Below are 57,671 nucleotides of genomic sequence, written 5' to 3'. Positions count from 1 at the left end.
AGATACGCTGCAACTCAAACGGAGCCAGACACAAGTCTCTTTGCCTGATGTACTGGAAAATGTTGTGGCAGTTGCTGGTTTTAGCGGTGCAGGTTCGTCATTTGTCTCCTGGAACTTAGCTCGGATTTTGGAGAAGAACACGGTGTTGGTAGAGGGCAGGAAAACAGGCACACTGGCGGCATGGTTTGGTCAAGATGAAGAACATGTAACCAGAGAGCAGCTGCTTGAGACACATTGTGGAACGAGTTACACGGAGCAACTGGAGCTCGCGCTGCGAGCTGAGAAGGAGACCGGGCGTCGAGAACTGAAGGCCATGCGAGAAGTACCTAAAGTACTGGTGGTGGACTGTGGTCAACGCTGGGATATGGAAGTGTATAAACGTGCGGCTGTCCGCATCTTTGTAACGGTTCCGGATCCGCAATATATCGGACAACGGCCCGATATTGAAGCCCATGCTTATGTTCTGAATCAATATCCGGAAGGGGCGTCCATTCCGGTATCGGAGTTTGAGAAGCGCTTTAATATGAAATTCCAGCTAATCATCCCAGCTCAACCACGCCAAGTCATGAATTCCATCTGGGGGAATCGCGCATGGGTCCTCATGGATCAAGAAAATCGCGAGAGCTGGCATGTACTTAAAGGGTTGGTAGAAAGTGAGGTGAGCCTGTGAAGCCAGAAGCAGCTAAGGTGTTTGTAGTTATTGATACGGATTCGGCGCGGTTGATGGAATCCCTGGAAATCCTGCAGGACTACGGAAAGGCGTATGACGCGCAGCGGCCCGCGGACATGACGGGGATCTATGATGTCGAGAGCAAAGTGGATGCAGTGTTTGTCTCATCGAAGATGCCGCATTTGCGTGATAATATCGCCAACATTATGCGGATCGTAAAAAGTGATTCCCACGTGTATGTGGTAGGCGACATGAATCCGGAGCTCTTGGGCGATTTGTTTAGCCTGGGAATCAAAGATTCCATCCGTCATCCGATTAACCCTAAGGATATAAATCTAGATAAGCCACTGACGGCTCCCGTTATTGGGGAAGGGCGTAAAATCGACGTCAATTTCGGTGGAAGTACTGTGACGAGAGAACGCTTTGTGGTTGTGTGCAAGTCGAAGGGCGGCACTGGAGGTAGTGTCTTTTCACTTCAAATTGGCGCGGCAATGGCCAAATTGTCGGGGCAAACCGTCCTGCTAGACGCCGATTACTGCGGGAATGTGACCCGAATAGCGGATCTGCAAAGCATTAACTCTATCGCAGAGTTCAGCGATGAGCAGTCAGTAAAGTACGATCGGGAGCAGTTGAACGAAAAACTGGTGACCCACAAGGCAAGTGGATTGAAAATTCTTTCTTCTCCCTTGAATGACATGGCGACGATTTCGGCAGCCACCCTACAACATGCATTTACGGCATACAAGAGGTTCTACTCGCACATCGTTGTTGATTTGCATGCCGGTTATACGCCGCATCTCGATTACCTGAAAGATCACGCGACTGATGTTGTGGTGATAATTGATAGTGACCGGCGCCAGATGGAACGAAACTCTGAGTTTTTCACAAAGCTGCTAAACCGCGGTGTGGACCCTAAAAAAATACAGGTGGTTGTTAATCGTCCACGTAATCGTGATGAAATTGAACATGTCAGGTTTGCCCTGCGTCGACTGGAGATGGAGCCGATTAATCTGCATGTGCTTCCAGAAACAAAAGAGTTTGGGCAAGACAAGCTGCCGATGTACAACGAAGCGCGAAGATCGGCATACAGCAAGGCAATTCGCGACATATTCCGTGCAATGAAGCTCGCCAGCGGAATTACAGGAGCCCCAAAAGACAAAGAATCATCCAAGAACGCCCTGCCCGCCTCGAACAAATCGAAGAGATTTTCACTGCGCGGCATGTTCTTTAAAAACGGAGGTTAAGCGTGAAAAAAAGAGTACCAATCTGGATCTTATGGATGGTTGCTGTTGTGGTTGTTGCCACAATGTTGCTTGTCATTAACTTGAATGTCTCGAAAACTTGGAGCGACCTGACGTCCGTTTACATTGCGAAGCAAGAAATACCTATTGATCAAAAAATTCAGTCATCCGATTTCGCAAGGGAAAACTATCCGGCTAATAAAGTACCAGCTGACGCAATAACTGAGCAGAAGCTGAAGGAAGTGGATGGGAAACTTGCTCGCATAACGATTCTGCAAGGGCAGGTGCTTGTTGATCGAATGGTGTCGGGATCCGGATCCATTCGTGATGTTGTAAAGAATACCGGTGCGAATTTTATCTCGATGGCCATTCCAATCGACAATGAGGACATGCCGCTGGATGTCATTAAAAATGGCGACATTGTTTCCATGATAGGCGTAACCAAAAAAAACACAGAAGCCGGGGAAGAAATTATCTCAGAGTATGTCGTCGAAAACATTCGAGTCGCACAGGCCGTGGATGACTCTCGATCCGGACGGCCGAAAATCATTGTGCTGGTGCCACGCGATGTCGGGCCTAAAATATCCAAGCACATCTGGGCAGGAAAATACAACATTGTCATCGATCCAAATCCATTTATGGGTGCCAAAGTGACGCAGGGTGAGAAAACGACGCAGTACATTGATGCCCAAGGACAAGAGGTCGAAGTGAAATAGGCGGTTTACGAGGAGTGAGATTCAGGGGTGGCAGAACTGAAGGCATGGGGCGACGAAGCTGACTGGAAGCGGCTAGAGGATTCCGGGCAAGTCGACACCCAAAAGTGGAAAACGTGGCAAGCGCGTTTACTGAACGAAGTCCTAAAGGATCAAGACAAGCGGAAATCGGAAAACCGAGGCGGAACAGTAGATTTTACAGAAGCAGAATACCGGCATTATCTCTATGAAATCATTCAAACGATCGAGGAAATACCCAGCATCCACTACAACGATCTCGTAAAACAGTACTTGGACAACGCCTTCCGTTACGGCCCTGTTCAGCCTTTGTGGGAGAAGCCGCGGGTGTCCGATATTCAAATTTTCATCCCTTATGACGATCGGCACAAGCAAATCATTGCCTATGTCGAGAACAGAGTTAGAAAGACATACACCGATCAGCAGTTCCGTTCATTCGAGCAAGCGACGGATTGGATTAATCACCATCTCAGCCGTATCAATTTGCGCTATGATCCCGCAAAAATCTATTTAGACGGTACGTTCCCGAATTTTGAGCGGATTCATATTATTTCGGGCACGTCGGGTTATTCAACCTTTGATCCCATCCAACGATCCTACACGTTCGTCCGGTGCATGATTATATCAATACGGCGATTTTTACATCCGTTCAGTCGATTAGAGCTTACCGATCCTAATGCAGGGCAACTGACGATCCCGCAAATTGACCCAAACCGGTTGATGACGCGTGTGGATCTGAAAAAGCTTAAGAGGCAGCCCGTGTACACGCCGTTTTCTGGAGGAGGAGCTGTTGCGGACGAGGCGACCATGGAATACTTGCGCATCTGTCAGGAGCTCAGGAAAAACCTGATGTATGCCGGGGGGACGGGTACTGGTAAGACGACGGTGGCTAATGCCAATCAAGCAGCCATACCGAAAGGAACGATGCTGCTGATCCTGGAGGAGTCGCCGGAGATGCAGCCGCAGATTGAGGGGCATGTCATTCGCTTGTACGAGAGACCGGGTGTTTTCAGCTTGGAGGACGGCTTGAAGAGCGCTCTGCGGATGTACCCTGATATTATCTTTATGTCAGAGATTCGTGACCGTATCGGCTATGTCTATTGTCAAACGATACAGTCGGGACACGATGGCTCATCTTCAACCATTCATGCTTCCAGTTGCAAAGCGGTCAAGCACAGGATAGCAGATCTGGCAGCTTCGCATCCATCGAATCCGGATCGGGATCATATTCTAAAGATTCTCCATGAGCGGCTGCATGTCATCATACATCTGAATGCAGAGCTCGATGACCGTTTCATGGATGAGGTGTGCGAGATGATCCCGGAAACAGGGGAGCTGCATACGGTCTCCCGGTTTGTTAAACAAGGTATCGACCGAATCACGAAAAAGCCAGTTGGATATTTTGAATTCCTTGGGCCGACGGATCGCTTTATCGAAGAAATGATGAACAACGGCATTGAAATTCCGAAGAGCTGGATGTGGTCAAGAAAATGACGGGCATTATACTATTCGTCGTTTGGATTGTCTTTATCATTGCAATCATACAGATGGTTCGGCAACGTAAACGGCATCGAATCTCGGAATATGAACGATGGGTGAGTCGAAAAAAGGTTGAGGCTACTAAATTAGAGAAGATCGCGGCTAGCTTTAACGTTCACTCGCTCGTAAAGGAACGGAACCTCGTTCTTCTACTATCGACGCCAATCGGTGTATTGTTCGCTCTTGGCTTTCATTATCTCTTGGGACTCGCCTGGGGGATCGGATTCGTAGTCGGCACGCTGGCGCCCTGGCTTATTGTCATCTTGCTGTACCAGAACTACGAACGGTCTTTTCAAAAGGACGGGCGAATCAGTATTGAGTTTCTTCATTCCATTCTGACGGCAGGAGGCAGCGTGGAAGAGTGGATCCGAGAGGTGGGACAGCAGCTCGATGGACCACTACGCCCTATCTTCGAGAAGGCCGTCAGAAACTGGGGTACGGCTTATACGACACCCCATCTGATTGAAGAGCTCATCAAGAAGAGCCCAGATTCCTATCTCAAATTGGTCTTCACCGGTATTCTCCATGAGTACCGGAATTCAGGAGATATGGTGAAGTACACAGAGGAGGTCATGGCTGACATTATCAATCAGGAACGCTTCGAGCGCTTGATGAAGGTACAGCGGCAGTCAGGGCAAAGCATGCTTCTTTTTGTCGGAGGATTCCCCATTTTTATGTATGTGCTATTCCAGCCGTCGATCCAGCGGACACTAGAGCTGCATCCTGGTATGAACATTGTCATGCTGGTTGGCGCCTTAGGATACGTGGGATTCATCTGGTACGGACTCCACGCTACGAAGAGCAGTGTTTTATAGGGAGGGGTACGACGATGGACGCGATGTTGCTTTATTTCATGTATGTAGTGTTAGTTCTGCTGCTAACCCTCCCGATTATCCGTCGGATCAGTCCGGAGACCTTTCACTTCTTCTACTACTGGGCTGAAGAGTACAAGGCTCTTAAAGGTGAACGGAGGCGTACGCTGAAGTTCGTCTCGCAAAAGGCTGATGTCGTGGTTTCGAAAGGAGTGATCCGGCGGTTTGAGCGGCTAATTCGTTTGGCGGGTTATCCGATGGGTTTAAGTGCAAGGGAGCTTATCTTTATCTACATCGTAGTTGCAATTGCAGGGATCTACGCTTCCACGCAGGTTGTAGACAAGACAAAGGTGCCGGTTCTCATTCTTTCCTTCCTAATCCCAGCATGGCATATTGTTACGCTCCGGAAGAAGAAAAACGAAAGGCAACTGTATGCGACGGAGTCGATCCGATTCCTCAAGCGGCGTTTCATCTATCTGTTGAAGAACCAGGTTGGAATTATCCAAGCGCTAGATAACATCGCGGATTTAGCTCCAGGTGAATTCGGTGAGACCTTCCGGAGATATATGAACCAGGTCACAACGAACGAGAACAAAAGGTCACTTCGAGATGTTATGGCCGATTTTCGCCAGGAATACGAAGTGAGCACTCTAAACTCGTTTTGTATGGCGATCGAGCTCAGTGAGCTGAAATCTCCGGGGATGCTGGCTGACCAGATTTTCCGTCAAACACTGAAGGAGAACGCCTCGCTGGAAGAATTCGTGGAGAAGAAGCTGCATGTGACCAAGGGCAAGATGATTGGACTTGTAGCTGTCGCAGCTGTATGGACATTGATTTTAAGCGTGTGGTTTTCGGTTGTTGCCTTCTTTGATTATTTCAGCGGCGCAGGTGGATTTTTGTTTTTCAAATAAATGTTCATTCATTCAGGGGGTGATGGTTCGGCAATAATGCTGCGTAAAGTGATGAAATTCCAAACCAATTAGAGGAGTGTGTTCCAATTGAATAATCAAAATAAGGCCCTCAAAACAGGGCGGCTAATCTCGGCCATTATCTTCTTGCTCATCGGTGCTTTTTCATTCTCGGCTGTTGCGGTCGAATTTAATATTCCGTTTCTTGTCGTTGGTATCCTGTGCGTTGCATTTGCAGTGTACACCCTGGTTAAGTCGTTCGTTGCTCCCAAGGAAAAGCAAGAGCGACAAGAGGATTTTGAGCTGTAAGCAGCTGCTGTGTTCATTAATTGCGTGATCAAATTAAACAAATTGGAGAGATGAAACCATGAAAAATGTAATGTTGAAACTCGCAGCAAAAGTTTGTATGGCTAGAAAGAATGAAGACAAGCTCAAGTGGGAGCAGCTGATCGGCTTTGGTGTTGTCGCACTCGTCCTATGGATCATTGTAGGTAACTCGACAACGGCTCGTACAGCTGGACAAACGATCATTACGACCGTACAAGCAGCTGTAGTTGGACTCATCGGCGACATCGGTGGACTTGCGTAAGATGAAAGGGGGAGAGGCCAGTATGATTAAGCGTTTCTACAGACAAAAACTACATAAGTTGCTGAATCGAAAAATGGACGGCATGTTGTCGGTCGAACTGGCCATCTCCCCGTTGACGATTTTGTTCGCTGTTATTTTAATGCTCTGCTTCATCATGCTCATCTACTATGCGCTTGTTTATTTGTTCTTTGCCATTACCATCATGGCAGGAGCGCGGGAGGCGGCTATCGACCCCAATTCGGCGGCCGTTGAGGACAAAATCTATCGGGTGGTTCGGGATGTCCTCCCTGAATCCCGTGAAGGACTGAACTTGATCGAGCGTAACGACATTCAAATTCAGGCATTTGATGGAGATTATGTAACTGTGAGGGCGGTCTATGACGTCATGCTTCCAGGTGGGGATCTCTACGAATGGTTAGGAGGCAGAGCGGAGGATTTGATCGTTCCAGCGCCTGTGTTGTTCTCCTACTTTAGGGAGTACTAAAATGATCATCGGACAGGGGGGATTTCTCCTGGTTTTAGCGGTGCTGGGGTATTTGGATTTGCGCGATAAGCAAGTGCCAGTCTGGGCGGTTATGGCACTGGTTGTGAGCTGTATCGGCCTAATCTGGCAACATCCGCTGCAATCTTTGTTGAGCACGCTGCTACTCTCCTTTTTGATGCTGTTCATGAAACGAGTAGTCGGGACTGCAGATAAATGGGTTCTCCCGATGGTAGCAGCGGCATTGCCGGTGGTCGCGTGGCTGCTGGTGATCGTCACGTATATTCTTTCATACGTTCACATCAAACTTTTTCGGACGAATGCGCCGATGCTATTTTACTTATGTGTGGCAATGCTCATCTTTGTGGTAACAGGAGGAAAGTGGCTATGACCGTTTGTATTCATTTTGCGAAACAATTACATATGACCACGGATGCTTTGAAATTTAATACGATTCCTGCGTATGTCGTGCCTGGACAGGACGATGACGCGGCCTACGTTTTGAAAATGACGGACGAGCATAGGCATCCTTATTATTACTCCATTCTTACAGAGCCTGTCCCGGATAAAACCGTTATGACGCCCTCTGATATTGCAGATCCTCTTTTCCATCCAATCTTGGCAGCTGCTCTGCTGCAGGTCCCTGAAATAAGCAGACAACGGCTTACGGTGACTGTTCCCTTATCTGAATATCGTAACGCTGCGTTGATTCGTGAATCACTTCAAGAGATTTCTTATACCGTCGAGGACTTGAAGACGGGAGAGGTTATCCAACTCAAGTTCGGTCAGGTCGAAATAATCCCAACAACGATATGCATGTCGATCGACGCGCTTCTTAGGGACAGAACGTCAGAGGACGATTTTTTTGAAGGGGATGACGAATCCGTTAAGAAGTTCCCTGCACTGGAAAGTCAAAGCCGGATTTTCTTTCTGCTCCGTGTTGCAATGCAACGAACGGAATGGGTGATATTCCGTGAGGAATCGCTAGAGGTAGTGGATGCAGGCGATTTCCCTCAAAGTCTCAACGCGGTGCTATTCCGCATTAAGCGTTTTTATATGGACAGGACAAAATCCACCTTGCGTCCTTACTCTGACGAGAAGGCATTCGAGGACGGCTATGCCATGTTCGGCGGCATGCCTATCGATCTGGTGGAGGTCATCCGCGAGGCTAAAACACATTTGGTAGACCGGCTCAGTCAGCAAATCCAGCAGCTGCTCACCAAGCATCGTGTGACCGATCAATTGCTAGTAGGGGAAGATGTTCAACACATATTGGAAGAGCTGCAGGAGAGGTTTCCACAAGCGAGATCTGTCGCCGATCCGGAGTTCGCGGTTCTTCGAGGTCTGTATAAAGTCAATTATCTTGCTCAGATTTCTGTGGTGGAGAGATGAAGGGAATCATCAATCGATGGATTTCCCGGATAACTCTTTTGGTCGGCTTAAAAGTCGTCCTCATTATGGGAATCGCTCTTTTATTAATCGTGTTGATCAGCTCTGCGTTTTCGATTATATCGGGGAAGGCAGCCATCAGTCAGTTTTTAAACAAGGGTGACCAGGATGAAGACATCCAATACGATCTTATCTCTGAAAGCTGGATGGATAAAGTGAGCTGGACTGATCCGGCCAGTGGACAGCGGCAGACGGGTTTAAATAGCGAAATGCGACAACAACTGAAGGAAGCGGAGATCGGTGATTATAAAGGGCTTCTGTGGGTTTTCGGTCAGGTCGAAGATCCTTGTGAATTGGAATGCGTCGGTAAGCTTGCTGAGGTCCTGGAGCCAAAGGAAGTAAAAATAGAATATTTTGATGTGGTCACAGAAACGACGACAGTAACAACCACCACAAAAATTAAACCACCAGCGCCATCGACGAGCCCTACGAACACGAATGATAAAGAATCGGGATCTGACACCAAACCAACTGTAACGAGCGAAAGCAGCACGACGACAACAAAGAAGGCATTCATCACCAGTCTTGTTACGTACAATGGTCTTCATTCTTTCAAATACATGAACAAGAAAACTACCTCAACTTCAACGAGCAGTTCGCAAACGGAGTCTGAGCAAAAAGAGGTCGTGACCACCACCGTAACCACAACGCCAATGCTCTTATCGGTCGAACGGGAAATAGACTATGCAATGCTGTATGAGGCTATGAAGGAAGTGCGGATGGATGAAGAAGACGAAAATGAGTTTCGATTCGTCTTGAACCAGGCACTCGCATACGATCCCAATTTTTATGACGATGGATTATTCGAAGAAGGGCAGTCCGAGGTAGATCGTAGTGGCCAGATTATTGATGTGCCAGCTGACACGCTCTTGGCGTGGCCAGTCCCATCGTTAAAAAAGATATCGTCCCACTTTGGAATGAGGGTTCATCCGATTACGGGGGAGCGACGTTTGCATTCGGGCATGGACATACCGGCCCCAAAAGGAACGGATGTTATCGCGGCAGATGAAGGTGTTGTCATTCGGGCCAATTACAACTCTATATCGGGTAATAATATCAAAATACAGCATCCGAGCGGCTACATTACCTGGTACATGCACTTATCCAAGACCTATGTAAAAGAAGATGATTCCGTAAAGCGTGGTGAGGTCATTGGCGCCGTTGGATCTACCGGCAGAAGTACAGGACCGCATCTCCATTTTGAAGTTTTTGAGCCAGGAGCAGCAAATTCAACGAATCCCATTCCATTCTTTAAAGGTGGCGAAGAGTAGTCATGTCAAAAACTAAAGTCTATAGCACCCGGTTAAGTTTCGAGGAAGAATTGGACAAGATGGCAATGGATATTCTCGATTCCTTGGATCAGGCATCCAATGGAACGGAAGGCTTTAGAACAACGCATTGGATTCGGGAAGCCGTCCTCCTGCGTGTAGAAATGCAACGGTTTATGCTGAAGGAGACGGGGAACGAGCTTCACCCGAAACAATATGAGGATTTGAAGTCGTGGCTGCTGCATCTAGCCGAACCGGTCCCGGTTGAAACGAAAGAGGTAAAGGATCCGCTCCAGGGATTGGATCCCGCACAGGTCTTGGATGGACAAGTCGGGCAACATTTAGGACAGATGGATGAAGAACACAAACAAACTTGGATGTTGGATGCCGTCAGAATGCGATTTGCCATTGAGCATCATGCGCCGGCCTACTTTATTAATCAGTATCAAAACAATCAGGCCGCAAGCGTAGCAGCTCCGGTGGTATATTCCGACATTGAGGATCCTGGTGTGCTGCAGGAGGCTGTAGCTGAAGAAGATCACATCGAGGCGGATCCAGAACCAGAGCCGAGCCCGCAACCGACATGGTCGCCCTACGTCCTTCATCTGCGTAATGCGATTCCGGCCTTTATCCAGCAAACTTCGTTGGGGGCGATGCAATGAATCCATGGTGGTTTGCCTTAGGCGGGGCTGTCGCTGTCTCTACTTTGGTTGTTGACCGCATTCAGCAAGAAAAAAAGCTCCAGGAAAACCGGTCCCGTTATCGATATGTAAGGATTATTCCACATAAGGACACCGCGGCAAGCCCGGACAAGATCATGCGCTTAATACAAAACCTGCATGAATATAAGCGGACGCGAATGGACCAGGTTCGAAAAGGCAAGGAATGGTTTCGTTATTTAATCCACAAGGATATAAAGGGCGAAATCGCGCTATATATCGGGTTCCCAGAGGATCGTCAAACAGGAATTATGCGCGCATACCGAAACATCTATCCGGAGATCGAATTGCATGACGTTCAGCATAGTGACCTGCCTTTATCCATGACCGAGCTTCCGGTGGATTCAGAGAAGAAAGCGAAGGACACGTCATTGTATGGTGGTCATTTTCTAACAGCAGATAAAGGGCCGCGCGAAGGATTTGCGTTCAAAACTTATAGTGGGGAAGAGGACATAGAGGACATCCTGTATAGCCTGGATGCCAGCGCAAAGGAGACGGAGTGTTGGCTAGATATTCTCATTTCACCTGTATCGAATAACGAGATCCGGCGGCGAGTGCAGCAAGGTATCAAGTCCATTTATCGTAAGCATGGTATTACGGACCCGCAGACGATTGATATGAGCCTCAGGAGCTTCGGAGATGCCCTAAAGGGATCCGCCGCCAAGAAAGCAACAAAGGCCACCGCGAAGCCGTCAAAGACAAGGGTAAGCCTTGCAGACCTGGATCCGGATGACAAGGAACGGATCCGAATGATGCAGAAGCGATTTACGGGACGGGAAACGGCATTCGCGGTAAGTATTAGGTTGCTCGCTCACGGTAAGCATGCTCATTCCATTGCACAAACAGCGGCAACGGCCGTACGGTCTGCCTTTCATTTTGATAACGCTTTACGGTTTGTTCGTGATCGCAACCTGTCGAAATCAATCTTTGACAGTGCTCCGATGCCAAGTAAGATTAACAGCGCTTATATGACCGGTGAAGAGCTCAGCAACATCTTCCGGCTACCACGTGGGGAGCATCGTATTTATCAATACGTTCCACATCTGCAGAAGGGTCAAGAACTACTAAAGGACGATGAATTCATTGATGGCATTAGCTTGGGGAAGATGCTACACCCCCTGATGAAGGGCCGGGAAGTTCGCATGCCCATCACTCAATTCACGAGGCACTGGTTCCTCTCGGGGATGACTGGTGCCGGTAAATCATCGTTTCTCTTAGAGTTGATAGAATCCATGGTGCAAACATGGCTAGCTAATCCAAATGATACCCCAGGATTTTCACTCTCTGATCCGGCCCAAGAGACGGCTATTACGATTCTGAACCGATTATGTCATTATGAAAAAATGGGGATCCCGGTCGATTGGAGCAAGGTGCATTATTTTGATTTGGGAAGTGCGGAATATGTATTGCCGCTGAACATTCTGAAGCGAATGAATAATGAATCGGTTCATGGTCTTAGCGATGAAGCCTTTGACTTGATTAAAACTGCGTACGGCGGGGATACGCCCCAAATGGACCGCATATTAAGGAATGCGCTCACTACGCTCATTTCTGATACAAGCCAGGATCATAACGTATTAGGAATCATTCCCTTGCTGATGGAGAAACGGTTCAGAGACCGCGTTCTGCCACACGTGAAAGACAAAATCATTCTGCAGTTCTGGGAGCGAGAGTTTCCGGATCTGGAGAAGAAAATTGGTCAGGCAGTAGGCCCGCTGCTCAATCGATTATCTCCGTTTCAAACGAATGAAGCGATGCGCCGCATGTTCGGCCAGCCCAAGATGGGACTCGAGCTTCGGAAGTGGATGGATGAAGGACACATTGTTTTATTCAACATGAAGAATGTAAATCAGGCTGCGACGAAGCTATCCGGCGGTTTTATCGCAAATCAATTCCATAAGACAGCACAGACCAGGGCAACAGGTTCAAAAGTACATATCAGCATCTATGATGAGGCGCATCGAACACAGTATCCAATCATGAATAAGATCATTGCAGAGGACCGGAAATTCGGTTTATCTTTGGGGTTAAGTACACAATCGATAGGCCAGATGGATGCGGAAATTATTAACTCCGTTACGGAGATTGTAAATAACATCTTCTCTACTGCTCAGGGTCCTAAATCGGCCGCTGTTGTTCAGCAGATGACTGCCGGAGCTTTTGATAGGGACTTCCTACAAAAGCTGCCAGAGCGGATGCTGGCCGTCTATACGAGGGCAAAAGTCGAGGGCAGAAATCAACCCAAGACCTTTACGGTTGAGTGCGATCCGCCGTACCTTTATCGGCCGGATGGCAGCGGCGAATGGGCGAATCATGAAGATGAAAGAGAGATGCAAGCCGCGCTTGCATGGGGTGAGGCAAAAGGGCTGGAATTGATGGCTCGAGATTGCTTGCGTGCGGATGAGGTAGATGAGATGATAGACGAATACTTGACTACTGGAACCGTACTACAACGGCAAAAAAAGATGATTCAGGAACAAATAGAATTAACAACTGACACCGGGCCATCCGAGAAAAAACAGGCAGAGAATGTTACGGTAAGACCGGCTTCACCGCCTCCGAAGATCCAACGTAAAAGGAACCGGTCAGAAATGTCTCCCACCGCAGAATCGACAGAAAAACCGAGCGCTAAGCAGCCAGAAGAGAAAGCTGCCACGCCAAAAGAAGCGGACGTGATGCGTTGGGAGTTTTAGATAAAGAGAGGGCGGAAAAGTATGATATTCCAATGGGTGGATCACCCTAACTTGCGAAGAGAAGATCAACTGCTATGCCTATTGTTTGATCTGGGTATGGCAACCAAGGAACAGCTCCTGACGATTACAAAATGGGGTTTTAGGAGCCTCGATTACGCATTTGTCATGGCTCGTAAAATGGAAAGAGAATTGGGAGAAGAGACGTTCCTTGTTCGAACGAAGTATCTGCCAAGACAACCTAACAAGATTAAAACGGCGATTTACTCGCTGACATCTGAAGGGATAAGGTATGTTCAGGCGATAATGGAATTGCAGGGCGACAAGGTAAAAGAAGCTCCAGCTGGACAACTGGTCCACTACTCCGGAATTAACAATATTTTGTGTCGGTCCATTGAGAATTTCGGCGTAATGAGCTGGCAATCGTCATATGAAATCGCTGACTTGATGATCATGCGATGGAATGAAAAGATAGGCGGCGAAGGACTGAATAGACGGAATATCATTCGTCCGGACGGTGGCATGCGCGTTGGAACAGAGTCGAGCAACATTGACCTTTACGTGGAATTTGACAACGATACCGAAGGGCCGAGACAGATAGAAACGAAGTTTAAGCGATACGTGGATCTGTATATGTCTTTGGAGCTAAATCGTCCTATTGTGTGGGTAACCATTTCGGAGAAAAGGAAGCAGTATTTAGAGAGAAACTGGAATGCTCTCAAGACAATTTCATACGCAAACCAGGACAAGCTACCGGAGATGGTGTTCTTTGTCGAAGGAGACGAGATTCCTTGGATTAAGGAAAAGCTGGAGAAGAAGTAAAGAAGAACGGGCCCCCGTTCTTTTTTTATAGCTGGTTTAGCAGGGCTGGACTATCGAAAGAGGGGATGATTTTGCGAGGACATCAGAAACGCGCTTTAAAGGCGCTGCGTGAAAAGAGGACCGAGCTGCACATTACGAAAAATAAGCTATTAGAGCACAAAGAGGAAGACTTTCTTACTTGGGTCTACGAGCTGAAGGAGATTCGAGTAGAGCTTATATATGCGTACAAGACGGGGATTGTAACGGTATGTCAGATGCCGATCCTAATAAGATAATCGAGGGATTTGAGGGAGCTTATGAAAATAAGCACCCTCTTTTTTTTGTTGCTATCGCGAAAGCGAACGGGAAGCTGTGACGCGCGGCTGCCGCGGCCGCCATGGCCGACGTGCCGGCAATCAAGGTACTGCAGCTGCGCCGGCTGCCACGGACGTTCCTGGTGGGTGGCCAGCGTTCCGGCAAACGAGGAGCTGCAGCGGTGCCGGCCGGATCCGGATCTGCAGGTCACGGCCGCCGCGGCCGTTCCTGGTGGATGGCCAGCGCGCCGGCGATCGAGGAGCTGCAGCGGTGCCGGCCGGATCCGGCTCTGCGGTCGCGGCCGCCGCGGATGTTCCTGGTGTGTGACTGGGCGCTGCCGGCGATCGAGGAGCTGCTGCTGCGCCGTCCGGATCCGGATCTGCAGGTCGTGGCCGTCGCGGCCGTTCCTGGTGCGTGGCCGGGCGCTGCCGGCGATCGGTGAGCTGCAGCTGCGCCGGTCGGATCCAGAACTGCAGCTCGAGGTTGCCGCGGCCGTTCCTGGTGCGTGGCCAGCGCGCCGGCGATCGGTGAGCTTCAACTGCGCCGCCGGTAATCGGATCTGCAGCTCGAGGCTGCCGAAGGCTGTTCCTGGTTCATGGCCATGTACCGTCGATGATCAAGGAGCAGCTGCTGCACCGGCCGGATCCGGATCTGCAGCTCGAGGCAGCCGCGGACGAACCTGGTGCGTGGCCAGCGCGCCGGTGATCGAGGAGCAGCTGCTTCGTTGGCCGGATCCGCTTCTGCAGGTGGCTGCCGCCGCGGCCGTTCCTGGTTCATGGCCATGTACCGCCGGCGATCAAGGAGCAGCTGCTGCACCGGCCGGATCCGCCTGAAGCGTGCGGCCGTCGTGCGTTTCTCAGTTTGATAAATAAGCTTAAAAATCATGTTGTCAAATTTGATAAATAAGCGTATAATTCAAAACACCAAGAGCGTTATATCGAGCATTCTTGATCCTGACTAAAAAGGGGAGCTGAGTTTGAATGAAGGAAGAGTTCGGTTCAAACATGAGAGATCTTTACAAATGGATGTCACATCATTTGATTAGCTGCAGAACCATTCAAGCAGCCATAAGGGAGGGGAAGTTGTCTACTCAGCAGATAATGAACTGGGTTGAGCGAAACCAGCTATTATTGGCCAACGAAATCGAGCTAGTCCTAATGATGAAGAACTTCCAGTCCACCAGCCTAATTTTGCCGTCGGAAAAAGTTTTTCGAGAGGAAGTAACTGCCTCGCTTCAGCGCCTAATTCCAAGTTATGAAATAATGGTCCGCGAAATCGGAAAGGGAGTTGCTTAATCCAAATGGATACGGGGGTGGTCCTTTTGAAGAGAAAAGATGAGCGCGATCTGCATTTAGTCGAAGCCATGAACTGTGCTGCAGCTGCAAGGAGGATCGGGGAGGTTATTCACCTCCTGGATCTGCAGCCGGTGCATGCGGGGAAAAGTTTGTCGGCCGTAGTGAAGGATAGCGATTTTTTGCGTGAAGTATTACGACAAATGAACGATGCTGTAGATCCATCGTCCGTTTCGTGGATATGGTACGGGGATAACCGGATCACGGTTCATTCTGTTGGCGGTGAAGAGCTGACTGCTCAAGTTCTTCCACAGTTTGTTGGTATGATGCATGCCATGCATAGACGAAATAACCAAACCGAAAAGAGGGGGTAATGGCACTGTACGAGTTGAATGCCAGAACCAAACTGCGCGCCTTTATCCGGAGGCTACAAAAGAATGGTCGCTACCAAACAGCGATGGGTAAAGCAAACATTTATGCGGGGCAAACGCGCTTATCACTCCATGTGAAGTCGGCCCATGGTAAAAAGCCGATTTCTCTTCGTTAAACAATCATTCGCGCCGCGTTGCAGTATACATTCGCTACGAGAACTATTACGCGAAAGGACCTGGAAGCCTTCTCGATGGGCGCAAATAGCGCTTTGCTCGGTATACTTATCGAAATATTCGGAGAGGAAGGTAGGCTGCAGCGAACAGTAACAGGTCTTCTGCGATTAACGCTGAGAGGCATCCGTTACTTTTATGCTGGCGTCGATCGCTCGAGAAGAGACGTGGAGGTTGCCGCGGCAAACGGAGCCAGGTACGTGCTCATGAGCTACGCACACATTCGCCATAGACGTGCCTGGAGAGCACATGTGGAGCGATTGGGACTCAAAGTTCTCCTTGACAGTGGAGCGTTCACCGTCTGGAAATCCTTACAACATGGAAAAAAGGTTGAGCCTATCCGAATCGAGGATTATGCGGCGTTCGTAATGGAACATCAAGATGTACTGTATGGATTTATTAATCTGGATGTCGTAGGGGATCCGGCGGAAAGTAAAGAGAACGCGGAGTATCTAAAGCGTTTGGGGCTGCGTCCGATTGAAGTATGGCATGTTGGCAGCGGACTGAAGGAACTACAAGCATTGGTACATGAAGAGCAACCGGTCATTGCTTTAGGGGGGAGTGTTGGGATTTCGGAGAAGAGGCGGAACCGCGTCTTTCGATGGATTTTCAGGTTATTCAAGGATCAGAACTTTCACTTCTTGGGAGGATCGAGCAAGCTCTTGCAATCCTATCCTTGGTTCTCCGCTGACTCTACTGGTTGGCTGGTCGGCAGGCGATTCGGTGCCATGATTGATCAAGATGGACAACGGAGAGGGCCGACGGACATGGATCCAATTGAAATTATGGCTTACAACATTAGATATTTCGCAAGTCTCGAGCAAGCTGCTTGAGAAAACAAATTAGGAGGTCTGGGGTATGAGCGAATATTGGACAAAGAAAAAAATCGAGGAAGCAGCGGACCTGAAAATATTTTTACCGTCCGATAGTGGGTATCAGACATTTGCTGATTTAAACGGCATGGCCGCGAGAAGATTCTTAGAAGAAAAGGGGTTCAAGGTCGTTGAGAATCGAGACACAGGACGTAACGGGGTTGCTGTAACAGAATGCGGAATATACCTCTCAACCAACGGATACATCCATAAATAAATCATCTTTTATGGCACGACAAAAAAACAAGCTTGTCTGGGGGCAATCACATGAAAGAGTCAATTCGAAATATCGTCGTAAAGTCGGCACGTAAGGCCATATCGATTAATCGCAAAGCTGGCCGTACCTGGAATGTTGATGAATGCTGGGAGGTCAACGTTGATTACACCGACGGAGGTAAGGCGCTGATCGACGATCTGATGATTACCGATCGGATAAAGGATGCGAAGGATTGGACCAAATACGGTAAGCCTGATTACTACAAGGTGAGCGAGCTGATTGACCAGGAAGTTGATCGCATTATCACCAAAACGGTGAAGACGGTTGGAACGGAGCTGAGCGCGACATAGCCAACAAGAAATTTTCGCAGATTCGAGGTGAAAATAGCGAGATGATGATGGTATCATAGATTATTATGATAGTGGCTAGGGGGATTCTTTGATGTCAGAGAGAATTAAAAAGCCGGATGGAAGGGGAGGGCCACGGAAGGGTGCTGGCCGTCCTAAAAATGAAATTCCAACTACACCGAGATATGCGACGGTTTATGGTAACGAAGAGCAGTGGGCAGCTATTGATGAGGTCTTAGCAGAAAAAGACATAAAATTATCAACGCTTCTGAATGACTACTTGAAGAAGCTAGCGGCTAAACAGATCAAGTCAAAAGCAAATATCGTGGTCGAAAAGCATGAAGGTAATGAGAGCTCTGAATAGAGCTTTTTTTATTTTCCTTTTTGAAAAATAAGCGTAAAATTCATATTTACACTTTGATATTTAAGTGCTAAAATCAAAATACAAATTGAAAGGGAGATGACAATATGCAACTTCAACCCATCTATATTTCCAAGTACACGCGAGCGGATGCAATTTCTGACGGAACTCTTATCGATGTCACGGATATGGCCAAGGAAGCTGGATTCAAAGTTCCTGTAGCCCTTACCAGTGCGCTTTGGAGTAAATGCGTGGAACCACTGGATGCGGACCGTAAACGTGGCCAAGACGAGAAGGGGCGTTTATGGGATATCCTCACTGTCTTATTTTTTGAAATCCGCCGAAGTAAATCCAAGGGTCACGAACTGCGGTACTCCGTTCGTTTTCAAATGGGCAGCCGTTTGAAGCTCGTCCAAATGAAGGCTCATATTGGGCCTGGTGACCTCGGGGAACCGGTCTTTACAATCATGCTGCCGGAAGAAGACTAAAGAGAAGAGAGGAAATGGTTACTCGACTAGACGAGTATAAATCGCATTAAGTCTAGTGCGTTCTGAGGCTTCCACTGTCTCAGAGGTTGCATGCATCACATCATCCTTTAGGAGGCTAAACCATGCCACAATTCACTTCTACTAACATGAGAGAGCTTGAATCCATGTTCAACCTTTCATCCGCACAACGTCTTGGCTTTGATTCCGTTCCATCTGACTTTGCCGACATCCTAAGCACGTTCAACTGGGCTATGCACGAAGGTTCTTCCGCTTTAATCTCTAAAGACTTTCCGGATTCCCAAAAAATCGATGACACCCTACACTTTGTCGGTCACTATTGCCATGTTCGCAACATCGACTATGGCTTACTCTACAACGAAACAGATAACTGTTTTCATCTCCACTTGTACTAATAGCACGGTTATTGCTTAGTCTGTTCCCAAAAATGACTTGTATGGAGGTTTGACGAATGAATCGTAAAGAGGCGTACCAGCTGGTACATAATAACGAAGAACTGGTTCTGTCCGATCGAAAGGGGGTTTGGGAAACGTCGGGGTTGTTTAGGACAAAGCGGAACGGCCGCTTAGAATATCAAACGCGCTTGGAATTTAAGCCAAATGCAGCTGCCGGTCTGCAAATAAAATCGGAAATCTACGCTTATCCCTACTACGAGCCTGATCGGTTTAAGCGTTATATAAAGTCGGCCATTGGCTACACGCCGTCGGTTGCGGTGTTAACTGAAATGATTCAATATCTTGAGACTCGTAAGGATGCCTATTTGGAGGAAGATCGCTTTTACGCAGTACAAAGCAAAGAAGAGGCAAAGTGTGAAATAGAGAAAATATTTCAAGATGCGTTCTCCCGTTTCAGCTCGAATCGTTCATTCGAAACACATGCCCGAGACCTGAAGCAGAAGACTTTTGAACAACTGGTGAGTAAGGAGGAAGCAGTCAAACTAAGGGAAGCATACAAGGTGCTTAATAGCTCTTCCTACGTTGACGATACGGATCTGGAGCCATTTCGAAAACGTCTTATGGATGCTGTATGTGAGGCGAAAAAGGCTCGCGAATTGAATGACGAACGAGAGCGAAATAAATGGCTCATGGAGAGCATGGAACATGACGTGCAGCTGCGCAGACTTGTTAGCCACGCCCTGGGGGAAAATGCAACGAAGAAGGAAGTTGGCTATTGGGGCAATAGCACAGAGCTCGGTTATCGATTGTTTGGATATGCTCAGAATTTAACGGATAAACGAAAAGTGGTAGGGCAGCTAGATGCGCTCTTCCAGGAATACCGCCTAAAGACGTATGAGGCAAATGTGCTGGTTAAAATCGGGAAGGAGTATGTGCTGAAGGGTGGACAGCTTCCGATCGTTGAGGCCCCGTACGAACGTCGTCAAGGCGAATATTATTACGGTGATACCGTGTACCTTAACGGTAAAGGACGCGATGTTGAACAAGTAGGCCGTATTTATTTGTATCTGTCGGGCGGATTCCGTGTAAGCAAAACCGCAATTTAATTAATAGCTGGAGCCAGGCTAGTGGATACGAAAGGAGGGAGTCACTTGCGAAAATATGCGAAGCATTATCGAAGAATGGAACGAAAAATCAAATGGAGGCAGATTGTGCTACTTTTACTAGGGGGAATCATGAGAAAAGGATGGAAGGATGACTTGGAGGACAGCATTGTGGCCTTGAAGCTGCAGCGTAACAACATGTATGACGTACTCAAACATGCAGCATCCAAAAAAAACGCTCGGATTCTCCAGTCGCCTTCTGAGTGCGGCTACGATGACTTAATAAACAAATAATTTAAAGTGCTTGGGGGAACTAACCGGTGATGAATGGAAAAGCAGGGGATATGGGGTTGGATCTGGAGGAGAAGGCGTTTATTGAGACGCAGACTGAAAGAATTGGGAGCTCTATTCCGATACTGAATAATGATGACAGGGCGCTGATTTATCATGTGCTGGCGGAAGTTTATCGAAAGGGATGCACGATTAAGGGGAGGGGTGAGGGGAATCTACACACCTGAAGAGCATGCACAAGAGGTTGAGCGTCTAAGAAAGCTTGATAGCGAAGACATTCTTATCAGAAAGCTAAACGATCTTCTTCGGTCGGTATTAGATGGTGAAATGACAGTCCAAGAAGTTATTCAATTTACAAGCATAAGCGAAGTGCAATTAAATGAATTACTGCAGACGTATAAGCAACAACGCTAAATAAGTCACCCGAAATAAGGGGTGACTTTTTTTCTGACCTTTTGGTGATATTCCCGGCCAGGCCGGGGCGGCGGCCGCGCGCAGCAACTGCAGATCCGCCGGCGCGCAATGCTCTTTGACCGCCGGGATCGTCTGGTTAAGCATTCTTAATGGACATGAGTAGCGGTCCGGATCCTGCCAGCGCCGTCCAGAAGGGCTTTCGAGTCACCTAGACCCATGTGGACGCGGTTGACAGTCTTGACAGGGGGGGCCGCACTGGCTACGTTGTCATTGTAATTTTCTTGTCATCAAGAAGGATCTATTTAATTTGCTGTAAATAAAAATGAACCGCACGAAAAGGCGGAATAAACTAAGGGGGATATCACCTAATGAAACCTAATAAACAAGCCATCTATAAACAACTTCACTTTTTGAATACCAACGAAATGGCGCGCCAGCTGATCGCATTCCTGCTCTCGATGCTCATTTAACAGCTCGGTCGGTGGCCGTGTGATCTGCGGAACCGGAGCAATTGGTCCTCGAGCGCCGGCGTGCTGGCCACGCACCAGGAACGTCCGCGGCGGCCACGACCTGCAGATCCGGATGCACCCGCGCAGCAGCAGCTCCTCGATCGCCGGCAGCGCACTAGGAACGTCCGCAGCGGCCGCGACCTTCAGATCCGGATCCGCCCGGCGCAGCAGCAGCTCCCCGATCGCCGGCAGCGCCCGGCCACGCACCAGGAACGTCCGCGGCGGCCGCGACCTGCAGATCAGAATCCGGTCGGCGTAGCAGCAGCTCCTCGATCGCCGGCAGCACCTGGCCACGCACCAGGAACGTCCGCGGCGGCCGCGACCTGCAAATCCGGATCCGGCCGGCGCAGCAGCAGCTCCTCGATCGCCGGCGCGATGGCCACGCACCAGGAAGGTCCGCGGCCTCGAACTGCAGATCCGGATCCGACCGGTGCAGCAGCAGCTCCTCGATCGCCGGCGAGCCGGCTACGCGGGATGAACGCCGCGACGTCATGCGCTGTCCATCTGGATCCGTCGCCCGGCCTGGAGCAACTGCAGCTCTCCTATCGCCGGTCATTCGCCTGGAACGCCCGCGACATCACGCGCTGGTCATCTTGATTTGGCCGCCTGGCATGCAGCAAGGCGACCACCCCTCAGGAACGACCGCGGCGCCCGCACGCTGACTATCCGGATCTGGCTCCAGGATCGTCGGCCGCTACCCAACAGAATCGTCACGTTGTCGTCGGTGATGGGATTTTGAAAAGTGTTATAGATGGAAACGGAGTACTGCAGAAGCCTAGCGAATCTGGTAATGTTTAATCAATAGTTCGATTATTTAAGGGGGATTTACATGGAGAACGAAAGAAATAGAGATAAGAAAGATGAGAACGAAATCAGCGATCAAAATGAAGATAAGAAAGATGAGAAGGAAATCAGCGATCAAAATGAAGATAAGAATGATGAGAACGAAATCAGCGATCAAAATGAAGAACCATTCAAAGATGAAGATCTTCCCGAAGATCTTACAGAACTAATAGAAACTCGCGCGCTTAGACAATTCACAGGAATGGATGGTGCAGTCTCAGCTATTCGTAAGTGGCAAAGGCATATGGATCAGATATTAGGGCCAGTGCGAGCTTCATTTGAACCACTCAATGCGTTTTCAGAGACTTACCAACGTGCAGTAGAACCACTGCGAAAAATGAGCGAGCTATTAGAACCGTATAATCACTTACTTGGGAGCACGTATGAATTAATGCGACTCGCAAGAGATCCGATTATGGCTTCAGTGGGTGCCGTAAGTGAAATTTCTAGGATTCCATATCTGATGGAACTGAATTTACTAAAGGGATCGCCAATATCTAAAGGCTTTAAACTTGACGAGGATTTACTTGAATATTTAAAGCAGAAGTTTCGAGAACAACAAGGGGAAGAAGTTAATCATATCGATGCTGACTTAATCGAGGCAGAGATCAAACAGATCGACGTAGTTGAAAACGATACAATTTCCGAGTATAAGTTGCACAATGCCATTGAGCATATGAAGAAAAAGCATCCCATTCTCAGAGTAATCATCCTCTACGTTATTATATGGCAGATTCAATATTACTTTACCCCATTTATGCCACCACAGGATGCATTAAAAAATGCTGTAATAGGTCGAACATCTAACCAAGTGGTTAAGATCGTCCGTGAGGAACTGAAACCGCAAAGTGACCTCGAAATGTTTGCCTTCAGCGTGACTCGGATTGTGCGAACGAATGAACTGGTTGTACGAAACCGCGATGACCATAAAGCAATGCGTATTGCGGTGCTCAGGCTGGGTCAAACTGTACGTCTCGTTGATAAACGAAAGGATTTTTCATATGTCCAATTTATTGACGAAACGACAAAAGAGAGGCGAGAAGGCTGGGTGTATTCGCGTTACCTCGTCAAAGTAATGAAGTGAAACTGGTAGTAATTTGTGACTGTATTTAATCGCATTACTTGCATATAATAAGAACAAATGTTCTTGATATTGCGAGGTAATGCTGAATGGAGAAGCAGGTTTATCTAATCGATTGCCAATCGTTCTATGCATCGGTTGAGAAAGCGGAGCGCCCTGAATATCGGGACGCTCCACTTGTCGTTGCCGGCGATCCGGCTCGCCGCTCGGGCATTATACTTGCGGCTTGTCCAATTGCCAAATCATATGGGATTACAACCGCAGAACGCCTGGGCGAGGCTGTGGCAAAATGCCCTGAAGTCATTATCATACAGCCGAGGATGCAACGCTATATTGACGTCTCCATGCAGATCACACGTATTTATCAATCTTATACGGATCTTGTGGAGCCCTTTAGCATTGACGAACAGTTCCTAGACGTAACCGGATCTCTACATCTCTTTGGATCTCTCGAGAAACTTGCGGCATTGATACAGAAAAGGGTCCTGGAGGAGACCGGCGTACGTACTCGAGTAGGTGCGGGGAAAAACAAGATAAGTGCGAAAACTGCCTGTGATAATTTTGCGAAAAAGAACGAATCAGGCTTTTTTATGTTGGACAATCGAAACATAGCCACTACGTTGTGGCAGCTGCCCATTGACAAAATGTACATGGTAGGCAGCCGCATGACGAGGCATTTTACTGGGATGGGGATATACACGATCGGGGAATTGGCCAATACGCCTCTTGAAAAGTTAAAGACTATGATGCGGCGTAAATTTGGGAAAAACTCTGACATCAATGCTGAAATGTATTGGCGAATTGCGAACTGTATTGATGATAGTCCGGTCGCTACTGGCACTCATGAGATTGCCCCTAAGTCCATTGGCCATATGATGACTCTCCCGCGCGATTATTACAGCCTTGAAGATATAAAAGTGGTTCTTCTGGAATTGACGGAGTTAGTTTGCCAGCGTTGTCGGAGCAAAAATGTGGTTGGTGGAGTCTTATCCGTAGGTTGTATGGGGGCTGATTTTGACCAACCGACAGGTTTTAGTCGCCAGGTGACAATAGATCCGACGAATATAACGAATCGGGTCTACAAGGCTGCTCTACAACTATTCTGTAAACACTGGGATGGTTCACCTGTTAGACGACTTGGCATCAGTCTATCTAAATTTGCATCTTCTGAGGAATACCAGGTGACTCTATTTGATCTTGAGGAAGACAGGGAGAAAATAATGGCACTTGAACGCGCGACTGATGCGATTAAGAAAAAGTTCGGTGAGGCAAGCATTATTCGAGCTGCATCGGCTACCGACGCGGGGCAAGCAACAGATCGATCAAAAAAAATAGGAGGACACTTCAAATAAATCTTGTTAACGGTTTACAAATGTAAACCGTTATTATATTATCTACTTAGTAAAGAAATGTAAATGAAGGGTGAGTATAGTGGATCATTTGCTAAATCAATCACAAGTTGCAAAGCGTCTCGGCGTTAGTCGGACGGCCATTTCAAGGAAACTGCAGCGAAAAAGGGAAAACGGAAAGAGCGATAAACCGTTCCCGGAGCCAGATGCATTTAATAACAGTAGGCCACTTTGGACTGAAGAAACGATTGATGAATACAAAGCAAATCTTGAAAGGCAGACTCACTGCCCAAGCTGCGGAAATGAGCTCGAAGATGCAGAATACCTGGATAATGATCAAACGGGCAAATTTGATTCGGCAAGAATATGCATGAATGAATACTGCGACAATAAGCAGTATTACTGACGAGTATAAAGAAACAACAGAACACAAACACATTGAATAAGGAGTGTACATGATATGTCTAATTATCGGATCACGAAGCTTGAAATGCCTCAGACAGGCTCTTGGGGGATGCTCCAAATAAATGACTTCGAGAAAACTCATTTTCGATTCGATATCAGGAATGGGAAACCTCTGTTAGACACAAGCTTTTTTGCTGACGGTTTAGAAGATCCGGAAGATAAACATCAGAGGATGGACATTAACAGCGACTTCTACCGAGGGATTCAGCAACCGGAACCTTTAATCATCCTAAAGAACTGTATTTTGTTACGACGAACGGTGTAAAGATTGAATGGAACAAAGTCTCAACTAGATGTTACATCGAAAGAGACGCAACAACTTCCTTTATTTCTAGTATGGAAGATTATTATGAAAAGGAAGCAAAACGTTGCCTCGCTGATTCGACCAATTATGAATGGACAGAGCGAGATTATGAGCGATTCATAGAAGATAAGCTAGAAACGATTCTGGAGATGTTGCTTGAATACGAGAAACTTCGGATTGCTGACCGAGCGCCGTGAAGTTGTAGTTGAAGACGGAATAGCGAGCCTGGTCAATTTTGTGAAGATTGAAGAGGAGAAAGTTATTGCAGGGTGAAACGAGGAGGAATAGTAGGTGTATTTAAGCTCGATAGAAATGGTGTTCATATTTGCTATTATCGTGTCAGGCTTTGGGGTTCTAAGATGGACGTTATACTCGCTAACGGGTAAATTACCGAACTGGTTATTTACGGATTCAAGAACATTTGATGAAGATAACGTTTCGCCTTACAAGAGAATGGCCATGTGGTTTTGTATAATGACTGCAATGATACTCATTTATTTCATACAAAAATGAAACGGTTAGTCGGGGAGGGTAGGTGCCATGGGATTGTCACTCGAGCGTATTCGTGGAGGCTGGAGGAACGTACCGGAAAACCTTAAAACGAAGACGATGTTATCGCAACTTGGGTTGAAACCAGGGAACGAAGCCGTGGCTGAAGTCTGGGCCGGAAAACAATGGTGCAAGCTATATGATGTTTCTGATGCCGTGGAGAAGCGCAAATTGACTGATAAACAGAAGACAGCTGCGAGCGAGTCACTTGAGAAAGCTCGCGCCAAATTAGTGGATGATCGTACCTGCTCGCATTGTCTTAACGAACGGACTAAGAAGGAGATACGCCAGCAAGCGGATGGTAAGAAAATATGTACGTATTGCATTGAATATCTCCACGAGGAAGAAGTTCGGGAGCAGAGAATTCGACGGGGATTATCCGCGTTCCGGAGACGGTTTGAAACCGATTTTGTAATTCTCGATACAGAATCGACGGATCTTGATGGAGAAATTGTAGAGATTGGAGTTATTGACCGGTTTGGAAAAACGCTTTTGCATTCTCTTGTTAAGCCAGTCATGCCGGTTCCGGATGATTCGCCTGCAACATTAATTCATGGTATTCGAAATTCGGATCTCGAAAATGCTCCGACTTGGGCAGAGCTTAGAGAAGAGGTCTTGAGGATTCTCCAGGGAAAGCTCGTCCTAGCCTTCAATGCCGAGTTTGATGGGAAGATGGTTTCAAACAGCTGCAGAAGGAATAAGGTCCCGCTAATTTCTGGTTTGGAGTGGGATTGCGTCATGGAGGCGTATAGGTTGCGATGTGGTAGTGATAGGTGGATTAGTTTGGCCAATGCTTCGGGGCGTCATACAAGCCATCGGGCCGTTGACGACTGCGTGTCAACGTTGCATGTGATCAAGGAACAGTGGGTTGAGATGGGACTAGCAGACATTGCTCTGCAAAGCAGTTGATAAATGGCGGATTGACATAAGGGGATCAGAATTGAAGATTGGGGAGTTAGGATAGAGGAGAATTTTGATGAAGTGTAAGTATTATCGGGTTGTGTCGCCTAAAGAGCCACGCATGCGTTGTGGTCACTATCATAGTGGAACCGAGTGGCTTTCCTTTAAAACACGGGATGAACTTCGTGGGTGGAAAGAACGTCATTGTAGTGGTAATCATGAGACATGCCCATATTTCAAAGAAAATATTGGACGAGATACTGAATTCGAAGATGTTTGGGTAGTCATCCTCCGCATTGAGGGGCGAGATTATTGGTGTCGAGTGGCCGATGCGGGGTTAATCTCTGTGGCTATAGAAAAAATGATTAAACCGATTGAAGATCGTCTGGCATATCGAGAGATAAATAGGATCCCGGTGCGTACAAAAGAGCAAGTTACAATTCTCGTCCTTCATTCCGCGGATTCCAGTTTTGAAGAAACGCTGGAGGAACTTCAGTTCTCGGGCGTTAGGGTGGGGGAGGATTTGGAATTTTGGTTTTCATGATTGGAAGGAACCACGGTTCCCCGGATGCCCAAGTGGTAGACAAAAATGAAAATGAGGATGAGGAGAGGTATAATGGTCAGGAAAAGAGACACCAGGCTGCTTCCCGTTATTATTGAATTCGAAAGGGTACTAAAGGATCCAAAACTTACAGATGAGGAGCACGACTTGCAGTTATCCGCGATTATGACGCAGATGGAAAAGACGTTTGGTATTCCTTATGCGAATAACAAATCATTTAATACATCGTTTCCGGAGCTGATTGATCTTTACAGAGCAATTGGGGATGCGCGAATCGCGTTGGGAGACGAAAGTGTATACCAAATAGGTAAAAAGGTTAGGGTAATTGACGGCTTGGAAAGTAGGGTAGCAAAATCCTATTCCAGGAAAGAAGTAGGTTCGTCTTCTAAATGGTATTTGCTTATAGACCAGTCGGAGGATTTTGGGTATGCGCTTGATGAAGGTACAATCGAGTGGAACGGTAAGGAATTCATTTATGATTGTAGAAAGTGGAATACGCCACTTTCAGTTATCACTGGAAGGAATCCATAAAACGTCGGCGCAACGAAGATGGATATGGCATGCCGGCATTCGGAATCCAGAAGAGTTGTTGGCCGCTGGCGTGACGAACCTACTCAACATACAAGAAGACGAAGAATTTGAATTTTTTGAATGGAGAGAGCATATTGAACAACATTTTTATTGAATTGCAGAATGAGAAGGCAATATCCTTGAGCGCCGTACGATGCGTTGTAAAAGATGGGGAGCAGATCGTTATCGTCACTATTAAAGGTATGCAAGATGCTGTATGGAATGAAGTAGAGTACGAGACGATTAAAGATTTGCTTGTAAAGAAATATAATTTTTCAGCAGTTGAAGTAGTCGGAGGAACACTTGATTCGAGGCTGATACAAGATAACGGTGCCCCTTATCCTGCCCTTGTAAATATGAATCAAATCACAATGCTATCTGGAGGCTGGATGCCAGAATTCCATTATGCTGATGGAACAAGAGTCGGACATGCAGGCAGCTATGGAGGTATGGAACTTGGTTTAAAGCCAGCATATCTGAAGATAGAGGTTGGGACTAAAGATAATTATGATCCTGATGCTCCAATGACACTAAGAGAGAAAGCAGAGTTGCAAGAAAGAATCAATAGGATGTCAATCGAACGAGCATTGAACAGAGGGAAGTCTTCATCATGAGGCGCAAGAGGATGTTCCACATACTTACCTATCCGATAAAGAAAAGTCGCTGCTTGATCGCTTGAAAGCTAAAGTATCTGAGGCTATCGATTCAATAAAATGAATACGGAATTACATGGAGGTCAACAATGATTTCATTTGAAACTATGCTTGTTAATAAAGCGTTAATCCAGCAAGCTGCCCAGGTGTTTGGAGAAAAAATTAGGAGTCTAAATCCGAAAGAATCATCTATTGAGCAGTATAATGAAAATGTAGGTGATACAATTAGCGATCTCGAATTATCAGCATCAGATGCTGAGATTGTCCAAGCATTTTTTGACACATATATAGGGGTGCTTCAAACGGATCGAGCAGCTGCTACAGAGTTTGTTCAAACTTTCATGAGACCGACGATCTAAAATCCCGGAACTACCCGAAGGGAGGCGTGCACGATTAAAGTGACAAAGGAAGATGTTATCGAGTCCCTTCATAAATTTCAAAAGAATTTTAAAACTACGTCATTCCGGGTCTATAGAAGAATGAATCTTCATCCTGCATATCGGGACATTATTTTCGTTGTTTGGATCTTGGCACGAAGCGCTTGTTGCTGCTGGTTTAGAGAAAACAAACACGATAACAGTTGCGCAGAAGTCTCTATCAAAAGATGAAGCAGCCACAATCCTCAAGGAGGCGATCAGGGAAGATTATAAGTTGATCTTCTTTACTAACTACTTGAAGAGCGGAAAAAAACCATCAGCGCATGCATTATCATATCCGTTTTATAATTGGCGGGCTGCAATGAAGTACCTTTCAATAGACATTGATCGAAAAGGATTATTAGGCAAAACTAATTTTAAATTTGCTATAGCAAAAATCGTTGTTTCAGAAGCAATCGAGAAATGGGATAAAGAATTATAGAAAACGGAGAATTGTCACTCGAAGCAGAGTGGCATTTTTATTTTTTGGAAAAGCCTAAGCAATCTTAGCAGGCTTACTAATGTGATTGCTTGAACAATAGACGGAAGTCGACGCAAATTTCGATCGGCGACCGACGCAGCTGCGTGTCGGCCGCGGATCCGGAGGAGCTGTTGGTCGACGTCACCGCGCTGCCGGTTCCTGCAGCACAATCGCCGCCAGCTCGTCGTTCCTGTGCGCGGCCGGGCGTGGCCATCGATCGCGGCGCAGCTGTTTACCGCCGGCGGATCCGAAAGAGCTGCTGGTCGATGTGCCGCGGTACCGGATCCTGCAGCGCGATCACCGCCGGCGCGTCGTTCCAGGTGCGCGGTGGGTGTGGGCAGCAATCGAGGAGCAGCTGCGTGCCGGCGGCGGATCCGGGAGAGCAGCTGATCGACGTCGCCGCGGCCGACTCCTGCAGCCCGAGGGCCGCCAGCGCGACGTTCCTGGTACGCGGCCAAGCGTGGCCATCGATCGCGGAGCAGCCGCCCACGGTCGGCCGGCGGATCCGGAAGAGCAGCTGATCGACGTCGCTGCGGTCAGCTCCTGCAGTACAATCGCCGCCGGCGTGACGTTCCTGGTGCGCGGCCGGGTTGGCTTATCGAGGAGCAGCTGCGTGCCGGAGGCGGATCCGGAAGAGCAGCTGATCGACGACGCCGTGGCCGGCTCCTGCAGCACGATCGCCGCCGGCGTGACGTTCCTGGTGCGCGGCCGGGTGTGGCCAGCTATCGAGGAGTAGCTGCGTGCCGGTGGCGGATCCGGAAGAGCAGCTGATCGACGCCGCCGTGGCCGACTCCTGCAGCACGATGGCCGCCAGCGCGACGTTCCTGGTACGTGGCCAAGCGTGGCCATCGATCGCGGAGCTTCCGCCCACGGCCGGCCGGCGGATCCGGAGGAGCTGCTGGTCGACGTCGCTGCGGCCAGCTCCTGCAGTACAATCGCCGCCGGCGTGACGTTCCTAGTGCGCGGCCGGGTTGGCCAGCTATCGAGGAGCAGCTCCGTTCCGGCGGCGGATCCGGAAGAGCAGCTGATCGACGCCGCCAAGGCCGGCTCCTGCAGCACGATCGCCGCCAGCGTGACGTTGGTGCGCGGCCGGGTGTAGCGATCGATCAATGAGCAGCTGCGTGCCGGCAGTGGATCCGGAAGAGCAGCTGATCGACGACGCCGCGGCAATTCTGCTAAGGGGTCGCTCGAAGAGTGATCCCTTTATCTTATTGGTGGAGCTACTGCGCGCCGCCGTCTCGGTGGCCGGGCGATGCCGCCGCGGGCATTCCTGGTGTGTGGCCGGGTGCTGCCGGCGATCGAGGAGCTGCTGCGGCGCCGGCGGGATCCGGAACTGCAGCGCACGGCCCCCGCGGGCATTCCTGGGTGTGTGGCCAGGCGCTGCCGCCGCGGCCGTTCCTGGTGCGTGGCCATCGTGCCGGCGATCGAGGAGCTGCAGCTGTTGGCCGGATCCGGATCTGCGGCTCAAGGCTGCCGCGGCCGTTCCCGGTGTGTGGCGGTGCTGCCGGCGATCGGAGAGCAGCAGCTGCTGCGTCGGCCGGATCCGGATCTGCAGGTCGAGGCCGCCGCGGCCGTTCCTGGTGCGTGGTAAGCGCGCCGGCGATCGAAGAGCATCTGCTGCGCCGGGCGAATCTGTATCTGCAGGTCGAGGCCGCCGTTGGCGTTCCTGGTGCATGGCCAACTTGATGGCAATCGGAGAGCTTCACCGAGGGCGAAGAGCTCCATTAACTCCCATTACTAAACGTAAGAGTCCCTATGTTACGATAAAATAAGGTGATGCTTATGTTTTTCCCTCCAATGCTTTTGCAATATGCAAAAGATAATTTACCTTTTGATGATCCGGATTATCTCGTGCAGCTGAAGCTAGACGGGATCCGTCTGCTTGTTTCCAACATGGACAAGCTGCGCTTGTACACAAAGAATCTCGATGCTACTGAACGCTTTCCTGAACTGCAAAAGGCGCCAATTAGCAAAGGAACCATTATTGACTGTGAGCTGATTGTGACAGACGAAAGAGGTCATCCAGATTTCGAAGCATGCCTGGCTCGCTTTAATTCAAAGAAAATGAATTACCGGTTACAGGTATGTGCTTTCGATATTCTCTATTACCGTGGAGAAAATGTCATGAGTCTTCCTTTGGAACGTCGGTTAGAACTGCTCGAGAATGATCTGAAGGAAAACGACACGTATTCTCGCGTGCGTTGCTTTGAGGGGAGCGCTATTCAGTTATTCGATATAATAAAAAAATCTGGACTAGAGGGTTTGGTACTAAAAAGTCGGAAGGGCAGATACTTGACCCGAAAGCGCCCTTGTGAGCCAGGTGTAAAAGGTACACGATCATGGGACGTCCAGAAAGTAATCAATTACGATTTCGCAAACGATATCCGGATTACCGGTTATTCAAAGCTTAATAATCAATGGCTAATTGGCAGGGTAGAAGGAGAGACCGTAACTCCGCTTGGTTCGATTGAGCTCGGCGTCACTGCCCAGCATCGAAAAGTTGTTTGGCCAAAGTTACAGCAATTGATTATTAACGAAACCAAACAATTTGTTTATGTCGATCCCGTAATCAGCTGCAACATAAAACATAGAGGATATTACAAATCAGGATTAATGCGTCTCCCCGTACTTGAGAGCGTTCAGGTGTAACGTGACGGCACATTTGTAAATATAAAGTGAGTTTACAGCAATAAATTTCTTGCTAGAGTGCATATTTCGCTGTATAATTGGGTAAGAATAAACGAGGACCCTAAAAAGTCACTGGGGATAGCGACCCTCAGTTCCATGCCGTGTGGACGTTAAACTCCGGTTAATCTGGAGAATGGTGATCCATCACCATTAAGAAACGGAAACCGATTTTGTCGCTTTATTATTCAATCACCGCCTCTGAGTATCATGCTCAGAGGCGTTTTATTTGTCGTGTCGAGGAGAGTAGGAGACTTGGTACTTACCGTAAAAGCGCTCGCAGCACTAACAGAAAAGCCCAACATCGACCAGATATCGTTGGAACTCCTTCGGCAGTTTTATGAGGAACACCTCGAACCGTTTACCTTCGTATTTGAATTCGAGGACGGTCAGAAAATCAGCCTGGACTTCAAGAAAGAGGAGTTTTGCCACCTGGTTGGTATACAGAAGCTCGCTGTAAGTTTTGTAGCACTTAAAGACCGTTATAAGTATTTTGGCGCTGAAGGATACAAAAATATTCAAAACGGTACAATAACTTTAAGGAGCCTTCGCGATCAGACGAAAAATAACTTTTCGCTCATTAAGGACAAGCTCGTATTCTTCTACTTACTACCAAGCATCGTCAATTCACCAAAAATCATGCTCGACTTTGTGGCAGCACCGCAAGGCAGTAGGATTCAGTGCAAGCTGCTGGCATATAACTCGACCGCTGATGTGTATGTTCACCTTGGGATTGATGAAAATAAGGCTACAGGACGGCACTTTCCACGTACCTTCTTCACTGAGCGTGTGAACCAAAATAGTGACGGCACTAAGTTTCTCAAAGGGCAGAAACCATTGAACGTCGTTAATACAGTGGTAATTGACCGTCGAAAGCCGACTCCGCCAGCAATGGAACCTGTAACTTAATAGGTATTATTTAAAAGCCAAGACCAGTAGGAAGATAACCTAAAGGATCAGTGGCTTTTTTTCGTTGTAACGTGACCATTGCCGGGCGTGGCCATCGATGGGGAGCAGCTGCTGCACCGCCGGGATCGGAGTTGAAGTGCCCGGACGCCGCGGACGTTCCTGGAGTGGCCAGGAGCAGCCGGCGGTGGGGGAGCAGTTGCGGCACCGGCCGAATCCGGATCTTCCGGTTGCTACTGCCCCGCGATCGTTCCTGCTCCTTGGCCAGGCGCAGCCGGCGATGGGGAGAGCTGCGGCACCGGCCGGATCCGGATCTGCCGGTTGCGGCTGCCGCGATCGTTCCTGGTCCTTGGCCAGGCGCAGTCGGCGATGGGGGAGCACCCACCTGCGGCACCGGCCGAATCCGGATCTGCCGGTCGAGGCTGCCGCTGCGTGCGTGGCCAGCGTTCCTGCCGGTTCTATTTTTCTAATCCAAAAATAAGATGATAGTAGTGAGACCAAGCGATGTAAGGCGCGGCGTCGCCTGGTCTACAGCTCGTTTTTCGGCTGCTAGGTTTAGCAATCCGCAGTTAGGGTTTATAATGATGAGGAGCCTCCAGTAATGGAATACTGGAAGCTCCTTGTCCTAATGTACGCCGGCAAGCGTCATTAGGATGATAGTCTATTGGGTTTAGACCTTCGGCTCATTGTCGAGGGTCTCATCTTTTTTTATGACCGCTCTCACCATGACAAAGAATTCTAAGTAGCTATTGATTAGATCAATACTGTCTTTGTCAGTTAGAAAGGAGAGTGTACCAAGAAGAATCAACAAGTCCATTCAGACCGCCTCTTTTCTATTATTTAGTTTGGGGTAATCTTCAAACAATCAATAGCATCGCCTCCTCTCTTGAAGTAGTATAGACAGTTTCTCTTTCGAATAACGTCTATTCCATAATTCTATACTCTCACTTCTAAAGTTATTCCAAACACGAATATTCACAAAATTAGGACACGCTTATGTGTATGACTGCAAATAGAATTAAATGACTATTAACTTAGTTAAGTTTTCACCGTCTAATTAGTAGTATGCATTTATTGGAACATTTAAACCCTAAAATTCTACTTTTAAAAACTAGGAACGGAAGATACCTTCCGTTCCCATTTCATGATAGAATCCATAGAGAAGCATGGTCAAAGGAGAGGGTATAAGTGCCGAAAAAAGGGGCACAGAAGGTTTTGATTGCGTACGATGCCGGATCCGACTCACTTACCTATTGGTTAGAACGGTTCCTGGAGGATGAAATCCACGGACTACGATCGAAGGGTGTTGAGCAGAAAATTAAGAAGCAGATCGAGCGCTTCATCGAATATTTTCGTAATGAGCTTGGTCATGATCGAATCAGCGCTGCAACAAAACGAGTTGTCCGGAAGTGGTTGGATGATCTTTACGATAACGGTGCAGGTTTCGCAGCCGCAACAGTCAACAACCATAAAGCGCATCTTTCGCTGTTTATGGGATGGCTGAATGAAAAGGTTCCGCATCTACTTCCAGAGGATCCTACGAAGGGAAAGGGTCTGAAAGACATACAACTTCCTGCGCCAGACGTCCGAGCTTTATCAGAGCCGCAATTGCGATCGCTCATTAATTTGCTTGATCGGCTCGAGCGCTTCTATATTATGAAGGGGCGTAAATGGTCCAATGATCCACGACCACCGATTCGGAAAAATGCCAGGCCAAAGCGCAACCGCGCAATCGTATATTTGTTTCTGGCGAGTGGTATCCGAAGGGAGATGATGATTAATATCGACATAGACCAGCTGGAGCCAAATGAACCAGATGCATTAAGAGCGGCACGACGCTTTCGAATCAAGCGGGTTAGAGGCAAGGGGCGGACCGAAACAAACAAGATAATCGTCGACCAGGATACGCGAGAAGCGTTAGCTGATTACCTGGAGTATGAACGACCACTTGATGCGAAACCAGGATCTCGGGCATTATTTCTAAACGGGCAGGGAGAAGATGGCGACGATCGTTTAAACGTGAGTCGCGTCAACAAGATTGTGCGTCACATTGGGAATCTACATGATGCGGAACAACAGGATCCATACCGGAAGCTCAGTCCACTAACACCGCACCGATTCCGACATACTTATGCAGTTTATCTTTCAATCCGTACTGGTGGAAACCGATTGGTGCTGCAGCAGGAGCTTTCACATGCTAATGACCGCTATTTGACTACTTACACGAATTTGCCGGAAGAGCTACGTGAGGAGTATCAACCCAACAATGGGGAATTGAAGTGACATCAATCAAGAGGAATAGGTGGTGCAAAGGATGAGCGATAAATCCCAAAACCTTAATGAGCTGAGAGCTGAGACGGAAGCGGCCTACCAGAAGGCTATGGCTGCATGGGACAAATTTATTAGTGGACTCAATAAAAGCTACGGTATTAACGAAAAAAAGGAACAGTAATGAATTATAGAATCCAAATTGTGAAGGAGTGTGGAAGGTGAATTTTACAATCACCAATAGATTGCATTGCGGAGTGTGCAACAGAGACAAGCTACACGTATTAGATAAGACAAACGATAAATTGATCATTACTTGCCAAACTTGCGACACTGAAACCACTTTTAAAATTGGCGATGCACCAAAGTAGTGTCGCAGTTCGACGACACCGAACAAGTTGATTATTAGGCATCGTGGTGAAAGTTTAATACATGCGTGTTCGCATTCAGTTTTGATTTACTTTGTAAAACATATGTTATATAATTGATTTATAAAGTAAATCGTATTTGAAAGGGTGTTGAACATGAAAGTGATGATCAAAGAAACCGGTAAAGTTGAAACGATAAGATGGATGGAGAACGGAATTAATATCCTGGGTGACATGATCGGTAACTATGATGGGTACGGTACGGAGCCCCACCAGTTCGAGCGCATAGACGAATTCGGCTACGACTTCACGGCTAGTCAAGACACGGTCGATTGGTGGGAGAAGGTCGCTCGCGACGGTGAAGAACTCTATGAGAGAATCCAAGGGTTGAACGAGGAATATGGATCCGAAGCTGTCCATGCTGTAGTTTCTCAAGCAGCAGCCGTCGATCTGGAGGACTTGGCGGCAGCAGTGAACAAAGCACTCGACGAGGAATTCGGCGAGGGAAAGTAGTTCCCGCGCTTGCTGGGCTGGCCGAGGCTGCTGATATCCTTGGCTGGCAAAAGCAGCAGGTGCGGACATACATCGCGCGCGGGAAATTTCCGGGACCGACTCAGCAGTTAGCGAGCGGGCCAATCTGGACCAAGGGACAAATACTGAAATATAAATGGAGCCGACGCCATGAGAGATAGGGTGATAGAATGTCCTTGATGGAGCGGAAATGTCAGGAATGCAGCGCCGTCTTCGAGGGCGGCCCAAGGGCGTACTATTGCCCGACCTGTCGAACGGAACGGCAGAAGGTGCGGAACCGTGAACACAAGCAGAAGAAACGCAAGGGTTTGGTTAGACCTCTTGGCAGCATTGATAAATGTGAACGTTGTGGAACGGACTATACTGTGGAAGGTGGAAATCAACGTTTCTGTCCTGAATGCCAGCCCATACACGCGGCAGAATACGATCGGACGACAGCCATAGTTTTTTATCGAGAAAACAAAGACCGAATTAATCCATTGAGAAACGAGCGTCGGAGAATTGATTCAGTTCGTCCCTGTGTCGTGTGCGGGACCGAATTTGAACATAAGGGAACGAGCGCATTAACTTGTATGGACGAATGTGCGCGCATCTACCGAAACAAAAAGTACATGTCCATACATTACCCGAGGTACTGGGCGAGGCACGGCGAGCGCCGTCGCGGCATTAATCGAATACGTGTCCGTAGGATTAAAATCCTACGCGAAGCGTTGGGGCTATGTCCTCAGTGCGGGAATGAGTGGTCGGAGCCGAAGATATTACGCGGGTTTAAGCCGAGGTATTGTGGTGCCTGTCAAGAATACTATTTGAGGAGGAGCAGCGATGACGGCCGTTAAACGTTACGACGAGCGATAGCCGACCGATTTATGAGCGTACACTGCCTGATTTCGACGAAACTGAAGTATGGAACTTGGAAACAATAAAGCATTTACTGAAATGAAATGAACAGTACGATGGCAACTGTCAGCATGCAGAAGCACCTGCGATCGGTTTAAGAGCCCCGGCTGAGCTGCTGAAAAATGAAGTAGCTGGCGATATTGGTCAGGAACGAAATCAGTAGAGTTTTAGGAGGAGACGAGACGAATGATGAAGTTTAATTGTAGGAACGGGAAAGAGGAATGGCAAGGAGAGATTCGGAGCAACAAGAACTACGGCAGCCACTACTATTTGAATATCAGCGCGAAGGGGTCGGGCATTTCACTATATTTTGGTGCAGCTGCATTCGGACAATGGTTCGTGTGTGTGCCCGATTGGAATGCGGGCGTTATTATTGGAGACTTGCGTGACCAGCACTACAACGTGGAGAAGATCGGCGCAGCCATGGAAAACGAAAGTGATGGGATTTCCATCGCGGAAGCCTTGCGGGTGTTTGCGGAGGCCAACGAAATTCAGGAAGTGGACAGCAGCGAAGAAATTTTTGCTGTGATGAAGGCTGCTGGATTTACGAGCTCCATTGAGGATTTTCAAAATGATTTGCAGAAAAAGTCTGATGAAGATAAATCTGATAAATAATATCGAACGACATTACATGATATGATGGTTATTATTGAGAAGTATAAAAATCTTCAATCTCAAAGACAGGAGAGATGACCTATGCATTCAGGTATTTATCGTTTCCAATTTCCATACTTGGGGTCAAATTTTAGTAGGAATGAAAAAAATGAAGTTGAGGTTTGCTATTGTGATGTTGAGATCCGTGTTGGGCAGCCGGTGGATATGGTGGAAAATAAATTAGTCACGGTTACCATCACGGCAAAGGAAGGAACGCCAGGCGTACAAAATTTTATCGCACAAATTGCAACGAAGATTCGAAATTCTTTCTTTGACGCAATTTTTCATGAGAAGCACTGGGGCAAGCCTGAAGTGCTGGAAAGCCAGATCCGCTGGGTAGAGCAACATCTGTTTTCGAATTACACAACCGTAATGGACGATGAAATCAAGGAAGTTCAAATGATATGGGATGAAAAGAAACATGCTTACCATTCACCGGCATGGCGTACTTTGGACAAGGCTAAGTGAAAATAAGTATTGGAGTTGCTGAGATGAGTTATGAACGTTTTAAAGATGGGTGGTACAGAATAAGCGACGATGCATCTGCGGCAGAATGCGTAGAAATAATCCTGCAACTAATTAGAGAGCATAATGGGATACCTCCGATCCGATTTGATTTCAATACGGCGAGCGGTGGATTTGCCGATGGAATTGGAATGGGCCTGAGCAGGAAGTACAATATTCAAGTTGATTTTACTGAACATCCAGGAAATCGGATGTCGGTGTTTTACCTTGAACGTCAACAAGTCTAATTATCAAACGCCCCTTAAATGATACCACTTATATAAAAGTGGTATCATTTAAGGGGCGTTTGTGGTATAATAACTGTAGAGAGGAGGTGTGGGGAGATGGACAACGATTCAGATAAGGAAATCGAATTGTTTTTGAGTAGAATGAAGATGCTAATCCAAAAAGGACAAAACTACCGGCATTTTGTTCATCGAAAAAGTCGTAATGTAAGGGCGGATTTAATTGAACTTGGTTTTTCTAGTTCAATCGAGATATGGCAATCATTGCTGGAACTAACTAGGAAAGATTTATACAAACCGCCTGAACCTGACCATAACGGTTCAGGAGAACTCATTTACTTTTTTATGAAGTCGATGCCAAATGGTGTGAATGCTTATGTAAAAGTCAAAATTAAAAGCACTGATACTGGCGAATTATGCGTCTGCCTTTCGTTCCATCCTGCAGAATACTGATACATACAAATTTGATAACTAAGTACATAAGAGGAGTTATTATTGCTACTCCTCTTATGAACTGTACATAAAGAAGTCCTACATAAAATCTAATTAAGGGATGGTGAAATCCAATGAGATACTGCGATGCTTGTGATCAAAAACAAGAAAGCATACTTAAATCCGTGGTGGAGAAGCATACCTTACATGGCCGCTCTTTTGATGTCGAGGTAATAGTTGCAACTTGTGCGAACTGTGGATCTGAAGTTCACGACGAACAGTTGCTCGATGACGCAATGAAAATGATATATAAGACTTATAATGAACTGTTCGGCGGATTGAATGTAAGTGAAATTCGAGCGGTTCGAGGTCAATATCTGAGTTTAGGGAAGAGACCATTTGCAAAATTGATCGGTATCGGTCCAGCGAGTGTTGGTCGTTATGAAGCTGACCCTGGCGTCGCAATGAGTACTAAGATACTGGATATATACCGTGAGTTGCAAAACAATCCTGGTAAGATCGTTGATTATTATAACCTTAATAGTGGATCTTTATCGAAGCGAGAGCTCAATAAAGTCAATGAGGTTTTGGCTCCTTGGATAGGAGGAAATGAATCACTTGTACGCACTGACAGTGAGTCATTAATTCCGGACGAGGAAATCATTGAAAAGCTTTATAAGGGCTACTCACATACTGCATTATCCGGTTATCGTGAATTTGATTTCGATAAATTTGTAAACATGATTTTGTACTTTACACGAGCTGGTGTTAATAAAACTAAGCTGATGAAGCTGTTGTGGTTCTCTGATTTTTATTATTTCAAGAAACAAACCGTTTCGATTAGCGGAGCTGTTTATCAAAGACTAAAATTCGGACCGGTCCCGAAGGATCACGATATCTTGTTGGCTCATCTCCAACATATGAACATCATTAAGATTGACGAGCATGAGCATGATGATGGTTGGGTACGTATGGAGGTAAGGTCTGCACAAGAATTTGATCCAACGGTTTTAGAGCATGAAGAACTTGCGACGCTGGAGAAGATCAATTATGCTTTTGAATCTTTTGGATCGCGAAAAATAAGTGATTATTCTCATGAAGAAAAAGCATGGATCGAGACGCAAAATGAGCTGCCGATTGACTATAACTACGCAATGAGTTTAAGAGAAATCTGATATTAAGCAGGAGACCCATCGCAAATATGATGGGTCTTTTTTATTTATATGAGCATGTTATGATCCTGCAGATCGCCGTAGCGTGACGTTCCTGCTGCGCGGCCGTGCCTGAGGAGCAGCTGCGAACCGCCTGCGGATCCGGAGAAGGAGTTGCTGGCCAACGACACCGCTGCTGCGCCTGCAGCACGATCACCAACGAGACGTTCCTGGTGCGCGGCCGGGCGTGGCCATCGATCACGGAGTTGCTGCGAGCTGCCGGCGGATCCGGAGGAGGAGCTGTTGGTCAACGTCGCGCGGCTGCTCCTGCAGGATCTAGCTCGAGACGTTCCTGGTGCGCGGCCGGGCGTGGCCATCGATCGCGGAAGTGATGCGCACCGCCGGCGGATCCGGAAGAGGAGCTGTTGGCCAACGTCGCCGGCGGCTGCGCCTGCAGCACGATCACCGGCTCGAGACGTTCCTGGTACGCGGGCCGGCCGCGGCCAGCGAACGTGGAGCTGCTGCGCGCCACCGGCGGATCCTCCGGAAGAGGATGTGTTGGCCAACGTCGTCGGCGGCTGCACCTGCAGTACGTCAGAGGCTCGAGATGTTCCTGGTTCGCGGCCGAGCGTGGCCATCGATCGCGGAGCTGCTGCACGCAGCCGGCAGCTCCGGAGAAGGATCTGTTGGCCAACGTCGCCGCGGCTGCTCCTGCAGGATCCAGCTTAAGACTTTCCTGGTGGCGGCCGAGCGTGGCCATCGATCGCGGAGCAGCTTGCGCGCCGCCGGCGGATCTGGAGGAGCTGTAGGGCGCCGTGCCGACATCTGCAGCACGATTACGGGCGCGTGACTCCTGGTACGCGGCCGGGTATGGCCATCGATCGCGAAGCTGCCGCCCGAGGCCGGCGGATCCGGAAGAGGAGCTCTTGGCCAACGTCGCCGGCGGCTGCACCTGCAGCACGATCACCGGCACGAGAAGTTCCTGGTGCGCGGTCGAGTGTGGCCAGCGATCGGAGAGATGCTGCGCGCCGCTGGCGGATCCGGATCCGGAGTTGTTGGCCAACGTCGCCGCGGCTGCCACTGCAGGAGCCGGCTCGAGACGTCCCTGGTGCGCGGCCGGGTGTGGCCATCGATCGCGGAACTGCTGCTCACCGCCGGCGGATCCGGGTCCGTAGTTATTGGCCAACGGCGCCGCGGCTGCACCTTCAGTACGATCACCGGCACGAGACGTTCCTGGTGCACGGCCGAGTGTGACCATCGATCATGGAGCTGCTGCGCGCCGCCGGCGTTCCTGGTTCTTGGCCAGGCGCAGCCGGCGAACGAGGAGCTGCATATGCGCCGGCGGGATCCGGATCTGCAGCGAGCGGGCGCCGCGGACATCTCGGGTGCTTGGCCAGGTGCAGCCGTGATCAGGAGCTGCAGCACTTGGCCGCCGTGGTCGTTCCTGGTTCTTGGCCGAGCGCAGCCGGCGAACGAGGAGCTGCAGCGTGTGGCAGCCGCGGACGTTCCTGGTGCGCAGCCGAGTGTGGCCATCGAGCGCGGAGCTGCTGCTCACCGCCGGCGGATCCCGATCCGGAGTTGTTGGCCAACGTCGCCGTGACTGCTCCTGCAGGAACCAGCTCGAGACGTTCCTGGTGCGCGGCCGAGTGTGGCCAGCGATCACGGAGCTGCTGCTGCGCCGGCGGGATCCGGATTTATAGCGCGCGGCTTCCGCGGCGTTCCTGGTGGTTGGCCAGCGCTGTCGGCGATCGTCGAGCTGCAGCTGCGCCGGCGAGATCCGGATCTGCAGCGTGAGGATTCGGTGCTACGATACTTGGTTCGCGGCCGGGCTTTGCAACGGAGGTGACTCCATACCGCGCGATCGTTACTTCACAGCGTTTCTGCAAGTAACCGATAAGACTCTTAAAAAAGTCAAATATTTATATGAAACTATTATCTTAAATGGTAGAATTGAACTATATGGTAGTTCAAAAGGAGTGTTTGCGTGATGCCGGCTTTTAGCACATGTCGAGTATGTAATAGAAAACTCACGAACCCAACTTCTGTAGCTGTCTCCATGGGTCCTGTTTGTGCCAAGCGATTTGGTGTTATTTTTGAAAAGGCTTTAGCCTATGCGACTTCTATCGGTGCTCAACTCGATGCAAACCGATTACAAATACACGCTGCTATAGCTGCTCAGGAGGCATATAGACAAAGGTTATCTAGGAGGAGAGCAGGGGGGGATAATAACGACCTGCAGAATTCGCCTCAAGTTTCTATAGACCGAACGGTATCTAATGTTTGGTCCCAGGCAAGAGGCCAAACCGAAGACTGTCGAGTTGAATTTTCGGATGAACATCATGGGCGCGTTTCTTCGGCTTCGGGACATACGTATGATGTGACACCGGCTTCATGTACCTGTTTACATTTCCAACATAGGTTAAGGTTCACTGGTGGTACATGCAGACATATTGATGCTTTTAATGCTGCACGCCGAGATATTGAGTTTACTGTGCCTAGAGAGGTTCAGGTCGATCCTACAATCCGTTCAATTGTTGATCAATCAAGACACGAGGATGCGCTGCGTTCATTCGCGACATCGGATTGGCTAATTGAAGAAGAAAGAGAATCTGTCCTGGATCAATGGCGCCAATCAAGAGGATTCGACGGAGTGCTTGTCCACGAGGATGATGAAGCCTGGGATGACTTAGAACGTCGTGCTAAACAAGAATGGGATTATCAGTACGATAATGTATTAGGGAATACCGGAAATAGCTTTGGTATGGAAGTGGAGTTTACTTTTCCGCGGAATGTCTCAGCCAGCGAAGTAGCTCGAGCTTTATATGAAGAAGGACTCTTAGATCGTCCGGATTATCATGCGTATCATATGGGCAGTGCCGGCCCTGGTTATTGGAAGCTAGAGACAGATATCTCAATCGAACCAAGAGGTCTAGAACTCGTTTCTCCAATCCTTTACGATCGACCAGAAACTTGGCAACAAATTGAACGAGCATGTACCCGATTAAAAGAACTAGGATGCAGTGTCAATGATTCCTGTGGAGGTCATGTTCACATTGGAATTGCACCAATGGATCATCGTACTCATGCGTGGCAGCGTCTCGCGAGAATTGGGGTGGCCTATGAGAAGAGCATTTATCGAATTGGTGGGGCTGATGCAGATGGTTATCGGCAAACTGGACAAGCAGGCCGACATCGAGGAACAGATTATGCAGCACCATTGCCTTCTTCCGCCAGGCAGATAAACGCATTGGAACCTGCAGCATTGGCCAGACAACGCTTATCGAGCAGTCGATATACACTTTTCAATACAACAAATATTGATGATTCTTACCAACCACGACCAGCAATTGAAATGAGATATCCAAATTCAACACTAGATCACCGTCAATGGCAGGCACAAATACAAGTTGCAAACGCACTTGTACATCAAGCTGCTGTGATTCAAAAAAGTAGTAGGCAAAGTGCTTTGACGCCGGCTTTCAATCAAGTTGATGATCATCTCAGACGCTCGGATGACTGTTCTGCGGACATGGAAGTGGATCACTTCCGTAAGTTCGCAGACGTGCTTGGGAACGATAGAGACCGCTTAGCAGCCGCCTGGTTATTCGAGAGAGGGAGAAGCTAGATAGCATTGACTTTTTAAAAAGTCAATGCTATTATGTGGAAAATACCATCTGAGGGAAGGGATCGACCATGAAGAAGTTTATTGATACAAGAAACTGGATTGAAGAAGTTGGTACAGCACAGCGTCCCTATTACTTTCAACTATATTCTGGCCAAAGAGGAGAATCGGACACGCCGATCGGTTTGTTCGATCTTCTCTGCGACCCGGCATACAGCGATTGTGACGATCGTACAACACAAATCATGATGCTTGGCCGCTTATTGAGAGACGTCGCTGGTCAGACGTTGGCTGCGCTTAGCGTTCATGCACGTGTCTACTCCGGAGCAGGTCCTTTTTTCGACAACCTGATTTCACGTCACCAGGATGAGATTGATGAGGCAGGAGCAGTTGAATTTGATAACGAAAATGAACCGGTCATTTTGGATTTCTGGGATGAATGGACCACAATGGCCTCACTTGTAAAGTGTGGTTACCTGGAGCTTTACGAGCGGATCCCAACCTTCAGTGTACAGTCGGAAGACGTCACGACAGAAGCCGATCTGAGAGGACCTTTCCCGGTAATTCCAGGTGCCGGCGAGCTCGCGGATTACATTAAGGTAGATCCTGAGAAGCTGCAGGAGCCAACATGGAAGCCTCATTACGTGAAACTCGAGGATAGGGTAGAGGAATACAAATATTACCGTACAAGTCCTACTCGCAAGTAGGATGCTGCTATGAAAAATAGATGGTGGTCCTGGTTCAGTTCTGATGAAATCGCGGGTCTAGGAGTTTCAATTGTTATTATTATTGCTTTCTTTTCTCTTGTGTGGGAGATGGTAACCCTCTCGGTAGTCTTAGCGATAATAGCCATAGCCTACCTCGCTTCTGCAGCACTCACTATGGAGTATTACCGTAAAAAGTCGAAAGAGCTGGGGCTGAGTTATTATTTTGTCATGCCCGTCCATGTGAATCTAGCGCGACTTTTTGTACGCAAAGAACCGATTGCAAGTCAGAACGTGTACAAGCTGCACGTGAATGCACGGAAAATGAAGCAGCGTAAGTCCATGAAAGCAAGTATTCGGTGCATGAATGATGATTTGGCCATGCTAAGTAGCGATGTATGGGGAGAGAATCCGGTTTTTATCGGTAACACATATACGGACTTTGGGGCTAAGCAGCGCGCGAAGATACAATCAATGGCTGATCTTGTAGAGTATGAAGGGGTAATGACTCCAGTCTATTTCCTTGTCATGTCAAAAGCGAAGTTCAGTCGTAAACAGGAAGAGTTCTATGGACGGGTTTATTATATGCCTGATCGGATTGTTTGGAGAGTTTGTGTGATTCGACCACGCTCGAAGGGGGAAGCTACAGGTGATTACGGTTCAAATAAAGGGGAAAGAGTCGGCAGTTATCAAGGCTCTGGAGAAGCTGAAAAAGTTTATTCATGAGAAACAAACGTCTCTTACTCCGGTGAAGCCCACTGGGGCGGTGCTGGCCGAAGTGGAATTCAATTTCCGGAGCGAAGTAAAGGAATTAACGGATTTAACGAAAGTACTGAATGACATTGAAATGGCCAGCGTGGCATTGAAGCAGCTGCAGATCATTTTGGGTGAACTGGAGCAAGCCGGCCGTCTTCAAATTAGAGTGTTGAGCAAAACACTTGATGATTACTTAACGATTCAGGATGCAGAGAAGGCTTTTGACATTACACCAAATACGCTTTTAAATAATTCAATCAAGCGAGATCGGAAGTTCGATACAGAGATCAGGCGAGGGCTCGTTTTGCAGAAGGGGCGCCAATGGCTAATTCATAGGGAAGCCCTGATCGAGAAGTACGGAGCTCCTAAGGTAGAGCTTTAAGCGCAGATCACAAGGTTTCTGGTTCTTCTTCTTCCCATTCCAGGATGTCGTAGACGGTGACGCCGAGTGATTTCGATATTTTCTTTGCAATTTTAACGGTGGGTACACTCCCGCCATTAGCGGGGCCTTTTTCAATCTTGCGGTAATACAGCAGAGTGATACCTGCGGCATGAGCTAGTTGTTCCTGGGTCAAATGCTTGATAGATCTAAGCGCCTTCAATGGTTGTGGTTTCGGTAATTTTCTCAAGGATATCGCCCTCTCTTTATAGAGAATAGCGTATCAAAAATAGAGAGAACTTATCTAGCTAACAATCTATTGCTATCAATAGTATGTATACAATAAGCAACAAAATGTAAATATAAAGAACATAAAAACTGTCCAGATGTGGATGAAATGAAAAAAAGGATTGCTAGTCTCTAGCAACCCTTGCTATAATGTTCACAAGAAATGAGAAATCCACTTCATCCTTTGGATTCGGCCCCGAGGAGATAAAGTGGATTCCAATTGACTTGACATCTGTCTTTAGTATACTTGATGGCTAACGGGTTATCAAGAGGGGGAAGTCAGAAATCGCAGTGAAAAACCCTGGTAATTTCGGGCACTGTGGCTTCCCCTGGAGAATCGGTATACAACGGGCAGATGTCAGGCGGGATATGCGACTAATCGCATTTCCAGCACTGCATCTGCCCTTTTTTGTTGGGTAATAGCGTGTGAGCGGATTGGTAACCCGATCATGCGTTTTACATAGAAAAAAACCTCAGAGTGGTGTCTGAGGGGCTTTAAAGAGTAATTTGTAGGTGTAGGTGAAAGATCGCCGTGGGCTGGTAACCCGTGGCCGCCGACGATCCGGACTGGTAATCCGCCTCGGCAACATCAAACTTGCCAAACTTCCTTGCAAAACTTCCTTCCCATTTTTTGAAATGGTGAATGGAGGTCGTCTTTAATTTTGTCTTTCGATTGTATACAGTATAGCAGGCAAAAACGAGATTTTCAAGAGATTAGAAGCTTTTGTCGACAAAACAAGTTCGATTTCGACATGTTACGACAAAGATTCTAAGATTCTCACAAAAAACTGTATACAATCTTGGGTACTTAGGGCAAAGCGGTCTACATCTTTCGACGGATTACATGGGTTTCAGGGCCTGCTCAACAAGCAGCCATTAAATCATAAATGGTCTATCAATTACATGGAAAATATGAAAAGCCCCTTTTAAATTTCGAAAAAAATTTAAGGGCATAGGCTCTAGTTTCTTATTGTCAAAAATCGGTTTGCATTTCATCGTAAGGGAGACTTCACGAATGGCATTTGCAATGGCGTACAAGGAAGAGTACCAACTAACTACTGAACCGGCTTTACACGAGGAGCTTCTACATTATCTGTATGAGGGCCACATTACGAGTATGACGATGCCTAACCTCGAGCGGGTATTTGTGAAGCAGAATCAGTTTGGCTGGATCGCGTTGGCCAAGGACGCCGAGGCTATGAAGTTCAAACCGAAATCTGCTAGAAGCTTCCCCGTTCTATTTCAACGAATCAACGAGGGATTCAAATACTATCGTCCAAATCTATCTTACACAAATAAATCGTTCTTTAAACGTCAGATCCGGTGGCTCGTTGGCTTGTTCTTTGATTTTGATAAAGAGCAGCTGGAAGCATTGAATCTTTATTCCCCGTTGGAACTTATCGAACATGTAGAATCATTTGGCTTTCGTGTGTCTGCTGTCATCAAGACCTCATCCGGATACCACGTGTATTTGCCGATGCAGCCAATGCGAGGAATGTGGAATAGCAATAAGACCATACAGCAATATGATCGCGTGCTAAAGAAAATCGCCAGGCTAATTGGTTCTGATCCGCATGCGGCTTCTGCAGAGCATTATTTTCGTGTACCACGCCCGGATAATGTAGTCTATTTTAATCCTTTGGACAAACCAGAATTAGGCTTTTATGAAGGAATCCTTGAACTCGACGAGATGCCATTACAAACTAATTTTGATGCATCTGTTCAATACGGAAAATTGCTCAGGCAGCCTGCTATTCAGAAGCTTTTGAATGGCGATTTTGCTAAGCTTGCAATTGCTAACGGGAGAAAACTCGGGCGGAATAATGCTGCTTTCACATTGGCCATTGCTATGAAACACGATGAGATCAGTATAGAGGAAGCAACCGATCGTATGAGAGTTTGGCATAATCAAATAATTAAGGACGGGTTTCCATTCGATGAGGTGGAGAGATGTATTCAGCACGCCTACGATGGAGATTACAAGTTCCCTTCCTGGAGAGTGGTCCAGGCGTTGACCGGTGAACGTCTACGTCCAATTACCCCAAAAAAGGAACGGGCCGTTCGTCAAGACCATTTCTCTGAGATCCGGGAGGATCTATTGAAGTATCTAAAGCGCTATAAGCTAGAATTCCACGTGTCGTTAAGTATGTCTCAAAGAAAATTAGCGGATACCCTGCGGGTTAAATTGCGTTCGTTGCAGTTTGTAATCGCGCAGCTGAAGGATGAAGGCGTTCTAAAAGTTGAGTCTATCAGAGACGGCCGATCGTTTGTATCACTTTATATTTTGGAAGTACAAAGCGAAGAGACGGAAATCAATGAAGCTCCAGAAGAGCTTCTAAGGCAAGTATCCAATGGTGGTACAGCTGGTCTAACTACGCTGCCAGTGTCGATCAAACAGCAAGCTCAAGCCGCTCGATATACGTATAGCACACGTACGAGCGTTCACGACGCAAATACATTATTACCTCTTTTCGCTATTGGTTTGCGGCCCTTGCCTGGCAGCCGGATTAGAGAATTACTAGAGCGTCCCGATACGGATGGGTGATGTTTTGTTGGGGAGCTCCGCCCCCCGCTAACGTAGCTTATGTGGGTAACGTGGTTTTCGTTATCAACATTACCTCTACGTATGGGACTCGTATTTTTTATGCTTGTAGCCTTTAGGTTCTAGCGTGGCACTTCACGGTTCTGCAGCTCAACGGGTGCCGGTGATGCGCAGCTGCTTCTGGATTGCTCGCACTGCCGGTTACGCTTCAGGATCGCGGCCGCCGCATGCTTCTGCAGCTCGACGCGCGCCGGCGATGCGTAACTGCTTCTCGATCGCTGGCCATGCCCGGCCGCGCACCAGGACGTCTTGAGCCGGCTTCTGCAGGAGTAGCCGCGTCGACGATGGCCAACAGCTGCGCTCGGATCCGCCGGCTGCGTGCAGCTGCTCCTCGATCGCTGGCCATACCCGGCCACGCACCAGGAACGTCTCGAGCGGGCAAGCTCCTGCAGGAGTAGCCGCGTCGACGATGGCCAACAGCTGCGCTCGGATCCGCCGGCTGCGTGCAGCTGCTCCACGATCGCTGGCCATACCCGGCCACGCACCAGGAACGTCTCGAGCGGGCAAGCTCCTGCAGGAGTAGCCGCGTCGACGATGGCCAACAGCTACGCTCCGGCTCTGTGCAGCAGCTCCACGATGGCTGGCCATCTCCGGCCGCGCACCAGGAACGTCTCGAGCCGGCGAGCTCCTGCAAGAGTAGCCACGTCGACGATGGCCAACAGCTACGCTCCGGATCCGCCGGCTGCGTGCAACAACTCCACGATGTCTGCCATACCCGGCCGCGCACAAGGAACGTCTCGAGCCGGGGATCGTGCTGCAGGAGCAGCCGCGTTGACGTTGGCCAACAGCCCCCTCCTCCGGATCCGCCGGCGACGCGTAGCAGCTTCGCGATCGATGGCCACGCCCGGCCGTGCACCAGGAACGACGCGCTGGAGGCGATCGTGCTGTAGAAGCCGGCCGCGGCGACGCCGATCAGCTGCTTTTCCGGATCCGCCGCCGGCAGACAGCTGCGCCGCGATCGATGGCCACACCCGGCCGCGCACGAGGAACGTCACGCCGGCGGCGATTGTGCTTCAGGTGCCGGCCGCGGCGACGTCGGCCAGCAGTTCCTGCGTATTTAAAGCGGAGCGCAAAGAGCCCAGGTCATTTTGACCTGGGCTCTTTAACTTTAGTCAATCAGTTGAGAGTTGATTTTTTCACCGGTGAAGATCGAGTTTTTCTTGATGTTATCCGTCATGGTCGTTTCTGAACCGCCGGAAATTAGTTCTGCCGTAAACCGCAAGGTAGAATATCGCATTTTCCCCTTATCAGTTTGGTAGGCTCGTAACTCGTCTTCTGTAATGTTAGGGATATCTTCGAAGGTAACCGTCGTCACGCTAGATCCAACATTGACGACTTTCTCTAAGACCACGGTTTTATTGTACCCTTCCACCGTAAGCCTTACAGTGACATTATTGCTACCGCCACCTAGAGGCTTACTTACGCGAACATTCACATCATACGAGGCGACGCCTTCCTTACCAACAATGAAATACTTTTGATCCGGTTTATCGATGTCTGGCACATAGTATTCAACATCAGGCAACACATCGATTACTTGGAAGTTTTGGTTGACGACCTCGATTGTCTTTGTAACGGTCTCAACATTGCCATTCGGTGTCCTCGAGCGCCATTCAAATGTGTAGCTGCCTTGAGGAATATTTCCAACAGTAAATGTCCTATTCCATGTCTTCGAACCGTATCCAGTCGTGCTGTTAGTCGTGGAGGTCAGATTTACGATCTGCTGATAAGCCGTTCCTTTAAAAATGGTAACCTGTGTGGCATTGCTGTTCACACTTGCATCTGGATATTTTGTCGTACCGGCCTGAAGCTCATACGTGTCTCCCTTTACTAACGAGGTGACATTTTTTGAGGCAGTTAACGTGTTAATTTGGCCAGTCAAATTAATTGGAGTCACGACACGAACGCTGTAAGTATTCTCAGCATACGAACCTGCTACGGATCCATTTGCACGAATCCGGAAGGTGTACAGGCCATCAGGTGTCGTGTTTGGAATCGTAAAGGTCTCATTGCTCCAGTTGATGTCGTTTCCAGTCTTCGTTCCCGTGTAGTACGGAACCGACCTGGATAGGATGCTGCCCATCGTCATTTGCAAAGATATTGAATACGGATACCTGGTCCAAAGTTGATCTGCCACAATATTCTCGCTTGCCGGCACGCTATTTATGGAAAAGCCGCTATATTGTGTCCTCAGATTCGATTTAAACTGAACAGGAACGGTATCTGGCAGTACATAGGTTCGTTGGATAGGATCGGACCAAACCCCTTCGATATCCTGCGCCATATAATCAAGCAAGTAGCTTCCTGGAGGCAGCTCGGTAGGTATTCGTGTAAATACTTCGCCCGTGCCCTGGTTTGTAAGTTTAATGCTACGTGCCTGAATTCCTCGATCCGTTGCCGCGCGAGTAATGTTATGATCCAGGTCATAGCTCAAATCGACCCATGTCGATTTGTACGTGTTGGATGCAGGAACATAATCAAAGTCTAGCGTGACATCCGCGATCGGTTTTCGATGGACAAAAACATCGATAGCCGATTCGTTGGAATAATAGCCGTACATGGCGAAATTAGGATCCGTACTTGGAACGTCTTTGGTCCGACGAATGAATTGATATTTGCCTGGTTTATTTAGTGTCACGTTGGATTGATACGGCCGCCAATTGGCAGAGTTTTTGTCCGATATTAGCAGTTTACCACTCCAGGAATCGAAGCCAAGCGAGTTGTCGTAATAGTTGGGATCCTGGATTATCTGGAGTTGACTGTTGCTAATCGGAAGAGAATCGCTCTCCGCATCAAACGTGGCCGTGACCGTTTCGATATTTTCTCCGACTAAGCGTAGCAGTTTCGGATTTGCCGGATTGCTCTCTGCGATATAGGAAATCACCTTATCCATGACTTGTTCAATAGCGGCATCATTTGCGATGTACTTATCGTGCGTCATTTGAGGTTGGATATCGCTGGACCCAACCAGTATTAAATACGCATTGTGCTTCTGCATGACATTCTGGAGATCTGGCAATTGAGAGACTGTCGAATCTGAAATATAGATGATATATTTCGTCGGTACGGCTCTCATGTACGATGTGTCATAGGGCTGCCGAATCGGTTTATGGATCGTACCGCTATAAAAACCGGTGTAGCTGTCATAAGTGACCCAGTTAGATTGCCAAACATCCCTTGTTCTAGTTACAGTTCCCGAATAATATGCAGTCCAACTTCCGGTACACGAACTTCCAGGCGTGCTTTTACTCGGACAACCACTACCCGATTCACCTGTTCGGCTTAAAGTACCTGAGTAACCACCGCTGCTATAGCCCACGGAGGAAGGACAGCCGCCGCTATCGTAGGTTACGGAATAGTTGCCCTTAGAATCATAAGAATAGTTTTTCGTATGACCACAGGTATCAGTACCGGTCATGGAATCGGTGACTTTCACGTACTTGCCATTGTCCTGTTGATACGGGCTATTAGAAACGCTCGTTCGACTAAGTGTGCCCGAATATCCATTTGAACTATAAGATATGGAGCTTGGTGGATAAGAAGAGCCCGTACTGCTGCTTGTGCTGGCAGACTGATCGTCGATATAGGTTTTCATGTCCCAAATGCCAATGTTCGCTATCATATTTGCTGTATTAAATGCATTCGTCAATGTGACTTTATTATAGCGGACATAATCGGCAGAACTTTGCTTCAAATTCTGATCGAGCATGAAATAAACGTCCATATCGGCCTTTTGATTTGGCACATCCAAATAAAGATCACTTGTCGGTGCATAATTGTCTATGAAGAAGTAGGCTCGGATCTGGTGCTTCTGATCATCTGCCGGGCTAATGAACTCCATGAGACGGTCCTGATCCGTTCCTTCCTTGGCATCTACAACAATCTCATACTGTCCAAGCTGTTCAAATTTAGGAAGAGCCGTGATATCGTCCTCTGTTTCATAAACCAGCTTGTCAAAGGTTCCATCATTGTTGGAATCATAATAGACCTTTAGCTGCTTCTCAGATACAAAATCGCCATCCGTACTTTCAACATCGTAATACAGCTGCAGCTCGTCGAGCCTACTTCCTTGCGGCGTGTATACCTGAGCGGCGATGGCCGGCTTATGATCGGGCAAGATCTGATAATCGACAACATAAGGATCCGAATAGCGCGTAATTGAGCCGCCATCGTAATTAATGACCCGTTTAGCGGCTATGCTTATTTGATAGTTACCGGGCTTCTTGTAAAGAAACATTTTTTCAGAGAGATTGGTTTCGCAGTACCCGGTTCGGCATTTTAAATTAGGGTCATTCCCTTTTACAAAGCTAAATGATGTAATCTCTAGCGGAGCACGCTCCTCCACCCAAGGATCGTTTGTCTCAGCCGAGTAATCGATAGCTTTCATCGTACGATTCTGCTTGTAAAGGCCCTCCAGTTTGATGGCAACATTCGGTTTCGTTGGATGCACAACAACAAACATGGTTTTATGCGACACGGATCCGTCCGGAGCAGTAAAAGTGGCTGTAACTTCACGAAGGCCAGCTTGATCTTCTCCAAACACGTAGTCTCCAGCGTAGAACGCGTCAGCATCAACACGTTTTCCGTCAATGAACACTTCTTTGGAGAATTCACTGTAGTCAGCTGGGGTTTCGCAGCTCTTTGTCGGAACCAAATCTGGCGGCGCATCGGTGACCGGGAACGGTACGACATCATACCAATCTAGTGGCCAATCGGATTTAGGAGTAATGAATTGTTTCGGTGTCAGTAGACTGGGATCATCAGGTTTACAGCCTGGAATCGGGGTATGGATGACCGTTACATTACGAACCCGTTCTGACTTGTTATTAACCGTTGAATCCTTATCAACGATGGTTTGCTTAATAAAAAATGTCTTTTGTATCGCCGTCGTGCCGGTTATTTCCTCCCCTATGAATTTAGATGACATGAAGCTATACAGGAAGTTGTTAACCGCCGCTTGATCCAGATACCCGGTCTTTGGTGCTTTCACTTCAGGAATAGCAGGATCGAATTTACGGGTTTGTTTTGTTCCGTCAGATTCGGAAATGATTTCGAAGTCGTAGTAATCGACTTCTTTGCCGTATGAAAAATCCTGGTAGCCAACCATTTCATTAACGAACGATGATTTTTTCTCGAACTGAATGGTCTCCACAACGCCGAAATCGCTTTGCATCGTGGATTTTTCGGTAGGCTGGACGTTAACTTCTACGTTGCAATATTGATAAGAGAGCGCCGGCTTGCTGGTCGTATGATTATAATAAATGGCAAACGCACCGGCATTCGTCTTAAACTTCCACATCTTTTCATCGGATTTATCGAGCTTATTGAGATCAATGTCTACCGTAAAGATCGCCGAAGCTTTGTTATCCTTCACAATCACGCCATCTTTTGCATTCTGAGACGAGAGCTGCTTGTACGTACCGCTTGCTTTATCTTGCATATCCAAACGCCAGTATTTGATGTCATCGCGCGTATACATGGAGAACATATTATAGGGATCACCATAGAAAAGTTCATCCTGAAGTGTACCGAGGACCTTCACCTGGACGCTCACTTTATTGCTTTTCCCAATCTGGACGGGTTTGTTATCAACGGGTTGAGCAACGCAAACGGTAGGAACAGGTATTTTTGGCGTATCGTCTAATTTTGGCAATGTGTAAGTATGATACCAAAGGGAATGTGTTTCCCAGCTATAGTGATACATGGTGCCTGAACCCTTTTCACGCGTTGAAGGAGCTTGTTCAATAGACATATACAAGCGAGGGTCTTGGTCTTCTACGCCAGATAACACATTATAACGATCAGCATATTTGACGCCTTGAGTAATCTTAAAACTCAGCGCCTCCTTCAGATAATCACGAATATTTCGGAATTTATCGTCGGTTACGTTTCTGTCGCGATTATAAACAGCTCCTGGTGTAGCAGGCTTTCTTTCATACCAAGATGGTAGTTGTTCCCATGGCCTGTAGACCCAGTGCTTGGATGATAACTTATTACCTGAATCCGAATCGATAATAAAATGAATATTGGAGAAGAGATTTCCGTCTTGGGTAAATCCTAGATAGCGGTATTCACCAAACGTCATGCCACCATCATTTGGGCTGTATGCATAGAAGTGCCCTTCAGTAAGGATTTTGGAGCTAGGCCCATCTGGCTGCCATCCCTTTTTGAAATCTTGAATATCCCCTACTGAATCGATGTCACCATATACGACGAGATTACGTGGAGGAGCCGTTTTATACGGCTCGCTACTAAGTACCCACGTTTTGTAATAATATTTTGAATTAAACTTAAAGCCATTGGTCGAGCATGGCTTCACGTGTGAAGGAATGGGACCATCATTGATAGGATCATATTTACATGAATTTTGATGTCCATTCACAGTTGATGGAGCTGCGCTTGCGGAATCAATCGAGAACCATTCGAAAGGAATGAATTCGGTAAAAGAAAGGAGATAAGTAACCAGTAAAAGCAAAGCAAATTTCTTACCGCGCTTACGCATTCAAGTTCACCTTCTTATTATTTTTAGTAGGAGAGTGAGATCCAAGCCCGATTTCCAGATGTGAAAAATCTGAATTTTTTGTTGTTCACTGTGAATTCAGTTTCTGGAGAGTTTTTACTAATAAATCCATCAACCTTGCTCTTTAGCTCTACGCCTTTTCCTTTACCAGCCAGCAATTCATAAAGAGCGTTCAAATAAGGTTTGCTATTTGTGAATTTCGATAATTCTGGGAAGCTAATGCCGATCGTCCTGTCTGTATCATCTCCAACGAAAGCCGTTACCTCATCGTCGGGCCTGTCTTCGAATCTCATCATTTTGGTCATGAAAATATACTTGTCATAATCATCTTTTGATTTATAAATTGAAACTATACTAGCAGAATCTTGAGCCACATACCCCGATTTAACATGCAATTGAGACAGCTCAATAAATTTTTTATAGGTATCATGTTTGAACTTGTCGCTAAACAAATAAACTTGCCCATCTTGCTCAATATAGTGCTGACCAGTGAGACTAGGTTTAAACGGCTGCCGTAGACTTGCATCTCTCAAACGGAGCACCATCGTCAATGCTTCGGCTCTAGTAACATACCGTTTAGGGTAAAAGTATTTGTTCGGATAGCCATTCATAAGACCTGAAATAAGAATTTGACCAAGGTAGGTACTCTCATTCAAGCCGAATGATTTAATATCCTTGATATCCGCTTTGCTCAGTACGAAATTCTTATATTGAATTTGATAGGATGTTTCAAACGCATCAAACCATAGTCCCAGTAGGTAGGAAGCTTGCTCTCTTTTGATTTGCTTCTTATATAGGTCATAATTCTTTGGGAAAACGGTGTCGTCGCTATAAATAAACGGAGTCTCGTAAATAAAATCAATAAATGGCTTCGCCCAATAGCCCGTTGTAGCTTGTTGAAATTTAAAATTTTGCTGATAGACTGTGACCATAATTTTGTTCAAGTACGCAGGCTGCCATTCCTTCAGGTATTTATACCAAGATGGGTCAAACTCCGTTTTCCCGTTTTGGGTAACACTATGAGCACGGAGCATCATGACAATGAACTGATCCGCTTGTACGATGTCGTCTGGACGGAATGTTCCGTCTGGAAAACCGTCTACCAACCCACTTTCGTAAGCTTTGAGGATATTATCCTTAGCCCAGTGATTGGAAATATCGTTAAATGGCAATTTTGTATTCTCAGCAGCCGAAGCACTAAATACTCCTAACTGAAGAGTCAGGCTTACTGTAATGATTGCGATTAACAAACGAGAAATTTGATTTTTCATTTTTCATTCCTCCTCAAATTATTGCAAATAGCCATCAAGTCTCGACAGAATTTTTACTGTTTCCGCACGGGTTACGACGGCTTCAGGTCTGAAGTAGCCATCCGGGTAACCGTTAAAAATGGCGCTGCTGCTAACGAGTCCAATCGCTTTTTTGTACTCGGCATTAAGAGCTGCCAAATCGTTATATGCAGTTGGATTAGGTGTTTCCTTTGAATTGACGAGACTCATAATGTTCGCCACAAGCAGCGCCACATCTTTACGCTTAAAAGACTTGCTAAGTTGGCTTTCACTCCAATTAGTGCTAATTCCAACATCATTGGCAGCAGCTGTATAGGGCTGTGACCAATGTTCTCCGGGGTTGGCTACGAACTTGTACTCTTGCCAGCCCATTTCAGTGCTAATATCCTCGTTTGCTACCTTCCAGCGAAATTCTTTTTTCCACTGGCTCATCCCGTTTGGAAGTTCTTCGGTTAAGGCAAGCACAGCCATTTTAATCAGGGCTTGACCAGTAACATCATCATCGGGGCCGAAACGACCATTGCCGTACCCGTTAATAACTCCCTTTCGTACATAATCTGTAATGGCATCCTTTGCCCAGTGCGTAGCGATATCGCTGAACAATGGGATGTCTACTACGAGGTTGTAATAAGAACTCTTTGGAGCTGTAATTTCAAAAACGTATTTTCCTTTGGGGGCTGGCTTCAATATGTAGTTGTTCGACCAATAGGTTTTATCTCCATTGACGATCTTGTTGCTCTTCGAGCTGCTAATTTTGTTCCCCCCCGGAATTGTCATGACTGAGGCAAATTCACCATCAAAACCTTCGAGAGTGAACGAGATATAGTCAACGGCATTGGTTAGTTCGAAAGTCTTTGTGATTTTAACTTCTTCTTTGGCGGTAGCAGCAATGGGGATCAGGCTCGTAATCAAGCAGATCGCAATCATCAAAGATAGAATTTTTCGGTTCATTTTGGACATCCTTTCAAGTTGATATAAGTAGGTTTCTCTCTTCCTTTTCGGCTTACAAATTGTACTAAATATACGTATGCTCCCCTCCGTGATGACCATAAATAAGATACAAATAACTCCATAAATTACTACATATATTATATACCAAATTAGGTACTTTTGTCCATGGTTTGAATACTATATTATCGGTAATATTGTAGCTATTTTAGGTCGAAAATCCTACAGCTGAACTTCCGCAAATAACATGATGAATAAGGACTAAAAAACCTGTATGATAACTAGGTTAAAAGCCTATATCAGACTACCTATAAAACCAATAGTAGAGCTAAATACAAGATCGACTTGGTGCCTTAGAAAGTACTCGTATTTTCAATACTCCTTCTTTCTCGACTCCACACGGCTCAAATAGCCGGCCCTTATCCGACTCGGAATAAGGCCCGACATTTTCGCACGTATTCCGTCGACGGCACCCAAAGCATTCGCTTCGCTCACAAAGAAGGCCGGCGCGCCGGCCCTGGCGCCCCTCCGGATCGCCCAGGGCAGCTGCGCCGGCCCTGGCGCCCCTCCGGATCGCCCAGGGCAGCTGCGCCGGCCCTGGCGCCCCTCCGGATCGCCCAGGGCAGC

66 protein-coding genes (1 of these 66 running past the window's edge) are annotated in these 57,671 nt (G+C 47.7%); 60 read left to right on the top strand and 6 right to left on the bottom strand.

The features are described from left to right. From RB620_RS24760 to RB620_RS24620, 29 genes are all read left to right on the top strand, one after another. Positions 1-670 carry the 3' portion of a CpaE/TadZ family protein gene (locus RB620_RS24760; RefSeq protein WP_308099066.1) on the top strand. It extends 560 nt beyond the left edge of the window, so 670 of the gene's 1,230 nt are visible here — the last part of the coding sequence; the start codon falls outside the window, past its left edge; the stop codon is at positions 668-670. Then, the gene (locus RB620_RS24755) at positions 667-1,914 is read left to right on the top strand and encodes a CpaE/TadZ family protein (protein WP_308099064.1); all 1,248 of its coding nucleotides are present in this window, start codon (positions 667-669) and stop codon (positions 1,912-1,914) included. The genes RB620_RS24760 and RB620_RS24755 overlap by 4 nt, the downstream gene beginning before the upstream one ends. Before the next feature lie 2 nt (positions 1,915-1,916). Continuing rightward, positions 1,917-2,627, top strand: a complete 711-nt coding sequence (locus tag RB620_RS24750; RefSeq protein WP_308099062.1) for an SAF domain-containing protein — start codon at positions 1,917-1,919, stop codon at positions 2,625-2,627. Between the two features lie 27 nt (positions 2,628-2,654). Further along, a complete protein-coding gene (locus tag RB620_RS24745; protein WP_308099060.1) occupies positions 2,655-4,136 on the top strand; it encodes an ATPase, T2SS/T4P/T4SS family in 1,482 nt (493 codons plus the stop codon). Beyond that, on the top strand, positions 4,133-4,996 hold the full coding sequence (locus RB620_RS24740; protein WP_308099058.1) for a type II secretion system F family protein: 864 nt from the start codon (positions 4,133-4,135) through the stop codon (positions 4,994-4,996). The genes RB620_RS24745 and RB620_RS24740 overlap by 4 nt, the downstream gene beginning before the upstream one ends. Before the next feature lie 14 nt (positions 4,997-5,010). Next, positions 5,011-5,904, top strand: coding sequence for a hypothetical protein (locus RB620_RS24735; RefSeq protein ID WP_308099056.1), 894 nt, complete (start codon positions 5,011-5,013; stop codon positions 5,902-5,904). An 87-nt stretch (positions 5,905-5,991) separates the two neighbouring features. Then, positions 5,992-6,210, top strand: a complete 219-nt coding sequence (locus tag RB620_RS24730) for a hypothetical protein (RefSeq protein WP_308099054.1) — start codon at positions 5,992-5,994, stop codon at positions 6,208-6,210. 58 nt (positions 6,211-6,268) lie between these two features. After that, a complete protein-coding gene (locus tag RB620_RS24725; protein ID WP_308099053.1) occupies positions 6,269-6,490 on the top strand; it encodes a hypothetical protein in 222 nt (73 codons plus the stop codon). A gap of 22 nt (positions 6,491-6,512) precedes the next feature. Continuing rightward, positions 6,513-6,974, top strand: coding sequence for a hypothetical protein (locus RB620_RS24720; protein ID WP_308099052.1), 462 nt, complete (start codon positions 6,513-6,515; stop codon positions 6,972-6,974). Position 6,975: 1 nt separating this feature from the next. Then, positions 6,976-7,362: a hypothetical protein gene (locus tag RB620_RS24715; protein ID WP_308099051.1), complete on the top strand. Its 387-nt coding sequence runs from the start codon at positions 6,976-6,978 to the stop codon at positions 7,360-7,362. Continuing rightward, positions 7,359-8,363 carry a hypothetical protein gene (locus RB620_RS24710; protein WP_308099050.1) on the top strand — a complete coding sequence of 335 codons (1,005 nt, stop codon included), beginning with the start codon at positions 7,359-7,361 and terminating at the stop codon, positions 8,361-8,363. Before RB620_RS24715 ends, RB620_RS24710 begins: the two co-directional genes overlap by 4 nt. Next, complete coding sequence (locus tag RB620_RS24705; RefSeq protein WP_308099048.1) at positions 8,360-9,691, top strand: M23 family metallopeptidase; 1,332 nt, start codon at positions 8,360-8,362, stop codon at positions 9,689-9,691. The genes RB620_RS24710 and RB620_RS24705 overlap by 4 nt, the downstream gene beginning before the upstream one ends. A 2-nt stretch (positions 9,692-9,693) precedes the next feature. After that, positions 9,694-10,350 (top strand): hypothetical protein, encoded by a 657-nt coding sequence (locus tag RB620_RS24700; protein WP_308099046.1) that lies wholly within the window; start codon positions 9,694-9,696, stop codon positions 10,348-10,350. Continuing rightward, positions 10,347-13,100 carry a type IV secretory system conjugative DNA transfer family protein gene (locus RB620_RS24695; protein WP_308099044.1) on the top strand — a complete coding sequence of 918 codons (2,754 nt, stop codon included), beginning with the start codon at positions 10,347-10,349 and terminating at the stop codon, positions 13,098-13,100. Before RB620_RS24700 ends, RB620_RS24695 begins: the two co-directional genes overlap by 4 nt. Positions 13,101-13,121: 21 nt before the next feature. After that, the gene (locus RB620_RS24690; RefSeq protein WP_308099042.1) at positions 13,122-13,919 is read left to right on the top strand and encodes a replication-relaxation family protein; all 798 of its coding nucleotides are present in this window, start codon (positions 13,122-13,124) and stop codon (positions 13,917-13,919) included. A 376-nt stretch (positions 13,920-14,295) separates the two neighbouring features. Beyond that, positions 14,296-14,655 carry a hypothetical protein gene (locus RB620_RS24685; protein ID WP_308099039.1) on the top strand — a complete coding sequence of 120 codons (360 nt, stop codon included), beginning with the start codon at positions 14,296-14,298 and terminating at the stop codon, positions 14,653-14,655. Next, positions 14,624-15,046, top strand: a complete 423-nt coding sequence (locus RB620_RS24680) for a hypothetical protein (RefSeq protein WP_308099037.1) — start codon at positions 14,624-14,626, stop codon at positions 15,044-15,046. Before RB620_RS24685 ends, RB620_RS24680 begins: the two co-directional genes overlap by 32 nt. Positions 15,047-15,193: 147 nt before the next feature. Beyond that, the gene (locus tag RB620_RS24675) at positions 15,194-15,508 is read left to right on the top strand and encodes a hypothetical protein (protein WP_308099035.1); all 315 of its coding nucleotides are present in this window, start codon (positions 15,194-15,196) and stop codon (positions 15,506-15,508) included. 26 nt (positions 15,509-15,534) lie between these two features. Beyond that, positions 15,535-15,879 (top strand): hypothetical protein, encoded by a 345-nt coding sequence (locus RB620_RS24670; RefSeq protein ID WP_308099033.1) that lies wholly within the window; start codon positions 15,535-15,537, stop codon positions 15,877-15,879. Beyond that, a complete protein-coding gene (locus RB620_RS24665) occupies positions 15,879-16,052 on the top strand; it encodes a hypothetical protein (protein WP_308099032.1) in 174 nt (57 codons plus the stop codon). The genes RB620_RS24670 and RB620_RS24665 overlap by 1 nt, the downstream gene beginning before the upstream one ends. Positions 16,053-16,358: 306 nt before the next feature. Then, positions 16,359-16,940, top strand: coding sequence for a hypothetical protein (locus RB620_RS24660; protein WP_308099030.1), 582 nt, complete (start codon positions 16,359-16,361; stop codon positions 16,938-16,940). A 25-nt stretch (positions 16,941-16,965) separates the two neighbouring features. After that, positions 16,966-17,196: a hypothetical protein gene (locus RB620_RS24655; RefSeq protein WP_308099028.1), complete on the top strand. Its 231-nt coding sequence runs from the start codon at positions 16,966-16,968 to the stop codon at positions 17,194-17,196. A gap of 50 nt (positions 17,197-17,246) precedes the next feature. Further along, positions 17,247-17,546 carry a hypothetical protein gene (locus RB620_RS24650; RefSeq protein ID WP_308099027.1) on the top strand — a complete coding sequence of 100 codons (300 nt, stop codon included), beginning with the start codon at positions 17,247-17,249 and terminating at the stop codon, positions 17,544-17,546. Between the two features lie 91 nt (positions 17,547-17,637). Next, complete coding sequence (locus RB620_RS24645) at positions 17,638-17,907, top strand: hypothetical protein (RefSeq protein ID WP_308099025.1); 270 nt, start codon at positions 17,638-17,640, stop codon at positions 17,905-17,907. Positions 17,908-18,011: 104 nt separating this feature from the next. Next, positions 18,012-18,392: a DUF6573 family protein gene (locus RB620_RS24640; RefSeq protein WP_308099023.1), complete on the top strand. Its 381-nt coding sequence runs from the start codon at positions 18,012-18,014 to the stop codon at positions 18,390-18,392. 122 nt (positions 18,393-18,514) lie between these two features. Next, positions 18,515-18,805, top strand: coding sequence for a hypothetical protein (locus RB620_RS24635; RefSeq protein WP_308099021.1), 291 nt, complete (start codon positions 18,515-18,517; stop codon positions 18,803-18,805). A 56-nt stretch (positions 18,806-18,861) separates the two neighbouring features. Then, entirely contained in the window at positions 18,862-19,911 is a 1,050-nt protein-coding gene (locus RB620_RS24630; RefSeq protein WP_308099019.1) for a hypothetical protein, read from the top strand. A 129-nt stretch (positions 19,912-20,040) separates the two neighbouring features. Beyond that, a complete protein-coding gene (locus RB620_RS24625; protein ID WP_308099017.1) occupies positions 20,041-20,202 on the top strand; it encodes a hypothetical protein in 162 nt (53 codons plus the stop codon). A 29-nt stretch (positions 20,203-20,231) separates the two neighbouring features. Next, a complete protein-coding gene (locus RB620_RS24620) occupies positions 20,232-20,426 on the top strand; it encodes a hypothetical protein (RefSeq protein WP_308099015.1) in 195 nt (64 codons plus the stop codon). Positions 20,427-21,237: 811 nt separating this feature from the next. On the opposite strand, the gene RB620_RS24615 is transcribed toward RB620_RS24620, so the two are convergent. Continuing rightward, entirely contained in the window at positions 21,238-21,420 is a 183-nt protein-coding gene (locus tag RB620_RS24615; protein ID WP_308099014.1) for a hypothetical protein, read from the bottom strand. 531 nt (positions 21,421-21,951) lie between these two features. On the opposite strand from RB620_RS24615, the gene RB620_RS24610 reads away from it, so the two are divergent. From RB620_RS24610 to RB620_RS24465, 30 genes are all read left to right on the top strand, one after another. Then, the gene (locus RB620_RS24610; protein WP_308099012.1) at positions 21,952-23,049 is read left to right on the top strand and encodes a hypothetical protein; all 1,098 of its coding nucleotides are present in this window, start codon (positions 21,952-21,954) and stop codon (positions 23,047-23,049) included. An 86-nt stretch (positions 23,050-23,135) separates the two neighbouring features. Next, the gene (locus tag RB620_RS24605; RefSeq protein WP_308099011.1) at positions 23,136-24,398 is read left to right on the top strand and encodes a DNA polymerase IV; all 1,263 of its coding nucleotides are present in this window, start codon (positions 23,136-23,138) and stop codon (positions 24,396-24,398) included. A 79-nt stretch (positions 24,399-24,477) separates the two neighbouring features. Next, positions 24,478-24,801 (top strand): helix-turn-helix transcriptional regulator, encoded by a 324-nt coding sequence (locus tag RB620_RS24600; RefSeq protein ID WP_308099010.1) that lies wholly within the window; start codon positions 24,478-24,480, stop codon positions 24,799-24,801. Positions 24,802-25,704: 903 nt separating this feature from the next. Further along, positions 25,705-26,622 (top strand): 3'-5' exonuclease, encoded by a 918-nt coding sequence (locus tag RB620_RS24595; protein ID WP_308099009.1) that lies wholly within the window; start codon positions 25,705-25,707, stop codon positions 26,620-26,622. Between the two features lie 67 nt (positions 26,623-26,689). After that, positions 26,690-27,157 (top strand): hypothetical protein, encoded by a 468-nt coding sequence (locus tag RB620_RS24590; protein WP_308099008.1) that lies wholly within the window; start codon positions 26,690-26,692, stop codon positions 27,155-27,157. Between the two features lie 72 nt (positions 27,158-27,229). Then, the gene (locus RB620_RS24585) at positions 27,230-27,706 is read left to right on the top strand and encodes a hypothetical protein (RefSeq protein WP_308099007.1); all 477 of its coding nucleotides are present in this window, start codon (positions 27,230-27,232) and stop codon (positions 27,704-27,706) included. A gap of 134 nt (positions 27,707-27,840) precedes the next feature. Further along, positions 27,841-28,359, top strand: a complete 519-nt coding sequence (locus RB620_RS24580; RefSeq protein WP_308099005.1) for a hypothetical protein — start codon at positions 27,841-27,843, stop codon at positions 28,357-28,359. A gap of 128 nt (positions 28,360-28,487) precedes the next feature. Then, positions 28,488-28,757: a hypothetical protein gene (locus tag RB620_RS24575; protein ID WP_308099003.1), complete on the top strand. Its 270-nt coding sequence runs from the start codon at positions 28,488-28,490 to the stop codon at positions 28,755-28,757. 157 nt (positions 28,758-28,914) lie between these two features. Further along, complete coding sequence (locus RB620_RS24570; RefSeq protein WP_308099001.1) at positions 28,915-29,256, top strand: hypothetical protein; 342 nt, start codon at positions 28,915-28,917, stop codon at positions 29,254-29,256. Positions 29,257-29,615: 359 nt separating this feature from the next. Then, positions 29,616-29,816 (top strand): hypothetical protein, encoded by a 201-nt coding sequence (locus tag RB620_RS24565; protein WP_308098998.1) that lies wholly within the window; start codon positions 29,616-29,618, stop codon positions 29,814-29,816. A 92-nt stretch (positions 29,817-29,908) separates the two neighbouring features. After that, the gene (locus RB620_RS24560) at positions 29,909-30,031 is read left to right on the top strand and encodes a hypothetical protein (protein ID WP_308098996.1); all 123 of its coding nucleotides are present in this window, start codon (positions 29,909-29,911) and stop codon (positions 30,029-30,031) included. 105 nt (positions 30,032-30,136) lie between these two features. Beyond that, complete coding sequence (locus RB620_RS24555) at positions 30,137-30,394, top strand: hypothetical protein (RefSeq protein ID WP_308098995.1); 258 nt, start codon at positions 30,137-30,139, stop codon at positions 30,392-30,394. Between the two features lie 302 nt (positions 30,395-30,696). Continuing rightward, complete coding sequence (locus RB620_RS24550; protein WP_308098993.1) at positions 30,697-30,981, top strand: hypothetical protein; 285 nt, start codon at positions 30,697-30,699, stop codon at positions 30,979-30,981. A gap of 90 nt (positions 30,982-31,071) precedes the next feature. After that, positions 31,072-31,944: an ATP-dependent DNA ligase gene (locus RB620_RS24545; RefSeq protein ID WP_308099103.1), complete on the top strand. Its 873-nt coding sequence runs from the start codon at positions 31,072-31,074 to the stop codon at positions 31,942-31,944. 291 nt (positions 31,945-32,235) lie between these two features. Continuing rightward, complete coding sequence (locus tag RB620_RS24540; protein WP_308098991.1) at positions 32,236-32,889, top strand: PBECR4 domain-containing protein; 654 nt, start codon at positions 32,236-32,238, stop codon at positions 32,887-32,889. Between the two features lie 164 nt (positions 32,890-33,053). Beyond that, positions 33,054-33,356 (top strand): hypothetical protein, encoded by a 303-nt coding sequence (locus RB620_RS24535; protein WP_308098990.1) that lies wholly within the window; start codon positions 33,054-33,056, stop codon positions 33,354-33,356. Positions 33,357-34,074: 718 nt separating this feature from the next. Then, positions 34,075-35,169, top strand: a complete 1,095-nt coding sequence (locus RB620_RS24530; RefSeq protein WP_308098988.1) for a tyrosine-type recombinase/integrase — start codon at positions 34,075-34,077, stop codon at positions 35,167-35,169. 31 nt (positions 35,170-35,200) lie between these two features. After that, the gene (locus RB620_RS24525; RefSeq protein ID WP_308098986.1) at positions 35,201-35,338 is read left to right on the top strand and encodes a hypothetical protein; all 138 of its coding nucleotides are present in this window, start codon (positions 35,201-35,203) and stop codon (positions 35,336-35,338) included. Between the two features lie 340 nt (positions 35,339-35,678). Further along, positions 35,679-36,035: a hypothetical protein gene (locus tag RB620_RS24520; RefSeq protein ID WP_308098985.1), complete on the top strand. Its 357-nt coding sequence runs from the start codon at positions 35,679-35,681 to the stop codon at positions 36,033-36,035. A gap of 1,101 nt (positions 36,036-37,136) precedes the next feature. Beyond that, on the top strand, positions 37,137-37,565 hold the full coding sequence (locus RB620_RS24515; RefSeq protein ID WP_308098983.1) for a DUF6618 family protein: 429 nt from the start codon (positions 37,137-37,139) through the stop codon (positions 37,563-37,565). A gap of 81 nt (positions 37,566-37,646) precedes the next feature. After that, positions 37,647-38,072, top strand: coding sequence for a hypothetical protein (locus RB620_RS24510; RefSeq protein ID WP_308098982.1), 426 nt, complete (start codon positions 37,647-37,649; stop codon positions 38,070-38,072). Positions 38,073-38,095: 23 nt separating this feature from the next. Further along, positions 38,096-38,356, top strand: coding sequence for a hypothetical protein (locus RB620_RS24505; protein WP_308098981.1), 261 nt, complete (start codon positions 38,096-38,098; stop codon positions 38,354-38,356). 96 nt (positions 38,357-38,452) lie between these two features. Continuing rightward, on the top strand, positions 38,453-38,806 hold the full coding sequence (locus RB620_RS24500) for a hypothetical protein (RefSeq protein WP_308098980.1): 354 nt from the start codon (positions 38,453-38,455) through the stop codon (positions 38,804-38,806). 113 nt (positions 38,807-38,919) lie between these two features. Beyond that, a complete protein-coding gene (locus tag RB620_RS24495) occupies positions 38,920-39,960 on the top strand; it encodes a type II toxin-antitoxin system antitoxin SocA domain-containing protein (RefSeq protein ID WP_308098979.1) in 1,041 nt (346 codons plus the stop codon). A gap of 529 nt (positions 39,961-40,489) precedes the next feature. Then, a complete protein-coding gene (locus RB620_RS24490; protein ID WP_308098978.1) occupies positions 40,490-40,786 on the top strand; it encodes a hypothetical protein in 297 nt (98 codons plus the stop codon). A 798-nt stretch (positions 40,787-41,584) separates the two neighbouring features. After that, positions 41,585-41,782 carry a hypothetical protein gene (locus RB620_RS24485; protein WP_308098977.1) on the top strand — a complete coding sequence of 66 codons (198 nt, stop codon included), beginning with the start codon at positions 41,585-41,587 and terminating at the stop codon, positions 41,780-41,782. A 141-nt stretch (positions 41,783-41,923) separates the two neighbouring features. Further along, positions 41,924-43,561: an amidoligase family protein gene (locus tag RB620_RS24480; RefSeq protein WP_308098976.1), complete on the top strand. Its 1,638-nt coding sequence runs from the start codon at positions 41,924-41,926 to the stop codon at positions 43,559-43,561. 68 nt (positions 43,562-43,629) lie between these two features. Then, entirely contained in the window at positions 43,630-44,265 is a 636-nt protein-coding gene (locus tag RB620_RS24475; RefSeq protein ID WP_308098975.1) for a hypothetical protein, read from the top strand. A 9-nt stretch (positions 44,266-44,274) separates the two neighbouring features. Then, positions 44,275-44,988, top strand: coding sequence for a hypothetical protein (locus RB620_RS24470; RefSeq protein ID WP_308098974.1), 714 nt, complete (start codon positions 44,275-44,277; stop codon positions 44,986-44,988). Further along, positions 44,912-45,400, top strand: a complete 489-nt coding sequence (locus tag RB620_RS24465) for a helix-turn-helix domain-containing protein (RefSeq protein WP_308098973.1) — start codon at positions 44,912-44,914, stop codon at positions 45,398-45,400. Before RB620_RS24470 ends, RB620_RS24465 begins: the two co-directional genes overlap by 77 nt. 7 nt (positions 45,401-45,407) lie before the next feature. Here the strand turns inward: RB620_RS24465 and RB620_RS24460 are convergent, their stop codons facing one another. After that, complete coding sequence (locus tag RB620_RS24460) at positions 45,408-45,647, bottom strand: helix-turn-helix transcriptional regulator (protein WP_308098972.1); 240 nt, start codon at positions 45,645-45,647, stop codon at positions 45,408-45,410. Positions 45,648-46,700: 1,053 nt separating this feature from the next. On the opposite strand from RB620_RS24460, the gene RB620_RS24455 reads away from it, so the two are divergent. After that, complete coding sequence (locus tag RB620_RS24455) at positions 46,701-48,230, top strand: primase C-terminal domain-containing protein (RefSeq protein ID WP_308098971.1); 1,530 nt, start codon at positions 46,701-46,703, stop codon at positions 48,228-48,230. 119 nt (positions 48,231-48,349) lie between these two features. On the opposite strand, the gene RB620_RS24450 is transcribed toward RB620_RS24455, so the two are convergent. From RB620_RS24450 to RB620_RS24435, 4 genes are all read right to left on the bottom strand, one after another. Further along, a complete protein-coding gene (locus RB620_RS24450; protein WP_308098970.1) occupies positions 48,350-48,829 on the bottom strand; it encodes a hypothetical protein in 480 nt (159 codons plus the stop codon). 566 nt (positions 48,830-49,395) lie between these two features. Beyond that, on the bottom strand, positions 49,396-54,789 hold the full coding sequence (locus RB620_RS24445; RefSeq protein ID WP_308098969.1) for an Athe_2463 domain-containing protein: 5,394 nt from the start codon (positions 54,787-54,789) through the stop codon (positions 49,396-49,398). 23 nt (positions 54,790-54,812) lie between these two features. After that, positions 54,813-56,078, bottom strand: coding sequence for an S-layer homology domain-containing protein (locus RB620_RS24440; protein WP_308098968.1), 1,266 nt, complete (start codon positions 56,076-56,078; stop codon positions 54,813-54,815). An 18-nt stretch (positions 56,079-56,096) separates the two neighbouring features. Continuing rightward, positions 56,097-57,047, bottom strand: coding sequence for an S-layer homology domain-containing protein (locus tag RB620_RS24435; protein ID WP_308098967.1), 951 nt, complete (start codon positions 57,045-57,047; stop codon positions 56,097-56,099). Positions 57,048-57,671 lie beyond the last annotated feature (624 nt).

The organism is Paenibacillus sp. LHD-117 (assembly GCF_030929555.1).
GTDB lineage: Bacteria > Bacillota > Bacilli > Paenibacillales > Paenibacillaceae > Pristimantibacillus.
Note: the sequence above shows the minus strand (reverse complement) of the source record. Positions and strands in the feature narration are given on the sequence as shown.

What these genes read in the sequence shown, in the direction of transcription:
- RB620_RS24545 (WP_308099103.1), top strand. Translation starts at nt 31,072, where the DNA reads ATGCTTATGTTTTTCCCTCCAATGCTTTTGCAATATGCAAAAGATAAT.
- RB620_RS24630 (WP_308099019.1), top strand. Translation starts at nt 18,862, where the DNA reads ATGAATCGTAAAGAGGCGTACCAGCTGGTACATAATAACGAAGAACTG.
- RB620_RS24655 (WP_308099028.1), top strand. Translation starts at nt 16,966, where the DNA reads ATGAGCGAATATTGGACAAAGAAAAAAATCGAGGAAGCAGCGGACCTG.
- RB620_RS24675 (WP_308099035.1), top strand. Translation starts at nt 15,194, where the DNA reads ATGAAGGAAGAGTTCGGTTCAAACATGAGAGATCTTTACAAATGGATG.
- RB620_RS24625 (WP_308099017.1), top strand. Translation starts at nt 20,041, where the DNA reads ATGAGAAAAGGATGGAAGGATGACTTGGAGGACAGCATTGTGGCCTTG.
- RB620_RS24585 (WP_308099007.1), top strand. Translation starts at nt 27,230, where the DNA reads ATGGTCAGGAAAAGAGACACCAGGCTGCTTCCCGTTATTATTGAATTC.
- RB620_RS24505 (WP_308098981.1), top strand. Translation starts at nt 38,096, where the DNA reads ATGAGTTATGAACGTTTTAAAGATGGGTGGTACAGAATAAGCGACGAT.
- RB620_RS24495 (WP_308098979.1), top strand. Translation starts at nt 38,920, where the DNA reads ATGAGATACTGCGATGCTTGTGATCAAAAACAAGAAAGCATACTTAAA.
- RB620_RS24515 (WP_308098983.1), top strand. Translation starts at nt 37,137, where the DNA reads ATGATGAAGTTTAATTGTAGGAACGGGAAAGAGGAATGGCAAGGAGAG.
- RB620_RS24490 (WP_308098978.1), top strand. Translation starts at nt 40,490, where the DNA reads ATGTGTTGGCCAACGTCGTCGGCGGCTGCACCTGCAGTACGTCAGAGG.
- RB620_RS24610 (WP_308099012.1), top strand. Translation starts at nt 21,952, where the DNA reads ATGGAGAACGAAAGAAATAGAGATAAGAAAGATGAGAACGAAATCAGC.
- RB620_RS24590 (WP_308099008.1), top strand. Translation starts at nt 26,690, where the DNA reads ATGAAGTGTAAGTATTATCGGGTTGTGTCGCCTAAAGAGCCACGCATG.
- RB620_RS24705 (WP_308099048.1), top strand. Translation starts at nt 8,360, where the DNA reads ATGAAGGGAATCATCAATCGATGGATTTCCCGGATAACTCTTTTGGTC.
- RB620_RS24650 (WP_308099027.1), top strand. Translation starts at nt 17,247, where the DNA reads ATGAAAGAGTCAATTCGAAATATCGTCGTAAAGTCGGCACGTAAGGCC.
- RB620_RS24475 (WP_308098975.1), top strand. Translation starts at nt 43,630, where the DNA reads ATGAAGAAGTTTATTGATACAAGAAACTGGATTGAAGAAGTTGGTACA.
- RB620_RS24470 (WP_308098974.1), top strand. Translation starts at nt 44,275, where the DNA reads ATGAAAAATAGATGGTGGTCCTGGTTCAGTTCTGATGAAATCGCGGGT.
- RB620_RS24695 (WP_308099044.1), top strand. Translation starts at nt 10,347, where the DNA reads ATGAATCCATGGTGGTTTGCCTTAGGCGGGGCTGTCGCTGTCTCTACT.
- RB620_RS24740 (WP_308099058.1), top strand. Translation starts at nt 4,133, where the DNA reads ATGACGGGCATTATACTATTCGTCGTTTGGATTGTCTTTATCATTGCA.
- RB620_RS24595 (WP_308099009.1), top strand. Translation starts at nt 25,705, where the DNA reads ATGGGATTGTCACTCGAGCGTATTCGTGGAGGCTGGAGGAACGTACCG.
- RB620_RS24690 (WP_308099042.1), top strand. Translation starts at nt 13,122, where the DNA reads ATGATATTCCAATGGGTGGATCACCCTAACTTGCGAAGAGAAGATCAA.
- RB620_RS24685 (WP_308099039.1), top strand. Translation starts at nt 14,296, where the DNA reads ATGGCCGACGTGCCGGCAATCAAGGTACTGCAGCTGCGCCGGCTGCCA.
- RB620_RS24645 (WP_308099025.1), top strand. Translation starts at nt 17,638, where the DNA reads ATGTCAGAGAGAATTAAAAAGCCGGATGGAAGGGGAGGGCCACGGAAG.
- RB620_RS24525 (WP_308098986.1), top strand. Translation starts at nt 35,201, where the DNA reads ATGAGCGATAAATCCCAAAACCTTAATGAGCTGAGAGCTGAGACGGAA.
- RB620_RS24725 (WP_308099053.1), top strand. Translation starts at nt 6,269, where the DNA reads ATGAAAAATGTAATGTTGAAACTCGCAGCAAAAGTTTGTATGGCTAGA.
- RB620_RS24575 (WP_308099003.1), top strand. Translation starts at nt 28,488, where the DNA reads ATGATTTCATTTGAAACTATGCTTGTTAATAAAGCGTTAATCCAGCAA.
- RB620_RS24605 (WP_308099011.1), top strand. Translation starts at nt 23,136, where the DNA reads ATGGAGAAGCAGGTTTATCTAATCGATTGCCAATCGTTCTATGCATCG.
- RB620_RS24735 (WP_308099056.1), top strand. Translation starts at nt 5,011, where the DNA reads ATGGACGCGATGTTGCTTTATTTCATGTATGTAGTGTTAGTTCTGCTG.
- RB620_RS24710 (WP_308099050.1), top strand. Translation starts at nt 7,359, where the DNA reads ATGACCGTTTGTATTCATTTTGCGAAACAATTACATATGACCACGGAT.
- RB620_RS24640 (WP_308099023.1), top strand. Translation starts at nt 18,012, where the DNA reads ATGCAACTTCAACCCATCTATATTTCCAAGTACACGCGAGCGGATGCA.
- RB620_RS24665 (WP_308099032.1), top strand. Translation starts at nt 15,879, where the DNA reads ATGGCACTGTACGAGTTGAATGCCAGAACCAAACTGCGCGCCTTTATC.
- RB620_RS24435 (WP_308098967.1), bottom strand. Translation starts at nt 57,047, where the DNA reads ATGAACCGAAAAATTCTATCTTTGATGATTGCGATCTGCTTGATTACG.
- RB620_RS24510 (WP_308098982.1), top strand. Translation starts at nt 37,647, where the DNA reads ATGCATTCAGGTATTTATCGTTTCCAATTTCCATACTTGGGGTCAAAT.
- RB620_RS24720 (WP_308099052.1), top strand. Translation starts at nt 6,513, where the DNA reads ATGATTAAGCGTTTCTACAGACAAAAACTACATAAGTTGCTGAATCGA.
- RB620_RS24635 (WP_308099021.1), top strand. Translation starts at nt 18,515, where the DNA reads ATGCCACAATTCACTTCTACTAACATGAGAGAGCTTGAATCCATGTTC.
- RB620_RS24440 (WP_308098968.1), bottom strand. Translation starts at nt 56,078, where the DNA reads ATGAAAAATCAAATTTCTCGTTTGTTAATCGCAATCATTACAGTAAGC.
- RB620_RS24500 (WP_308098980.1), top strand. Translation starts at nt 38,453, where the DNA reads ATGGACAACGATTCAGATAAGGAAATCGAATTGTTTTTGAGTAGAATG.
- RB620_RS24700 (WP_308099046.1), top strand. Translation starts at nt 9,694, where the DNA reads ATGTCAAAAACTAAAGTCTATAGCACCCGGTTAAGTTTCGAGGAAGAA.
- RB620_RS24455 (WP_308098971.1), top strand. Translation starts at nt 46,701, where the DNA reads ATGGCATTTGCAATGGCGTACAAGGAAGAGTACCAACTAACTACTGAA.
- RB620_RS24445 (WP_308098969.1), bottom strand. Translation starts at nt 54,789, where the DNA reads ATGCGTAAGCGCGGTAAGAAATTTGCTTTGCTTTTACTGGTTACTTAT.
- RB620_RS24520 (WP_308098985.1), top strand. Translation starts at nt 35,679, where the DNA reads ATGAAAGTGATGATCAAAGAAACCGGTAAAGTTGAAACGATAAGATGG.
- RB620_RS24480 (WP_308098976.1), top strand. Translation starts at nt 41,924, where the DNA reads ATGCCGGCTTTTAGCACATGTCGAGTATGTAATAGAAAACTCACGAAC.
- RB620_RS24715 (WP_308099051.1), top strand. Translation starts at nt 6,976, where the DNA reads ATGATCATCGGACAGGGGGGATTTCTCCTGGTTTTAGCGGTGCTGGGG.
- RB620_RS24620 (WP_308099015.1), top strand. Translation starts at nt 20,232, where the DNA reads ATGAATGGAAAAGCAGGGGATATGGGGTTGGATCTGGAGGAGAAGGCG.